This window comes from Hymenobacter cheonanensis, assembly GCF_030581075.1.
In the GTDB taxonomy this organism is placed as follows: Bacteria; Bacteroidota; Bacteroidia; order Cytophagales; family Hymenobacteraceae; genus Hymenobacter.
The window spans coordinates 1-55,381 of record NZ_JAUQSW010000006.1; the positions used below are offsets into that span (position 1 = coordinate 1).

Sequence of the window (55,381 nt, forward strand, 5' to 3'; positions counted from 1 at the left end):
CTCGAACCCGCGACCTCCGCCGTGACAGGGCGGCATTCTAACCAACTGAACTACCAAACCGTTTACCAACTCCGAAAACCGTTGCCGTTTTCCGCTTTGGTGCTGCAAAGGTAATACTAAAAAAATGGCTTTTGCAAGCCAAGCTCAAAAAAAAGCGCCTGGCCGGGAACTAATGGGCTAGCCGGGCTGCCAAAACAAAAAGGCCCTTTCTGCGCGCAGAAAGGGCCTTTTTAGACGGTTGCGGTCTGGACGGGACTCGAACCCGCGACCTCCGCCGTGACAGGGCGGCATTCTAACCAACTGAACTACCAAACCGTTTACCAACTCCGAAATCCGTTGCCGTTTTTCGCTTTGGTGCTGCAAAGGTAGAACCCGAAAAAGGCGCGCTACAAGCAAGGGAACCAAAAAAACGGCTAATTGGCGCGCTGGCACACGTTGTCAGTTGTTTCTCAGGCTGATTAATTTTAGAAAAGTCCGCAGGCGTGCTTTGGTTTACCTTTGCCGTCCGACTTTTGGTGCCGCCAGAAGTAAACGGCAATCGGCCGGACGCTTTTTGGTGGTGCTCACCCATTTTTTCCTGGAAAACGGGAATCTCAACCCAGATTTATGCTGCTCGATTTTGAACAACCCATTGCGGCCCTCGAAGACAAGCTGCGCCAGATGCAACAGCTCGCGCAGGACAGCGACGTTGAAGTAACCGAGGCCGTTGCGGCGCTAGAAGCCAAAATCAATACCCTCAAAGAGGAAACCTACGCCAACCTCACGCGCTGGCAGCGCGTGCAGCTCTCGCGCCACCCCGAGCGGCCCTACACCCTGGATTATATCGAGGGCATGACCGAGAAATTTGTGGAGCTGCACGGCGACCGCACCGTGGGCGACGACAAGGCCATGGTGGGCGGCCTGGCCGAACTAGAAGGCCAGCCGGTGCTCTTCATTGGCCAGCAAAAGGGGCGCAATACCAAGCAGCGGCAGTTTCGCAACTTCGGTATGCCCAACCCCGAAGGCTACCGCAAGGCGCTGCGCCTGATGAAGATGGCTGAAAAATTTAACGTGCCCGTGGTGGCGCTTATCGACACGCCCGGCGCGTTTCCGGGCCTGGAGGCCGAGGAGCGCGGGCAGGGCGAGGCCATTGCCCACAACCTGCGCGAAATGTTTATGCTGAAGGTGCCCGTGGTGTGCATCATCATCGGCGAGGGGGCTAGCGGCGGGGCGCTGGGCATTGCCATCGGCGACCGCGTGCTGATGCTCGAAAATACCTGGTACTCAGTGATTGCGCCCGAGTCGTGCAGCAGCATTCTGTGGCGCTCGTGGGACTATAAAGAGCAGGCCGCCGAGGCCCTCAAGCTCACGGCTACCGACATGCAGGGCGCGGGCCTCATCGACGGCATTATTCGGGAGCCGCTGGGCGGGGCCCACACCGACCCGGCCCAGATGATAGCCACCCTTAAGGAAACGCTGCTCGCCACGCTGCAAGAGCTGGCCGCCCTCTCGCCCGAGGACCGCATTGCCCAGCGCATCGACAAGTTTTCGGCCATGGGCGTGGTGGTGGAATAGAATTAAAAATGAAACTATCAATTAAAAGCTGGTGGCTGGCCTGCCAGGCACGCCGCCGCCGTTTTTAATTTTTCACTTTTAATTTTTACTTGATTTCATGACCGTTCATCCGATAGATACCGGCCTGTTTAAGCTCGACGGCGGTGCCATGTTCGGTGTGGTGCCCAAGGCCATGTGGCAAAAGCTGGTGCCGCCCGACGCCAATAACATGTGCACCTGGGCCATGCGCTGCCTGCTCATTGAGGACGGCAACCGGCTGGTGCTCGTAGACAATGGCATTGGCGAGAAGCAGGGCGAGAAATTCCGGGGGCACTTCTACCTGCACGGCGACGACACGCTCGAAAAATCCTTGCAGAAGCTGGGCTTTACGAGTTCCGATGTTACGGACGTGCTGCTCACGCACCTGCACTTCGACCACTGCGGCGGCTCGGTGGTGCGCCGGCCCGATGGCGCGCTGCAAACGGCCTTCGCCAACGCTACCTATTGGAGCAACGAGGCGCACTGGGCCTGGGCCACTAAGCCCAACGCCCGCGAAAAGGCCAGCTTTCTGGCCGAAAACATCCTGCCCATTCAGGAGAGCGGGCAGCTCCGGTTTATCGACCCTAGCCAGGGCGTGCCCGATGCGCTGCCGCAGTTCAGCGAGATTATTTATGCCGACGGCCACACCGAAAAAATGATGGTGCCGGTGCTGCGCTACAAGGGCCGCACCCTGGCCTACATGGCTGATTTGCTGCCTAGTACGGCCCACATCCCGTTGCCCTACGTGATGAGCTACGACGTGCGCCCGCTGCTTACGCTAGGGGAGAAGGAGGCCGTGCTGCGCCGCGCCGCCGAAGAAAACTGGGTGCTGCTGCTCGAACACGATGCCGCGCACGAGGCCTGCACCGTGCAGCTCACCGAAAAGGGTGTGCGCCTGAGCGAAACGCTGCGTATCAGCGACTTATAGGAAGTGAACGCCCCGTGCTGATGCCGCCCGCCGCCGTTGCTGCTGCTCCCGTTGCCTTGTCGCTCGCCCTGTCGGGCGGGGGGGCGCGGGGCATTGCGCATTTGGGCGTGCTGGCCGCGCTCGACGAGCTGGGGCTGCCGGTGGGGGCGCTGGCGGGGGCTAGCTCGGGGGCCATCGCCAGCACGTTTTACGCGGCGGGCTTTGCCCCGCGCGAAGTGCTGCGGCTGCTGCAAACCACGAGTATTCCGCGCCTCACGCGGCCCGTGTTTGGGCGGCAGGGGCTGTTGGGGCTCGATGCGGTGGGGCAGCTGCTGGAGCGCCACCTGGGCGTGGGCCTGCGCTTCGAAGACCTGCGGCTGCCCCTTACCCTGGTGGCTACCGACCTCGAAGCCGCCGAATCGGTGTATTTCAGCCAGGGGCCGCTGCTGCTGCCGCTGCTGGGCTCGGCGGCGGTGCCCATCGTGTACCGGCCCATCGAGTACCAGGGGCGGCAGCTCGTAGATGGCGGCCTGCTCAACAACCTGCCCGTCGAGCCGCTGCTGCCGCTGGGGATGCCCATCGTGGGCGTGCACTGCAACCCCATCAACCGCGAGGGCCGGCTGCCCAACCTGCGCCGGGTGGTCGAGCGCACCCTGCAAATCGCGCTCAGTGCCAACGTGGCCACCCGCAAAACCCAGTGTGCCTTGCTGCTGGAGCCGCCCGCGCTGCGCCAGTACCGCCCGCTCGACTTCCGCAAGGCCGACGAACTATTTGAGGTGGGCTACCGCTACACGCTAGGGCAGGAAGCGGCGTTGCGGGCCTTGTTGGCAGCGAACTAACCACCGTTGCGGCGGCTGTTTGATTTGTGCACAAAGCTGTTTGATTCCTGTTTTTGGCCGGCTAGGGGCTGGAGGACCTTTGTTGCGCCGCAAGCCACCGCTGGCTTGCGGCGCAAACCCTTCACCTTATCGGGCTTTTCAGCCCCCGAAAGCAACATCATGGCAGACAAAAAAGTATGGTTTATTACCGGCGCCGGCCGGGGGCTGGGCCTCTATATTGTGCGGGCGGCCCTGGCCGCCGGCCACGCGGTGGTGGCCACCGGCCGCAACAAGGAGAAAGTAGCCCGGGCCATTGGCCCCGCCGCCGACCTGCTGGTACTTACCCTCGATATAACGCAGCCCGCCGAGGCCGAAGCCGCCGTGCGCGAAGCGCTGGGCCGGTTTGGCCGCATTGATGTGCTGGTAAATAACGCCGCCAATTTCTACGCCGGCTTCTTCGAGGAGCTGAGCCCGGCGCAGATAGATAAGCAATTGGCCACTAGCCTCATCGGGCCCATGAACGTGACCCGGGCGGTGCTGCCGGTGCTGCGCCGGCAGCGGGCCGGGCAGGTTATCACTATTTCTTCGACGGCGGGCCTGGTGGGGTTTGAGTTTGGGGCGGCCTACGCGGCCTCGAAGTTTGGCCTGGAAGGCTGGATGCGCTCGCTACGGGTCGAAGTGGCCCCGTTTGGCATTGAGGCCATCACGGTCAATCCGGGCTTCTTTCGCACCGAGCTGCTCACTGAGGAGTCTACGAATTTCGCCGCGCACCCGCTTGCCGACTACGATGGGCGCCGCGAAGCCCAGGAGCAATTCTGGAAGGGCTACAATGGCCAGCAGGCCGGCGACCCGGCCAGGCTCGCCCGGGCCCTGCTCACCATCTCCGGCCAGGAAAAGCCGCCCCGCCGCTTTCTGGCCGGGGCCGATGCCATCAGCACCGCCGAGCAGGTGCTAGCCGAGCTTAAGCAGGATATTGACGCGCATCGGGAGCTGTCTGGCTCGCTCGCCTATGATGAGCCGGCTACTGGCCCGGGCAGCCAGGCGCCCGACTAGCGGAGCGCGCATGTGGCCCGCGGCCGCTAGCTTCAACCAACGGTTGCTGCCCGGGGCTAGCGGCCGCCCCCAACATCACTGCCTGCCATGACTAAAACCAGTGCGGCCCCGCCGCCCGCCGATATTGTGCCGCTCGCCTCCCCGGCCGGCGGAGAAATAACCGTGCTAACCATGCAGGAGGCCGCCTGCGGCCTGGGGCAGTACGACCGGCGCGACGTGTTTAAGTGCGTGCTGGTGGTGCGCGGGGCCAACGAGCTGCACTACGCCACCCGCAGCTACGCCATCGACCGGCCCGCGCTGGTGTTCACCAACCGGCTGGTGCCGTTTGCGTGGGAGTCCATTGAGGGCGCGGGCGCGCAGGAGGGGTTTATTTGCGCGTTTACGGAGCCCTTTTTGCAGTCGGCCATGCGCGGCGTCAGCCTCAAGGAATCCGTGCTGTACCGGGTAGATGGCAATCCGGTATACTACCTCAGCGACGAGCAGCTGCGCTATTTGGGCGAGCTGTGTGGCCGCATGCGCCGGGATTTTGCCAGCGACTACGCGCACAAGGACGACCTGCTGCGCAACCAGCTTTCTCTGCTGGTGCACGAGGCGGCCCGCCTGCAGCCGGCCCGCCCGTACCCGGCCGTGGCCACCAACGCGGCCGAGCGCGTTACCAATCTGTTTATGAGCCTGCTGGAGATTCAGTTTCCGGTGACTAGGCCCTACCACGAGCCGCTGCTGAAAAACGCCCAGGACTTTGCCGACCGCTTGGCTATCCACGTCAACAGCCTGAACCGCGCGGTGAAGGAAGTGACCGGCCGGCCCACCACGGCCCAAATTGCCGAGCGCCTCACCAGCGAGGCCAAGCTGCTGCTGCACCACACCGATTGGAGCGTGGGCGACATTGCCGACCGCCTTGGGTTTGAGTACGCTACGTACTTCCACCGCTTTTTCAAGCAGCACACCGGCACCACGCCGCTGGCCTTTCGGCAGGCAACCTAAACCCCCGGTTGTATTCAGCTCGCGCTGCCAGCATAAGCTGCCGGGTTGCTGCTGCCGTTAGAAAGCCACGGCTTCAGGGCGGCTGTAAGCTCCGCGGCGGCGCAAAAATGGTGGCTGGGGCCGCCGTTGCCGGGCGCGGCGGGCTAGGCGCGGGCTCAGCTTTTTGGCTAGCTTTGCGGTTCTTTCCGCCCTTTTTCGTTCTATGGCTGCGCGCAAAACCTCTACGTTCTGGTACTACATCGCTAAGGCAATTTTCGGCGTGGCCGGCTGGAAGCAAACCGGCCAGATTCCGCCCGAAATCAAGAAGTGCATGATGATTGCGGCTCCGCACACCAGCAACTGGGACCTCATCATGGCCCGCGCCGCCTTCTATATCATGGACGTGGACGTGCGCTTCACCGTAAAAAGCGAGTGGACCGAAAACCCGCTGCTAGGGTGGCTCGTGAAGGCCATCGGCGCCCTGCCCGTGAACCGCAGCCGCAACAACAGCCTCGTCGATGGCATGGTGCAGCTTTTCAAGCAGTACAAAGAGCTGGTTATCCTCATTACGCCCGAAGGCACCCGCGCCTACCAGCCCAAGTGGCGCAAAGGCTTCTACTACGCCGCTCTGGAGGCGGGCGTACCCATCGTGCTAGGGTTCCTCGACTACTCGAAGCGCGAGGCGGGCGTGGGCCCGGTTTTCTGGCCCACCGGCGATTACGAGAAGGATTTGGAGGAAATCAAAGCCTTCTACCGCACCAAGAAAGGCCGCTTCCCAGCGCAGGGCGTGCGCTAGGGCCGGCCTGGTACTCCCATAAAACGTCCGTCATGCTGAGCTTGCCGAAGCATCTTGCCTGCATCGTTAGGTTACTAATCCAACGGCGCGGGCAAGATGCTTCGGCAAGCTCAGCATGACGGACTAATTTCTTAGGTAAGAAATTAGTCCTGCGTGAGGGCGTAGGCCACCAAGTTGGCGCCCATGCGCAGGGCCGCATCGTGCACGGCGGGGGTGTCTTCGGGGTAGGTGCCCACGTCTTCCCAGCCGTTGCCGAGGTCGCACTCGTAGGTATAGAAGCACACCAGCCGGCCTTTATACACGAGGCCGAAGCCCTGCGGGCGCTTGCCATCGTGCTCGTGCACCTTGGGCAAGCCTCTGGGGAACTGATACTTCTGGTGGTAGATGGGGTGGGAGAAGGGCAGCTCCACAAATTCCAGCTCGGGGAAGACCTTCTTCATCTCGGGGCGGATAAACTTGTCGAGCCCGTAGTTGTCGTCGATGTGCAGGAAGCCGCCGCCCACCAGGTACTTACGCAGGTTCTGGGCCTCGGCCTGAGTGAAGCTCACGTTGCCGTGGCCGGTCATGTGCAGGAAGGGGTAGCTGGGCAGCTCGGGCGCGTCAAGCTCCACGGTGGCCTCGTCGGGGGCGATGTTGGTGTGCAGCGCCTGGTTGCAGAAGCCGATGAGGTTGGGCAGGCTCGTTTTGTTGGCGTACCAGTCGCCCCCGCCGCCGTAGTGCAGCTTGGCGATTTGGTAGCTGGGCGCGGCGGGCGGCACGGCGGCCGTGGTAGTGAGCAGGAGGCTAGCGGCAATTGATAATATTTTTAGCATGACGATGTGCTGAATCTCATATTTTCCTGCTATTGCTAATTAAGTTTGCAAAAAAGCTTGGGCAGAAACCAAAGCTACCAGCTAAAGCAAAGACACCTTGCCGAAAATGGTGGTTCAGCCATGCCAGACTTCTTGCTAAGCCTACTTGTGTCTAATGAGTAAGAAACTCAAACAGCTGCTGGCTGCCTACGAGGCGGAGCGCGCTAGCCTCACTGCTGAAATGGAAGAGTGCGTAGCCGAGATGGATTACGGAAAAGCACATTTATTTTTCAAAGCTATAGCCGGGGTCAACCAGCAAATGCAAACGCTATACAACCTTCAGCATAGCGGATACGACGAAAAAGAGTATCTGGGACAATCGATTAAATTCCTGGAAGAACAAATAAACAGCGCGGAAGAATACATGCGGCGCTACCTCGCGGAGTGCTTAGCTGAAGAAAAAGAAAACCTAGCCGAGTTGAATCGGGCTTCTACGCTCAAACAACCAGCTAGCCACACTGTGCGCGATGTTTTGAACAAGATGCTGGCCGGAGAAATCACAAGTTTTGTATTAGTATTTCAGGATTCACAGCGCCTTAGCTGCTACATCCGGCTGGTTCGGAAAACACTTATGCTGACAATTCCGGAGGTTCACCGCCATAAGCAGGCGTACACGCTAGAGAAGCGACAAATCAAAGCCCTTACTCGGCTGGGATTTAAACTGTGTGACAATGATGATAAGCTGATGCTATTTGCGCCGTATTCGACTTTAGCAGACGTTCAGGCAATCCAGCGTATGCTAGCTCGCATCACCTTTGAAGTTTTTTACTTTAAAGAACTAGCGGGGGAAACGTTTATTAAATATTACTCATGACCACCGGCAAAGACCTCCTCGACCTCGGCTTCAAATCGGGCAAATGGTTTAAAGACGCCCTGGCGCACATCAACGCCCACGGGCTGGAAGGCGCGGCCCGGCTAGCCTACCTCGACACCGTGAAGCCGCCGGCCGAGCTGCTGCTGCGGCCCGCGCCGCTGCCGTACTTCGAGAATATCCGGGCCGAAACGGCCGTGGAGCAGCAAAACATCGACGCCGTGCGGCTCTCGATGCAGCAGCTCATGCGCACGCCCACCGTGGTGACGGGCGCCGTGATGCCCGATGCCTGCCCGGCCGGGCCGGTGGGCACCATCCCGGTGGGCGGCGTGGTGGTGGCGCGCCAGGCCATTCACCCCGGCATGCACTCGGCCGACATCTGCTGCTCAGTGATGCTGACCAACCTGGGCCGCCTCGACCCCAAAACGGTGCTCGACGTGGCCCAGCAGGTGACGCACTTCGGGCCGGGCGGGCGGCTGCCCGAGCGCCAGTACGCGCTGCCCGCCGCGCTGCGGGCCGAGTTTGCCGCCAACCCGTTTCTGAATTCCGAGAAAACCCTGAGCCTGGCGCAGGAGCACTTGGGCACGCAGGGCGACGGCAACCACTTTTTGTACGTGGGCACCTCGGCCGCCACCGGCGACACGGTGCTCGTGACGCACCACGGCTCGCGGGGCGTGGGCGCGCGCCTCTACACCGAGGGCATGAAGGTGGCCGAACGCTTCCGCCAGCAGCTTTCGCCTGAAACTGCCCCGGCCAATGCCTGGCTGCCCGCCGACTCGCCCGAGGGCGAAGCCTACTGGGCGGCGCTCCAACTCGTGCGCCAGTGGACCAAGCTCAATCACCTCTGCCTGCACGACGACGTGGCCCAGCGCCTGCAAGCGCCGGTGCAGCAGCGCTGCTGGAACGAGCACAACTTCGTGTTTCGGGCCGGCGATTTGTATTACCACGCCAAGGGCGCCACGCCGCTCGACCCGCAGTTTATACCCGACATCACTGGCCCGCGCATTATTCCACTGAATATGGCCGAGCCGATTCTCATCGTGGAGGGCGAAACTACCGCCAACAATCTGGGCTTTGCCCCGCACGGCGCGGGCCGCAACCTCAGCCGCACCCGCCACAAGTACAGCAAGGTGGGCAAAACCCAGCAGCAGTGGTTCGACGAGGAAACGCGGGGCATCGACGCCCGCTTTTTCTTCGACGAAATCGACATTTCGGAGCTGCCCAGCGCCTACAAAAACGCCGCCCAGGTGCAGCAGCAGATTGCCGAGTTCCGGCTAGCCCGCACCGTGGACGAGATTCGGCCCTACGGCTGCATCATGGCCGGCGATTGGGAGAAAAATGCTCCCTGGCGCGTGAAGAAGCGGCAGGAGAAGAAGGAGTAGCCCGCCTGTCATGCTGAGCTTGCCGAAGCATCTTGCCTGGTTCGTTGGGATTTGTAACCCTAGCGGCGCGGGCAAGATGCTTCGGCAAGCTCAGCATGACGGTTTTAAGTCAAGGTGATGTTGAGCTGTGCGTTACTATTGCACAACTACTTATAAAAAGGCAATGGGATTCTGGAGCTTTATCTTTGGCGAAAAGACCGATGACGCATTGGAAAACTATGTCGAACGTCCCTATTACTTTAAGTCTAGCCCTAGCGTGGTGATTGGATTATCTGCCCAGGGAACAAGTGGTGACTTAACGCAGCAGCAGGATAAGTTTATAAAGCAGCTGGAAAGAGATTACTTGCTGCTTGTGAAGACAATAATTCCAGGGATTGAAATAGAAGTTCGGAATAGAGAGCCAGGGTTCAAAATACTTAATTTTGAGCAAGAGTTCTGGCCTGCTTATCTAGTAATCCCGGACTGTAAACAACAGCCAATAAAATGGGGAATATCCTTTTTCGGTATTAGTGACGCTAGTGATTTTGTGTCGGTAAATTTTATTGACTATCAACCAACAAAATTTATTGTATCGGCTAAAGCTCCCGCACTACCTGTGCCGTAAACACGGCGGCCAGCGCGGCCGTTTCGGTGCGCAGGCGCGAGTTGCCGAGCGTGACGGGCCGCACGCCCCGGCCCAGCGCCAACTCGATTTCGGTGGGGGAGAAGTCGCCCTCGGGGCCGATGAGCACGCAGCAGCGCGGCGCGGCCCCGATAACCTGGGCCAGCGCCGTGCGCTCGCCGGCTTCGAGGTGGGCGATGAAGGTGGTGCTAGGGTCGATTTCGGCCAGGAATTTGTCGAAGTCGGTTAACTCGTCGAGCTGCGGCAGGTAGGCCTGGCCGCTTTGCTTGAGGGCGCTGACGGCGATTTTCTCCAGGCGCTCCAGCTTGAGGTCGCGGCGCTCGGAGCGGGCGCAGCGCAGGAAGCTGAGGCGCTCGATGCCGACTTCCACGGCCTTTTCGATGAGCCACTCCATGCGGTCGAGGTTTTTGGTGGGAGCCACGGCCACGTGAGTGTAGGTGGCGCGCGGCGCAATGAACTCCTGGCCGGTGAGGCGCAGGGTGCAGCGCTTGGGGTTAGCGTCCTCCACGACGGTGCTGGCCAGGGTGCCGCGGCCATCGACGAGCAGCACGGGGGCGCCGGGGCCGAGGCGCAGCACGCGCACGGCGTGCTTGCTTTCCTCCTCGGAGAGTGTGTAGGTGGGCTGGTCGGGACGCAGGTCGGGGGCGAAGCAGGTAAGCATAGAGAAGCAAAACGGGCCGCGAAGGTAGGACGGGCACCGGGGCAGGAAAAGTTAAGCTGTACCGGAACTATCGGTGGGCGTGCGTAGGTTGGGGCTGTAATCTGGTAGAATTCCAAGACCCTACTGGATATTCTTTCTACACCCTCTATGAACACAGCTTCTTTCCGCCTCTTGTCGCTAGCCCTGCTGCTGGCCGCAACGACCCAAGCGCAGACCCCCGCCCCCCAAACGCCCACCGAGCAAACCCGCGAGATGAGCACCCGCCTACAACTCAACGAAGGCCAGTTTGTGCGGCTCCTGACCCTGAACCGCACCCGCCAAACCCGCCAGCGCGAGATTGAGCAGGCTACCAAGAGCGATTTGTCGGCCCGCAGCAGCCAGCTGGCCGAGCTGCAAGCGCAGTACGAGCAGGAGTGCGGCCGCATCTTATCGCCCTCGCAGCTGGCGCAGCTGCAGCAGGAGGAAAGCCAGCCGGCCCTCTCGGGCGGCAACGGCTAGCCCAGCCCTCGGAACCAGAATGACTATAAAAGCCCGACGAGCCCCCGCTCGCCGGGCTTTTTGCGCTAGGGCAGCGGGTCGGCCTGCACCTCCGTCACGGTACCCAGGGGGCCAAAGTGCAAGCTCAGGCGGGGGCCGGCGCTGCGGGGGCGGCGGGGGCCGCACTGCGGGCCGGGCCGCAGGTAGTAGTGGTAGGCCTTCTCGGTATTGGCCATCAGCTCCTCCTCATCGGGGGGGCCGAGCAGGGCGGTTACATCGTCGGCGCGGGCCTCGTAGAGGCGCGGGCGGGCGGCCAGCAGCGGGGGCAGCAGGGCCGCCCGGCGCCCGGCGCAGGCGTAGCGGTCGGCCCGCCAGGTGGGGGCGGCAAAGCCCGGAATATCGGGCAGGGCGTGGCCGCAGCCGGCCAGCAACAGGGGCGCGGCCAGCATCAGCCGGGCCGGCCCACGAAGAAGAGAAGGTATTGGCATAAGGAAAAAGGCCGGACCCAACGGCGCAAAGCCCGGCCGGCCCGGCGAAGCTAGGGCCAAGCGCGGACTCGCCCCCGGGCCCGGCGCTGGGCCCGGGGCATAACCTAGCTTGCGCGGGGCCGTTACAAGCCCCGTTCGGCCGCACCCGCCCGGTGGGGCCGGCAGCTCACTCACTCTTCTTTTACTCTGACCATGCGCCTGAATTTTCGCGTCATCATTGGCCTTGTTATCGCAGCCGTTACGCTGCTGGGCTACTTTTTCAACACCTCCAAAAACCCCGTCACCGGCGAAAGCCAGCACGTGAACATGTCGGCCAGCCAGGAAATAGCCCTGGGCGTGCAGGCAGCCCCCGAAATGGCGCAGCAGTACGGCGGCGAAAGCCGGGACGCCCGCGCCACGGCCGCCGTGCAGCAGGTGGGCCAGCGCATTGTGCAGGCCAATAACCTGGCCCAGAAAACGCAGTACCAGTACCGCTTTCACCTGCTGGCCGACGACCAGACCATCAACGCGTTTGCCCTGCCCGGCGGGCAGGTATTCATCACCCAGGGCTTGCTCAAGAACCTCACCAGCGAAGCCCAGCTAGCCGGCGTGCTGGCCCACGAGGTGGGCCACGTGGTGGGCCGGCACTCGGCCGAGCAGGTGGCCCAGAGCCAGCTTACGCAGGGCCTGACCGGCGCTGCCGCCATTGCCTCCTACGACCCCAACAGCCCCGGCAGCAGCGTGGCGCGGGCCGCCGCCGCCGCCATGATTGCCAAGCTCGTGAGCCTGCGCTTCAGCCGCAACGATGAGCTGGAGGCCGATAAGTTTGCCGTGCAGCTGACGCCCCCGGCCGGCTACGACCCCCGGGCCATGATAAACGTGATGGAAATGCTCGATAAGAAGGGCGGCAGCGGCAGCCAGCCCGAGTTTTTGAGCACGCACCCCAACCCCGGCAACCGCATTGGGGAGCTGCAAAAGGATATTCAGCAGCAGTATCCGCAGGGTGTGCCCGGCGGCCTGCACCCCTAGCCGCCCCACCCGCCAGAAGCTGGGCGCGCACCGGATATATTTGTGCTTATGCTTCCAGAAGTTACATCCGCAAGCCCTTCCCGGTGGGGGCAGCTAGCCCCGCGCTGGCAGTTTTTACTCATCGCAGCCGGCCTCTACCTGGGCTGGCTGCTTTTGTATGAAGGGATGCTGGGCCCCGATGGCCGGCTCGACCACTGGCTCTCGGTCAATATTGCGGCGGCCAGCGCCGGGCTGCTGCGCGGGCTGGGCTTCGCCGCCTCGGTGGGGGGCGATACGTCGGTGCTGTTTATGGGCAACCGGCCCGCCGTGGTAGTGGGCTCGCCCTGCAACGGGCTGGTGCTTTATGCGCTGTTTGCGGGCTTTATCGTCGCCTTTCCCGCGCCGCTGCGGCCCAAGCTGTGGTTTATTCCGCTGGGAATGGGGCTGCTGTATCTGCTTAATATTGTGCGCGTAGCGGCCCTGGCCCTCAACCAGCACTACGCCCACCAGTCGGTCGATTTCAACCACCACTATACCTTTAGCTTCGTGGTGTACGGCTGCATTTGCCTGCTCTGGATGTGGTGGGTGCGGCGCCACGGCCTGCCCGCTGCCGCCGACGCATGAGCCCCAACCTTCCCAGTGCCGGGCGCCCCCTCACGCCGGGCCGCTGGCTGCTGGCCGGGCTGCTGGCCGCTGCGCTCTTTCTGGTGGGCATGGAGTCGGAAGCGGTATTTGCGGCCCTCACGCGGGGCTGGCAGGCCGTGTTTGAGCAGCTAGGGCAGGGCGGCGCGCTGGCGCGCCTGCAGCAGGGCACCAGCCACCTCGTAACCACGCGCAGCCTGCCCGCCATGGCCACCTACGGGCTGCTGTACGTGGCGGGCTGCCTGCTGCTGCTGCACGTGCTGCTGCGCGATGGCCGGCGCACGCGCTGGGCGGCGCAGGTATACCTGGGGCTGCTGGGCTTGTGCGTGCTGCTGCTGCTAGGGGGCCGGCTGGGCGGCAACATTGCCTGGGCCTACAAGCTAGGCCGCCGCATTATCGATTTCGTGATTTCGCCCCTGCCGGTGATGATTTTGCTGCCGGTGCTCTGGCCGGGCAGCCGGCGGGTGCTGAAATAATAGGGCTGCTTCGCCGGCAGCGTACAGGGGGCCGTAGTGGCCCATCCTTGTATTCCGCGGTCAACCAACGTTTCCCCAACGAGGTGCAAAATGCGCCCGCCCGCTTCGTGGCCTGCCCAGCTACGCACGTATTCCTAGGGCGCCGCTCAGCTTGAAGCTGTAAGCAAAAAAAGCCCCCGCCGGAATTTCCGACGGGGGCTTTTTTAGAAGCAAACCGAAGGGCCAGGCCCCGCTATTGCACCACCAGGCGCTTGGCTACGATGCCCGCCTCGGTAGTGGCCCGCACCGTGTAGATACCGGCCGCAATGCCCGCTAGAGGCAGCTCAACCGTGAGGCCGCTGCCAGCGGCTACGGTCTTGGTCAGCACGACCTGGCCTAGCGCGTTGAGCAGCTGCACCGTGCTGGCGCTGTTGCCGCGCAGGGCCTGCGGCAGCACCAGCGTGGCCGTGCCGTGGGCGGGGCTGGGGTACACCGCCGCCAGGGCAGCCAGCGCCGCCGGGGCCGTAGCCAGCGGCGAGGCTGCCGTGAAGAGCAGCGCGAAGCGGCCGGTAGGTGCCTCGCCGGGAGCCAGCGTCAGGCTCACGCTGGGCGTGGTGGTGAGGTCGGTGTAAGTGCCGGTGCTGGCATCGCGCAGGTAAGCGCGGTAGCCGGCGGGCAGGTTGAGAAGCTCATCCACGGTCAGGGTGTAGGTGCCAGCGGTGGGGGCGTGCACGCGCAGCGCTACCGTGGTAGCGCCCGTCAGTTCAGGGAGGCCATTGATGGCCAGGGCTTCGGTGCTGATGTCGCTGGCCAGGTCGAGGCCGTGCGTGGCCGGCAGGTAATGGGCATCGTACTTAGCATCGAAGGCCGGGGTGGCCTGCTGGTCAAAGTACACCCGCGTCTGGTTGGCCACGCCGTTGCCACTGAGCGTGAGGGCCAGCGTGCTGAGCGTGTTGGCCGTGCGCTGGAAGAGCGCCGTTTCGGGCGCCGTGGTGCGGGCTGCCGTGCTAAACGTGACGCTGCCAGTCTGGCCCGCCGCGGTGCGCATGAAGAAGCCCTGGGCCACCGGAATGTTGCTGGTGCCGCCGTTGGCGCTCACGCCCGGCCCGCCATTGGTAGGCCCGGCGGGCACGTAGGTAGTGTAGGTGCCCGTGTATTGCCCGCTGCTCTTATACACGTACAAGGCACTTTCCATGCCCGTCGTGTTGGTAATCAGGGCGTCGTAATTGAGGGCGCTGGGGTAGGGGTTGCCGAGCAGCTGATAGCCGGCAGTCGTCTGGGCGCCGCGCGCCAGCCCGGTCCGGGCATAGCTCGCATTCTGGTTGAGCGTACCCTGAAAATCGACCAGCGCGCCGCTGCTGATGTTCACCGTGTAGCCCCGGGCGGTTACCAAGGCGTCGCTCAGGGCGCTGGGCGAGAGGAAACCGTTGTCGAAATCGCCCACCGCGTAGGCCGCGTTGCTGGTGGCCAGGCGCGACTGGTCGTAGTAGAATACCGTGGGGTAAGGGCTCGTCTGGCGCGGGTTGCTGGCCGAGTTATAGGCTGGGTTCACCACCGGCGAGTAGCCACTCGTGGCAAAGTCGGCCACCGTGTTGCCGCTCACCGGCGAGCTGTAGTGGCGGTAGCCCAGGCCCGGGTTGGTGGGCGTGATGTAGCGCTGCACCGTGGCCGTGCCCGTTACCGTGCCGCCACCATTATTCACCACGTAGGCCGTGCCGCTGGCATCGCTCAGCAGCGTAAAGCTCAGGCCCGAGCCAATGGCCAGGGTGCCGCCGTTCACGGCCACGCTGCGCCGGATAGACTCAGCCGTACTGGTGGCGGCCCCGTTGGCCCCGATTTGCAGGTTCCAGAAGCTGGTGGCGGTAGTACCCCCGATATCCTGCTGGGCGCTGCCAGCCAGGGCCAGGGTGCCGGTGCCGCTACCCGTTACCGAGCCGCCATTGTTGATGAAGTTGCCCGCCAGGCTCAGCAAGCTGCCGTTGGCGCTGGTGAGCACCGCGCTGTTGTCCAGCGTGAGGCTGCGCGCCACCGAGGTAGTGGCCGTGATAATGGGTTGGTTGGCTACGATGAGGCCGGGGCCCACCAGCGTGCCCGTGCCGGCAATGAATACGTCGTCAGCAGTAGTCGGCACCTGGTTGGGAAACCAGTTGCCCGGCGTTTGCCAGTCGGAGCTGACGGCGCCGGTCCACACCAGCGTCAGCGCGTTCATGGCGGCAATATTGGAGATGAAGATGGGGACTTGGCCGAAGATATTGCGCCCCACGGCCTTCCCGGTTTGCAGGTCCAGCGCCCACAGGTTGGAGCTGAACTGGTTGCCGGTGCCCCCGTTGTTAATATCCTTGTTGTCCTTGTCCGAGTAGCGCGCTTCCACCAGGTAGCTCAGGTTGCTGCTGCTGCTGCGGTCGTAGTAGACGTCTACATCCAGGCCTATAGTGGGCGAGGTCAGCGGGAAGAAGTTAGGGTTGGTATTGGTCTGGAACGTAACGGGCGCCACCGGATTGAGAATCCCGTCGTTGGGCGTATTCTGGCCCTGAATCGAGAGCAGGGCGTTGGTATTGGTTACGTCGATATCGTAGAGCGTGGTGCCCGCTACGGCCGTGGCCGAGTTGGTGTAGGCCGCCGTGCCGATGTAGGGCGCATGGCCCACGGTATTGCCAGCGACGTAGCTCAGGTTGGTATCGGTAGCTACCAGGCCGCCGGTGTTAGGGTTGAGGCGGTAATTGACGCCGTTGGGAGCCACCACCCGAATGCGGTCGGCCCGGGGGTTGAAGTCGAAGCCCACGTTGGTAATCAGCCCGCGGGTATTGGCCGTATTATCGGTTAGGCTGCTGTTGGGGTCCTGCAGGTTCAGGGTAATGGGCGTAGCATTGATGGGCGTAGCCGTGACGCTCGTCGTCGAGCTGGTAGGCATGCTCAACAGGTAGAGCTGGGTGGCCCCGGTGCCGGCATTGTAGCCCAGCCCGTAGAGCTGCCCGGTGCTGGGCCGGGCGTCAATCCCCACCAGCTGCTGGCCGGCCGTGACGCCGGTAATAACCTGGGCCGTGCCGTAGAGCGGCGTAGTATTGGAAAGATTGGCCGGATAGAGCGGCACCAGGACTTGCTGGCCCGCCGCAAAACCTCCAAAAGCTTGGGTGGCTGTGCCAAGGCCGTAGATAAGGCTAGGGGCGGTTTGGGCCAGCGCCGCGGTTGGGCCGGCCAGGAGCCCTAGCGCCAGGCTCAGGCGCGCCAGGCGGCGGCCAGTTCTAGTCGCAGAGAAAAAGTTTTTCATAAGAAATTGACTGGGGGGAAGATAAGCAAACGGGGGCGCCCTCTACCCGGGCGCGGACGCCAAGTTACGTATTTCTTGCCTGTTGGGATGAGCAGAAACATCAGGCAACTGATTTTTATCAGTTTGATTTTGCTATTCTTGCCTGTATACTCGCCAGGAGCCTAAAACTGGGGCGGCAGCAGGTGCTTGAAGTGCCCGTTCAGGCGCACGCGCTCCTTGAGGCGCTCGGCTTCGAGCACGGCGGGCAGCAGGCGCTCCAGGTGCTCGCGCACGATTTCCTGGCGCTCTACCTCGGCCGTGGTGCCTAGCAGCTGGTACTCCTGCTCGGTGCTGAGGCCGATGTGGTGGGCCACGTCGAAGATGCGAAAAGCGGGGTCTAGCTGCAGCAGCAGCTTGCGCAGGCCCAGCGCCTCGTAGAGCTGGCGCACCTGCCCGGCAATGGCGGCGCGCAGGTCCAGGTCGGCCTCCTCATCCTGCACCACGTCTTCGACCTGGCCGGCGGCGTAGAGCTTGCCGGGCGCCTGCCGAAAAAACTTCTCGACCCGAAAAATACCGATGGCCTCGGTGCGAATGTCCATCTCGCCACCGGCGTGGGTTTTTTCTACGCTCAGCAGGCGCATCTCGGTGCCCAGCTCCTGCACGGCATTGTCGAGGTAGGGCGGAATGCCAAACGTGTGGCCCTCGGTGAGGCAGTCGCGCACCAGCTCGCGGTAGCGCGGCTCAAAGATGTGCAGGTTGAGTTTCTCGCCCGGGAAGGCCACCAGGTTCAGCGGAAAAAGCGGAAGTAGACGCATAGTGAGCCAAGAATACACTCGGCGGGTAAATGTTTCGGGGCCGCCGGCCGCCGGGCGCTCCCTTAAATTAGCCTTAAGTTTGCCGAAACGCTGGGCGCCGCCCAAACCTTCGGCCGCGCTCAGCGTTTTCGGAGCAGCTATATGAAGTCCGTGGTTTCCTTTTTTTTGGCCTGCCTGCTGCTGGCCGGTAGCTTCATTCCGCAGAACGACCTGTCGGAGCTGAGCAAGCTGCCCCAGCTGCTGGAACACTACCGCTTTCACCACTCGGTGGCGGGCGGTGGCTTGTCGGTGGTCCAGTTTCTGGCCGAGCACTACGGCTCGGGCACCAAGGAACACTTCGGCTGCACGTTTTCGCCCCGGCATCAGCAAGACCACCAGGGCCTGCCGCTGCACGGCCGCCACGAGTGCAGCAGCCACATGGCGTTCTTCTTTCTGCCCGCGCCGGCCTCGCTAGCCCTGCCGGGCCACTCGCTGCCGGGGCTGGGCCAAGCCTACCGGCCCGTTGCCCACGTGCGCTACCAAGACGGGGCCACTGCCGCGCTGCTCCAGCCGCCCCGAGCGTAAGCCGCCGCTGACCTAGGGGGCAGTGTGCCCATTTACAAGCTCCGCACAGCCAGGCAAGAACATTGAGTAACGTGGGCGCTGCCGGGCAGCCAGGGCTGTTGTGCGGAAAGTAGGCCAGGGCCGCGCCGCTTGCGCGGGGGCTAGCCGGGCCATTTTGGTAATTCTGGTTTTTTGGTGGGTAATGTATTTCCGATGCTGAGGTATTGTGAAAAGAGGTAGGGCTAGCCAGTCCTGCTGCTGCCAAAAGCCGCATCCTTTTGTTTTCATGCTAGAAAAAATAATCGCGGCCAGCGTCCGCAACAAGCTCCTGGTGGCGCTGCTGCTGCTGGGGCTCATTGCCTGGGGCGGTTTTTCGGCGGCCAACCTGCCGCTCGACGCCATCCCGGACGTCACCAACAACCAGGTGCAGGTCATCACCCAAAGCCCGGCCCTGGCGGCGCAGGAGGTCGAGCAGCTCATCACGGTGCCGCTCGAATTGCAGCTACGCACGGTGCCCGGCGTTACGGAAATCCGCTCCATCTCGCGCTTCGGGCTCTCGGTGATTACCGTCGTCTTCCCCGACAACGTGAGCACCTACCAGACCCGGCAGCTCGTGGCCGAAAAGCTCAAAACCGCCGAGGCTGACCTCGTGGCCGGAGCCGGCGTGCCCACCATGGCGCCCATCACCACCGGCCTGGGCGAGATTTACCAGTACAGCCTGCGGGTGCTGCCCGGCTACTCAACCCAGTTTTCGCTGGCCAAGCTGCGCGACTTGCAGGACTGGCTCGTGAAGCGCCGCCTGGCCGGCGTGCCCGGCGTGGTGGATGTGAGCAGCTTCGGCGGCTACCTGCGCGAGTACGAGGTGGCCGTGGACCCTAGCCGGCTGGCGTCCAACAACGTAACGATGGCCGAGCTGTACGCCGCCTTGCAGGACAACAACGCCAATACCGGCGGCGCCTACCTTGAGCGCGGCCCCAACGCCTACTTCATCCGGGGCGAGGGCCGGGCCAATTCGCTGGCCGACCTCGGGGCCACGGTTATCAAGCAGGCGGCGCAGGGCGCGCCGCTGCTGGTGCGCGATGTGGCCACCGTGCGCATGGGCCACGCCGTGCGCTACGGCGCCATGACCCGCAACGGCCGGGGCGAAACCGTGGGCGGTATCGTGCTGATGATGAAGGGGGCTAGCTCCGAAAACACCATCAAGCAGGTGAAAATACGGGTGGCCGAAATCCAGAAAAGCCTCCCCAAGGGCGTGGTCATCACGCCGTTTCTCGACCGCACCAAGCTCATCGACAAGGCCATTGCCACCGTGGAGCACAACCTGGTGGAGGGCGGCGTAATTGTGCTGGTGGTGCTGCTGCTGCTGCTCGGCAACTGGCGGGCGGGCGTGCTGGTGGCCCTCATGATACCGCTGTGCATGCTCTTCGCGCTGGGCATGATGAGTTTGTTCGGCGTGTCGGCTAACCTCATGAGCCTCGGCGCGCTCGACTTCGGCCTCATCGTGGATGGGGCCGTCATTATCGTGGAGGCCGTCATCTTTCACCTGGTGCACCAACGTAAGGAGGCCGCCCATGAAACGATGGACGACATCACCGAGCACGCGGCTACGCGCCTCATGTCGTCGGCCCTGTTTGGGCAACTCATCATTCTCATCGTGTACCTGCCCATTTTGTCGCTCACCGGCATCGAGGGCAAGATGTTCCGGCCGATGGCCCTTACGGTGAGCTTCGCCATCATCGGGGCCATGCTCATGTGCCTCACCTTCGTGCCGGCCGCCACGGCCTGGGCGCTCAAGAAAGACATCAAGGAGGAAGGCACCCTAGCCGACCGTATTATGAAGTTTTTGCACCGCGGCTACGACCCCATTATTCGGGCGGCGCTGGGCGCGCGCTGGCTGGTGGCGGGCGGCGCGGTGGCCCTGCTGGTGCTGGCGGGCTTCCTGTTTTCGCGCATGGGCGGCGAGTTTATTCCGCAGCTCGACGAGGGCGACATTGCCCTGAACGTGACGCTAGCCCCCGGCTCGTCATTGACCCAGACGGTGGCCACCAACACCAGGGTGCAGCAGATTTTGCTCAGCAAATTCCCCGAAATCGAGCAGATTGTGGGCAAGAGCGGCACGTCCGAGATTCCGACCGACCCCATGTCGCTGGAAGACAGCGACGAGATGGTGATTCTTAAAGACCACAGCCAGTGGACCTCGGCCGGCACCCGCGAAGAGCTGGCGGGCAAGATGCACGCCGCGCTGGCCGGCATTCCGGGCGTCACGATGGAGTTTCAGCAGCCCATCCAGATGCGGTTTAATGAGCTGATTTCGGGCGTGAAATCGGACGTGAGCATCAAGATTTACGGCGACGACCTGGCCGTGCTCTATGAAAAGGCCAACCAGGCGGCCGACCTCATCCGCCCCCTGGCCGGGGTGGGCGACCTGAAGGTAGAGCAAATCGCGGCCCTGCCGCAGATGCTGGTGCGCTACGACCGCCAGAAGCTGGCCCAGTACGGGCTGAAAGTAAGTGACTTGAATACGCTGCTGCGCTCGTCCTTCGCCGGCGACGTGGCGGGGCAGGTGTACGAGGGCGAGCGCCGCTACGACCTGGTGGTGCGCCTCGACAGCGTGCACCGCGAGGGGCTAGCCAACCTGCGCGACCTGTACGTGGATACGCCGGGCGGCCAGAAAATCCCCCTCGACGAGGTGGCCAGCGTGAGCTACCACAACGCGCCCATCCAGATTTCCCGGGATGATGCCCGCCGCCGCATCAACATCGGCATCAACGTGCGGGGCCGCGACGTGCAGAGCCTGGTGCAGGAAATTCAGGGGAAGCTCAAAACCGGCCTCCAGCTGCCCACTGGCTACACCATCGTGTACGGCGGGCAGTTTGAGAACCTGAACCACGCCATCGAGCGCCTTAAAATAGCCGTGCCGGTGTCGCTGGTGCTCATTTTTATGCTGCTCTACCTCTCGTTCCGGTCGGTGAAGCAGGCGCTGCTCATCTTCACGGGGGTGCCGCTGGCTACCATTGGCGGCATTGTGGCCTTGTGGCTGCGCGGCATGCCGTTCAGCATTTCGGCGGGCGTGGGGTTTATCGCTCTGTTTGGGGTGGCCGTACTCAACGGCATCGTGCTGCTGGCCAGCCTCAACGAGCTGGCGGCCGAGGGCGTGGGCAAGGTGCGCGAGCGCGTGCTGCGTGCCACCGAGGAGCGCTTCCGGCCGGTTATTCTCACGGCCAGCGTGGCCTCGCTGGGCTTTCTGCCGATGGCCCTGAGCAAATCGGCGGGTGCCGAGGTGCAGAAGCCGCTGGCCACCGTGGTGATTGGGGGCCTGATTTCGGCCACGCTGCTCACGCTGGTGGTGCTGCCGGTGCTTTATTCCTTCTTCACCAAAGACAATGAGCCCAACCCCGAGCTAGCCGCCGAGGCTGAAGAGAAGGCCAAGCACGCCGCCGAAGTAGGCGAGGAGCCCCCGGCCGAAGCTGGCCCGCCCGCCGAAAACCCGGCCAAGAGCCCGGCGCCGGCCGTGGCCGGCGTGGTGTTGCTGCTAGGCCTGCTGGCGGGCTTTGGCAGTGTCCGGGCCCAAAATACGCTGGGCTCCACGGCCGGCCAGTCCCTGAACCTGAACCAGGCCCTGCAAACGGCGGGCGTGCAAAACCAGTCGCTGCAAACGGCCGGCCTGCAGGTGCAGCAGCAGCAGGCGCTCATCCGCACTGGCCTGGAGCCGCCGCGCACGATAGTCGATTTTCAGGTGGGCCAGGTGTCGAGCAACGTGGTCGACCACACGTTCAATATTATTCAGCAAACGGCCTTCCCGACCGTGTACGCGGCTCAGCGCCAGCTTTTGCGCAGCCAGAGCGTGACGGCCGAGCAGCAGCAGCGCCTGAGCCAGCGCACGCTGGCCGGCACTATTCGCACCAGCTACTACAGCCTGCTCGTGACCTACCGCCGGCTGGCGCTGCTGCGCCGCCAGGACAGCCTGTATCGCCGGGCCGCCCGCGCCGCCCGCATCCGCTACCAGGTGGGCGAAACCAACCGCTTGGAGCAAGTAGCTGCCGAGGCCCGCGCCCAGGAGCTTACCAACCGCCTGCTCATCACGCTCACTGACCTGGAGGTGCAGCGCGCCCAGCTAGGGCAGCTGCTGGGCCAGCCCGGCCCGGCCGCCATCGACACCACCACCGCCCTGGTGGCCCCGCTCACGCCCGCCGATACGGTGGCCCTCTCGCCCGAGAGCAACCCTACGCTAGGCCTGCTGCGCCAGCAGGTGGCCGTGAGCGAGCAGCAAACCAAGGTGGAGCGCCTGCGCCGCCTGCCCGACCTGCGCGCCGGCTACTTTCAGCAAAGCATCCGGCCCGAGTTCCGGGCCCTGAATGTGGGGCAGGTGGGGCTGGCGTTTCCGCTGCTGGGCGGCGCGGGGCGGGCCCGGGTGGCGGCGGCGCGCATTGGCGAGCAGGTGGCCGCCGGCCAGCTGAGCTACGCCACGGCCCAGCTCAGTACCCAGCTGCGCACGCTGCGGTTGCAGCTGCGGCGGGCCAGGGCTTCGCTCGACTATTACGAGAAAACGGCCCTGCCCCAGGCCCGGCTCATTCTGGATACGGCCGAAAAAAGCTTCCGGGCCGGCGATATCGATTACGTGACCTACGTGGTGAATACCGAGCCCGCCTGGCAAATCCAGAGCAGCTACCTCGACCAGGCCCAGCGCTACAACGAGGTGGTAGTCAACCTCGAAACCCTGGTAGGTGCCCCGCCCACGGCCGCGCGCTAGCCCTTTCTTTCTGCCCAAACGAGCCCCGGCTCCTTTCCTAGTACCATGTCAGTTGTCTTGAAATACTACACCCTGGCCAGTGCCCTGGCGCTGCTAACGGCCTGCGGTGGCAAGCCCGACGCCGCGGCCGGTAAAGACGCGCCCGCTGGCAAAGGCGGCCAACCCGCCGCCCCGGCCGCCCCTAGCAACCCCGACCGGGTAACCGTGAGCCCGGCCCAGGAGCGGGCCGCCGGCATCGAGCTTGGCAGCTTCGAGCGCCAGAATATGAGCACCGAGGTGCAGGCCAACGGCTCGGTGGAGGTGCCGCCCCAGAGCCGGGCCGCCATCACGGCCATTATGGGCGGCTACGTGCAAACCGTGAGCGTGCTGCCCGGCCAGCATGTGGCGGCCGGCGCGGTTATCGCCACGCTGCGCTCGCCCGAGTTTCTCACCCTGCAGCAAACCTATTTGCAGAGCAAGGCGAAGGTGCGCTTTCTGGCCGAAGACCTGGAGCGCCAGCGCATTCTGGACGTGGAGGACGTGGGCGCCAAGCGCAAGCTGCAACTGGCCCGTGCCGACTACGCCTCCGAGCAGGCCACGCTGCGCACCACCGCCGCCCAGCTGCGGCTGCTGGGCATCTCGCTGGCCAGGCTCGACGCGGGCACCATTGTGCAGGCCGTGCCGCTCACCACGCCCATCGCCGGCTACGTGAAATCGGTCAACATCAACCCCGGCGAGTTTGTCAACCCCCAGGACCCGCTGGCCGAGGTACTTAACCGCGACGATTTACATCTCGAACTCAAAGTGTTTGAGAAAGATGTGGCCCTGGTGAAGCCCGGCCAGCTGATACTTTTTAAGGTGCAAAATTCGGGGCGCGAGGAAGAGCTTAAAGCTCGGGTATTCCTGGTAGGTAAAGCATTCGATGACAATGCCCGCACGGTGCGCGTGCACGCCCACATGGAGCCCGAGCGCAGCGACCTGCTGCCCGGCCAGTTCGTGGCTGCCCGCATCCAGACGGCCGGGGCCCGCGTACGAACCCTGCCCGAGGCCGCCCTCATTCAGGCGGGCGACCTTAGCTACATTTTTCAGCGGGTGGGCACCGACTCGGGCCGCAGCGTGTTTCGGCGCGTGAAGGTGCGCGCCGGCCAGCCCCAGCACGGCGACGTGGCCGTTACCATCCTCGACCCCCTGGCCGATACTACCCACCTGGTGCGGCGCGGCGCCTACTTCCTCGACGCCGAGCTACGCAAAGGAGAGGGTGGCGATTAACTTACTATAAATCATAGTTTAACCAGTATTCTCTTCCTTCATTGCTTCAGGCAGTAATTATCCGGCTATACATCCGCTATTTTGCTCAAACGGCTCCGCATTGCGGGGCCGTTTGCTGTATCCGGGCTAGTCACTCAGATTGTCAACAGCTTTCCTGCAACCTTCAATTTTTGCGCTTAAAACCGGCTTTGCCTTCCTGGCCACTGCCTGGGAGGAGCAGCTACCACCCTGGCCAAGTACACCGCCGCACTCGCCGATTTGTTGCCGCCGCGGGGCGCCTGCCTGCTACTTTCAACGTTACTCATTCCATCATGCTTTTTTGCCTTTCTGCCATGCGTACTTATTTGCTGAGCGGCCTGGCCGCTGCCCTGCTGGCTGCTGCCCCGGCACTAGCCCAGTCGGGTGGGGGCGCCAGCCAAACCACCCCCGCCCTTACCTGGAACACCTCGCTGCCCACCGCCCTGGCGCAGGCCCAAGCCAGCCGCAAGCCGGTGCTGGCCGTGTTTTCGGGCTCCGACTGGTGCAAGCCCTGCATGCAGCTCAAGCAGGAGGTGTTTGACCAGCCCGAGTTCCGGAGCTATGCTCAGGACAAATTTGTGCTGGCCCGCTTCGACTTTCCGCGCAGCAAGAAAAACGCCCTCCCGAAAGACCAGACCAGGCTCAGCGAGGAGGCCGCCGCGCAGCTCAACAAGGAAGGCGCTTTTCCGGCGGTGGTGCTGCTCTCGCCCGAGGGCAAGGTGCTGGCCCGCACTGGCTACCGGCCCGGCGGTGCCACCGCCTACGACGCCTACCTCGACCAGCTGCTCGCCAAAAAATAAGTACGTATGCGTAGTTCTTTCGCCGCTGCCTGGCTGCCCCGGCTGCTAGGGATGGCCCTGCTGGCAGTGCTCGGGCCGGGCCACCTGGCGGCCCGGCCGCTAGCCCCGCCCGCCCGCGCCTACACCCGCTCGGCCCACCTCATGGGCTCGGCGTTTACGTTCACGGCCGTATCCGCCGACGACTCGCTGGCCTGGCGTGCGCTGCGCGCCGGCCTGCGCGAAACTTGGCGCATCGACCGGCTGTGCTCGTACTGGGACTCGACTTCGCAGGTAGTGAAAATCAACCGGTTGGCCGGGGTGCGGCCGGTGGTGGTTGACCAGGAGGTGTACGACCTCATTGCGCGCACGCTCAAAATCTCGCAGCTCAGCGGCGGGGCATTTGATATCACCTTTGCCAGCGGCGACAAGATTTATACCTTCGATAAGCAAGCGCACGCCAGCCTGCCCGATTCGGCCACGGTGCGCCGCTCGGTGCGGCGCATTGGCTGGCAAAAGGTGCGGCTGGATGCGGCCACGCACTCGGTTTTTCTGCCCGAGAAAGGAATGCGCATCAATCTGGCCGGCATTCTGCAGGGCTACGGCGTGCGCCGGGCTTCGGAAATCATGAAGAAAATGGGCATTGTCGGCGGCCTCATCAACGGCTCGGGCGATGTGTACTGCTGGGGCAAGCAGCCCGATGGCAGCGGCTGGCGCATTGCCATTGGCGACCCGGCCAAGCCGCACACGGTATCGTCGTGGCTCACGGTGAGCGACCTGGCCGTGGTGACGGCCGGCAACTATGAGCAGTACTTCACGGTGGCCGGCAAGTATTACGGCCACATCATCAACCCGCACACCGGCTACCCGGCCACGGGCCTGCGCTCGGTCACCATCATTTGCCCCGATGTGGAGCTGGCCGATGCCCTCGACGACGCCGTGTTTGTGCTCGGGCCCGTGGCGGGGCTAGCCCTCATCAACCGCCTCAAAGACATCAACTGCACGCTTATCACGGACGATGGCCAGACGCTGGTTTCCAGGGGCATGCAGCTCAACCCGTACCACAGCGCCGCGCCGGCCGCCGTGGCTCAGCCCAAACCCAAACCATGAAAAATATTCTCCTGCGGCCCGCTTTGCTAGGCCTGCTGCTGGCCGGGGCCGCCGCGCTGCCCGGCTGCGTATCGGTGGCCGCCTATCAGAAAGCCTACCTCAACGATGAGGATATGAAGCTGGCCACCAAAAAAGTTGAAACTCCGGAAGTCAACTTCGAGAGCTACCGCGAGGGCGCCGGCGGCGCCAACGGCGGCAAAGTAGGCGGCGGCTGCGGCTGTAATTAATACGCTGTATATAATCTATTTGTGAAGAATCTACTTTTCCTCGGCCTGGTTTTTGCCGCCCCACTAGGGGCTCTGGCGCAGGCCACGCCCACGCCCAACCGCCTCGATGGCTCGGGCATTTCGCCCAATGCGGCGCAGCTGCCCACGCCCGCCCGCTACGGTGAAACTGAGGTCGATATTTTGGGCAGCTACTACCAGCAAAACGGCAACCACTCGGCGGTGGAAGGCGGCGTGGGCGACCAGCACCTGACCGACGTGGCCCCGACTATTTTGCTCAACGTGCCGCTCGACTCCACGACGCGCCTCTCGGCCAACGTGGGCATCGATTACTACGCCTCGGCCTCGTCGGACAAGATTGACCAGGTGATGTCGTCGCCCTCGGCCTCCGATGTGCGCTACCACGCCGACTTCGGCCTCTCGCACACCCTAGCCGATAAGCTGACCACGCTAGGGGCCGGCGCGGGCGTATCGAAGGAATACGACTACCTCTCCTTCAACCTACTAGCTTCCTGGGTGAGGGCCTCGGCCGATGGCAACCGGCAGTTCAGCGCCAGCGGCCAGGTTTTCCTCGACCAAATCAAGCTCATTACGCCGGCCGAGCTGCGGGTGGGCGGTACCCGCAACCACAACTACGGCTCCGATAACCGCCAGAGCTTCACGCTGTCGCTGGTGTATGCGCAGGTGCTGAGCAAGCGCCTGCAAGCCGCCGTGGGCTTCGAGCCAGTGGTGCAGCGCGGGCTGCTGAGCACGCCCTTTCAGCGGGTGTATTTCCGCGACCGGCCCGATGCCGCCGGCCAGCTAGGCACCCTGGGCACGGCCTTGGCCGAGGTGCTGCCGCGCCTGCGCTACAAGTACCCCGCCAGCCTGCGCCTGACCTACTACGCCACCGACCTGGTGCAGCTGCGCGGCTTCTATCGGTATTATGCCGATAACTTTGGTATTCAGGCCCATACCTTCGAGCTAGAGGCGCCGGTGAAGGTGACGCCCTTCTTCACGCTGTACCCGTTTTACCGCTACCACACCCAAACGGCCGCCGATTACTTTGCGCCTTACCTGGCTCACTCGGTAACCGACGAATACTATACTTCCGACTACGACCTGTCGGCTTTCTCGGCCAACAAAGTGGGCCTGGGGTTGCGCTACGCGCCGCTCTACGGGCTAGGGCGCTTCAAGCTCGGCCACCGCATCACCAAGTTTAAGTCGCTCGACCTGCGCTACGGCTACTACCGCCAGAGCACCGGCCTCACGGCCAACGTAGTCAGCGCCGACCTTTCGTTCGTAATGCCCTAGCGGTGTTATGAATTATGAAGCAAAAGTTCTGAGTTGGCCAGGCTTCTCCATCGCCAGCTGGTCAGCTCTTGATTTTAAGCTCCTGATTTTTAACTCATACCTTCTACTTCGTAACTCATAACTCACCCCATGACCCCCGCCGTAAAACAAGCGCCCGCCGAGCAGCACCTCACCAGCTCGGCCATGCTGCAAGACATCGTCATCGGGCTTTCTGATGGCCTCACGGTGCCCTTTGCCCTGGCGGCCGGCCTTAGCGGGGCGGTGCAGTCGTCGGGTTTGGTTATCACGGCGGGGCTAGCCGAAATCGTGGCCGGCTCCATTGCCATGGGGCTGGGCGGCTACCTGGCCGGCCGCACCGAGGTCGACCACTACGCCGCCGAGCTGGCCCGCGAGCACGAAGAAGTGCGTACCGTGCCCGACACCGAGCGGCGCGAGGTGCAGGCGCTATTTGTCGAAATGGGCCTGTCCGAAACCACGGCCAGCCAGGCCACCAATGAGCTGGTGCAAGACCCCGAGCAGTGGGTCAAGTTCATGATGAAGTACGAGCTGGGCCTCGAACAGCCCGACCCCAGGCAGGCGTTTAAAAGCGCCTTCACCATTGCCGGCGCCTACGCCGTGGGCGGCCTCATTCCGCTCAGCGCCTATTTTCTCACGGCCACGCCGCACCAAGGGCTGCTCTGGTCGGGCATTATTACGCTGCTGTGCCTGCTCGTATTCGGCTTCTTCAAGAGCCGCCTGACGGGCCAGGCGCCCGTGGCCGGGGCCCTCAAGATGGCCGCTACCGGCGCCGCCGCGGCCGCCGCCGCATTCTACGTGGCGCGCCTGGTGCAGGGCCACGGCGCCTGATGCCGCGAGGCAGTTAGCTAAGCTGGCCTGGCTATTCAAGGCCCGACGCAACGACGCAGTAGAAGCAATAAAAAAGCCCTGGCAGATGCCAGGGCTTTTTTAGTAGCATAGTTTTTAGCCAGCGCTAGGCGTTGGTGGTGGTAGTCAGGCTCACCTCGATGTTGCCTTTGGTAGCGCGCGAGTAGGGGCAGATGCCGTGGGCGGCGGCCACCAGTTCTTCGGCCTGCTGCTGCTCGAAGCCGGGCAGATTCACGTGCAGGTCGGCCGAGATGCCGTAGCCCCCGTCTTCGGCCTGGCCGAAGCCGATAAGGGCTTCTACGGTTACTTTTTCGAGTTTTACCTTGGCCTGGCGGGCGGCCACGCCCAGCGCACCCTCAAAGCAGGCGGCGTAGCCGGCGGCGAAAAGCTGCTCGGGGTTGGTGGCGCCGGCCTTGCCGGGGCCGCCCATCTCTTTGGGCGTGCTCAGGGTGAGGTCGAGCGCCTCGTTGGCGGTAGTTACGTGGCCATCGCGGCCGCCCTGCACTTTGGCCTGGGCCGTGAAGACTTTCTGGATTTTCATGGGTAAAGAAAAAAATAGCTGCCTAGGCGGTCAGCTGGGTAAGCAATTGCGTGAGTTGGGTGCGCAGGGCCAGAAACTCGGCCGGCGACAAATTCATTTTGGCCAGCAGCTGGGCAGGTATCTGGCTAGCCGGGGCTTGCAGCGCCCGCCCCGCCGGCCGCAGCCCGATGATAACCGAGCGCTCGTCGTGCGGGTCGCGCCGCCGGCTCAGCCACTGCCGCTGCTCCATGCGCTTGAGCAGGGGCGTGAGGGTGCCCGAGTCGAGCAGCAGGCGCTCGCCTAGCTCCTTCACCGTCAGCTCCTCGTGCTCCCACAGCAGCAAGAACACCAGATACTGCGGGTAGGTGAGGCCCAGCGCCTGCAAGTGCGGCTGGTAGGCCTTGGTGAGCTGCCGCGACACGGCGTAGAACGGAAAGCACAGCTGGCTTTCCAGCTTCAGCAGCGAGCCGTCGGCGTCGGGAGAGGGGCTAGGGGGCATGGCGTTCGGGAGGTAGACAAAATACGGTTGGGCAATGTTTGATTGCGCACAACTTATTTTTCCATAAAAGTAAAGCCAGCCCGCCGCGAAATTGCACGGCCGGCTGGCTCCGGCGCTAGTAGCCAAGGCGTTAGCCAGGCCGTGAACTGCGCGCTGTCGCTGCCATCCACGTCGAATGTGGCGCCGCCGATGTGCCCCGCCCCGTCGGCCGCCGCCAAAAATCGACGCGCCGGGCCGCTCCTCACCCAATAGCAGGTGAAAAGCCGCCCGGCGCGTTGCCGCAAGCTTGCCCTGGCTACCAGGGGCTGATGCCCGTTTCCGGCGCGTTGTCGTCGCTGAAAAACTGGCTGGTGGGGCCGTCCGGGCCTAGTAGGGCAGCTTTTACCACGCGGGCGGCGGCATCGGGCACGCTGCCGGGGCCGCTGTGGCCATTAAAATCGGTGGCGGTGTAGCCCGGGTCCACGGCGTTCACCTTAAAGGGCGTGTCGCGCAGCTCGTAGGCCAGCACAATGGTGTACATGTTGAGCGCCGCCTTCGACGAGTTGTACACGGCCGGCTTGACGCTGTAGTACCCCCAGCCAGGGTCCGCGTTCAGCTGCAGCGAGCCCAGGCCCGAGGTCACGTTTACGATGCGCGGCGCGGCCGACTGCCGCAGCAAATCCAGGAAGGCCTGCGTGGTGCGCACCACGCCGAAGAGGTTCGTGTCGTACACCTCCTGAAAAACGGCCAGGTCGGTAGCCGCGGCGGTTTGGGGCAGGCCCCCGCTGATGCCGGCATTATTAATGAGCACGTCGAGCACGGAGGTTTTCTGGCCCACCACCTCGCGGGCAGCTTGTACCGAGGCATCGTCCGTGACGTCGAGCTGAATGGGCTCGACCTGCGCCAGGCCTTCGGCGTGCAGCTGGGCCACGGCCTGCTGCCCCTTTGCCAGGTCGCGGCTTCCCAGGTACACGTAGTAGCCGTGCTGGAGTAATTGCCGGGCCGTTTCGAAGCCAATGCTTTTGTTGGCGCCGGTGATGAGAGCGTACTTCATGGGGCAGAGGGGGTAGGGAGTTCAGCGGAGTTACTAGAACAGCACAAAGGTCCTGCGGCCCCCAGCGGGCCCCTAACGAGATTCAAACGAAAGTGTAAGAAATTCAAACCACCGGCGCGGGTGCCTGCCCAAGCCCAGCGCGCAGGGCCGATGGCGTGGTGCCGGTTTGCTTCTTGAAAAAATTGTTGAAGTAAGTGGGGTAGGCGAAGCCCAGCGCGTAGGCAATTTCGGCGGTGCTCCAGCTGGTGTGCTGCAGCAGGGCCTTGGCCTCGCCAATGAGGCGCTCGGCAATGTGCGCCGAAGTGGTTTTGCCGGTGAGCGTGCGCACGGCCCGGTTGAGGTGGTTGACGTGCACCGAGAGCTGGCGGGCAAAGTCGGCGGGCGTGCGCAGCGGCAGCCCGTGGGCCGGCGAATCGATGGGAAACTGCCGCTCCAGCAGCCCCTGAAACAGGGCCACAATGCGGCTGGCGGCGTTGGGATGCTGGTAGTAGGTGGCCTGGGGCTGCAGCTTCAGGGCCTCGTGCAGCAGCAGGTTGAGGTAGTTGCGCACCACCTCCTGCTGGTACACGTAGCCCGAATTCATTTCCTGCAACATCTTGGCGAAGAGATAGCTTAAATCGGCATACTGCGCCTCGCTTATTAAATATACCGGGTCGCTGCCCAACCGAAACAGCGGCGACTCCTGCAAGCTGGCCGCCCGGTCATTGATGATGAGAAACTCCTCGGTAAACATGCACAGGTAGCCGCCCTGCTCTGCCGAAACGGGTTCCCAGGAGTAGGGTATCAAGGGGTTGGAAAACACCAGTGCGGGCCGGTCAATCAGCACGCCGCGGGTAGCGTAGTTGTAGCGGCTGCTGCCCGTGATGAGGGCCACCTTGTAGTAGTCGCGCCGGCCAAACGTGAGCTTGCGCATCGTGAACTGCTCGCGCGCATACACATTGAACTGGCCCGCCGCCACCACGGGCGGCAGCTGATTGGCAGCGGCAGGTGCCGCCCCGCTAGGGGCCGGCGAGGCAATGGGCAGCAAAACGGGTACGGGCATACCTCAAAAATAAGCAAATCAAACCGGGGCGTCCTAGAACACGTCGCCCAGATTGAAAAATACGCCCTGCGAGCCCTGAATGCCGAAGGCATAATCGATGGCCAGGTACGAGCTGGACTTCTTGCTCAGGCACACGCGCAGGCCCGCGCCCCCGGCCGGGGCTAGCCGGCCGTAGCCGGTGTTGGGGTTGCGGGCCGACTGCCCATTGGCAAACACCACGCCGCCCAGCACCCGCGAGCGGGTAAGGTTGAAGCGGTACTCGGCCTCGCCATACACGAGGCTGGTGCCCCGGAAACGCCCCTGGATGTAGCCCCGGCCCGTCACGCTGTACGTGTCCCAGCCCGTGGCGGGCAGGTCGAGGTAAGGGGCCGCCTGGCCCAGGGCAAAATCGCCGTAGAGCCAGAACGCCAGCACGTTGCCGCGCGGCCCGGCGCGCAGGTAGCGCCGGGTGTCAACCTGCACAAAGCGGTAGCTGGCATCCGAGCCCAGGGCCTGAAAATTTGAGCGCAGGGCCAGAAACAGGTAGCTTTCGCCGGCGGCCGGCCGCAGCTGGTTGGCGCGGGTATCGCGCAGCACCGACAGCACCAGGCCCGACGAGGTAGAGCGCCCCGCCACCCCCGGCGCGTAGCCCGAAATGGTATAAATCTGCTGTCCGTCGCCGTTCACCGTCTCAATATCCCAGCGCGTATCCAGAAAATAGCCGCCCCCCACGTAGAGGTGGCCCGCCGGGCCCAGGCGGTGGTAGTAGCTTTGGTGCACCCGCAGGAAGTTGTAATTCATGCCGATGGCATCGCCCACGTTGGCGTTGCTGCCCAGCCCGTAGGTTTGCTGCGGGTAGTGCAGCAGGCGGTAGTCGGCCAGCCAGAGGCTGTGGTTGCCGCTCGTCCAGAGCGGGCCGTTCAGGGCCAGAATAATCTGCTGGTTCTGGGTGTAGGTGAGCGTGGTGGAGAGCGCCGACAGGTTGCCGCCCGGCCGCTGAAAGGTGTAGCTGGCCGTGAGGGTGGCTAGCAGCCGCGCCTCCAGGGTGTAGGCCGCGGCGGGCAGCACCACCAGCGAATGCGCCTTGGGCGGCCGCGCCGCGTGGGCCGAGTCGGGCGCCGGGCGCGGGTGGCGCCGGGGCAGCAGCTGGCGCACCAGGTCGCCGAGGTCTTTGGTGGGGTGCGGCAGCGAGTCGGGGCTGGCCGGGCTGGCCGTAGGAGCTTGGGCGGCGGCTAGCTGGGCAGTAAGCGTGAGAAGCGCGGGCAGCGCCAGGGAGCGTAGTCGTTTGGCAATCATCAGTTCTTAATCTGCCTTCAAACCAGCAGACGCGGCTAATGATTTGATATTTTTGCGGCGGCTCGCTACCAGTTGAGTATAAATAGCTTGCGATGGTTGCAGGTCGATAAGCGACCTGCGGACTAGGGTCTAGCTGGGTTTAATTCGGGCCACGCGGCGGCTGGCTAGGCACCCGCGGCGGCGTTAGCTCGCCCAACTGCCGCCCGGCCAGCCGGCCAAAGAGCGGGTGCTTGGCCTGCCCCACCACCTGCGCGCCATAAATGCCCGTGTGGCCCGAAAACAGGTAGGCCACCACGCAGGCTAGCGCCAGGTACACGCCCGCCTGCACCCCAAACAGCTCCAGCCCCATCAGCAGGCAGGCCAGCGGCGTGTTGGCCGCCCCCGCAAACACGCCCACGAAGCCCATGCCCGCCAGCAGCGCCACCGGCAGCGGCAGCACCCCCGCCAGCGCCGAGCCCAGCGCCGCCCCGATAAAAAACAGCGGCGTCACCTCGCCGCCCTTAAAGCCCGCGCCCAGCGTCAGGGCCGTCAGCAGCAGCTTGAGCGCAAAGTCCTGGGCGCCCAGCGGGTGCTGAAAGGCCTCCACAATCACCGGCACCCCTAGCCCGGCGTAGCGCATGGTGCCCAGCGCCCACATGGCCCCTGCCACCAGCGCACCGCCCACCACCGGCCGCAGCGGCGGGTAGGCTATGCGGCCGAAAACCCGGCCGATGGCGTGCGTAAGCGTGGCAAAGCCGCGCGCCGCCAGCCCAAACAGCACCCCCGCCAGCAGCGCCGACCCTAGCCCGGGCAGCGTGAGCGGCAGTGCCGCCAGGCTAGGGTAGGCGGTGTGGCCCACGCCCCAGGCGCGCGTCACTACATCGGCCACCACGGCGGCCAGCAAGCTCGGCAAAATGGCCTCGTAGCGCACCGCGCCCAGCAAATACACTTCCAGCCCGAATACTGCGCCCGCCAGCGGCGTGCCGAATACCGAGGCAAAGCCCGCGCTCATGCCCGCAATGAGCAGCAGCCGGCGCTCGCGGCGCGGCAGCCAGCGGGCCAGCTGGTCGCTCAGCGCCGCACCCATCTGCACGGCCGTGCCCTCGCGCCCCGCCGAGCCCCCCAGCAGGTGCGTGAGCAGCGTGCCGCCCAGCACCAGCGGCACCAGCCGCAGCGGAATGGTGTCGCTAGGGCGGTGTATCTCCTCCAGAATAAGGTTGTTGCCTTTCACTACCCGGTTGCCCCAGCGGTGGTAGGCCAGCCCCACCAGCAGGCCGCCTGCCGGCAGCAGCGCCAGCGCCCAGGGGTGCGCCGCGCGCCAAGCAGTTACCACTTCCAGGCTGACCAGAAAGCCCGCCGAGGCCGTGCCGGCCAGCGCCCCCACCAGGCTGGCCAGCAGCAGCCAGCGCAGCGTAAACAGCGCAGTAGGGATGAAGGCCCGCAGGCGAACGCGAAAGAAAGATGCAGAAGTGGCCACGGCGCGAAATAACAGGCTGATTCGTCCGGCGCGGCCCTGGTGGCCGGTCGGCAGCGTAGGAATCATCAGCGCGGTGCCTGGGGCGCCGGCGGTTCGCGGTGGAAATCCATCACCGGGGTAGTGGGGCAAAGGTAGGGCTGCGCCGCGGCTTAATCGCGGGCCGCGGCGGTGCGCCCGCTTAAGCAGGGGCTAGCGTGCTGTAATGCCGGCGGGCCGGCGGCGATATACTGTTTCGAACTGCCGGCCCGGCGCTTACCTTGCCGGTCGTTCAGCTTTTCACCTCACCTTTTTAGCGCTGTGCGCTTGCCTGCCATGAGCTTTTCGCTGGTTCTTTTCGGCCTTGTGCTGCTCACCCTCTTTCTGAGCTACGTTATCGTGCCGCAGGGCACGGTGGCGGTGATTACGGTTTTCGGCAAATACCGCCGGCTGATGATGCCGGGCCTCAATTTCAAGCTGCCCTTCATCGAAAACGTGTACAAGCGCATCTCCATCCAGAGCCGCTCGCTGGAGCTGGAGTTTCAGGCCATCACCATCGACCAGGCCAACGTCAACTTCAAGGCCATGCTCGTGTACGCCGTCTTCGACCAGAGCGAGGAGGCTATCAAGCGCGTGGCCTTCAAGTTTGTGGATGAGCGCAGCCTCATGCAGGCCCTTATTCGCACCGTGGAGGGCAGCATCCGGGCCTTCGTGGCCACCCAGCGCCAGGCGGCCGTGCTGAGTCTGCGCGGCGAGATTGTGCTGCACGTGAAAGACCAGCTCGACGAAACGCTCGAAAGCTGGGGCTACCACCTCATCGACTTGCAGCTCAACGACATTGCCTTCGACGAGGAAATCATGCGCTCGATGGCTAAAGTAGTGGCTAGCAGCAACCTCAAGGCCGCCGCCGAAAATGAGGGCCAGGCCCTGCTCATCACTAAAACCAAAGCCGCCGAGGCCGAGGGCAACGCCATTAAAATCTCGGCCGAGGCCGAAAAAATAGCCGCCCAGCTGCGCGGCCAGGGCGTGGCACTGTTTCGGGAGGAGGTAACCAAGGGCATGGCCCACGCCGTGCAGGAGCTGGCCGAGAACAACCTGGACCCCTCGCTCGTCTACTTCTCCATGTGGACCGAGGCCATCAAGCACTTTGCCGAGCAAGGCAAGGGCAACGTCATTTTCCTCGATGGGTCGAATGAGGGCCTGGAAAAAAACATGAAGCAAATGCTGGCCATGCAGCACCTCGACCGGCCCGGCGCCGACCGCTAGGGGCTGGCCGGCCAGCCAACCTGCCTGCCTTTTCACTGCGTAGCCCTGCGGCTGATGCGTTATCTCTACGTTATTATTTGCGGACTAGGCAGTGCTCTTGGCGCCCGCGCCCAGGCGCCGGCCGCTACCGGCCAGCTAGCCCCCGATTCGGTCTGGTACGAGGCCCCGGCCGATACGCGGCGCGTGCGCTCGGCCACCGACTCGGTGGGCGCCTGCACCGAAGTTTTGCGCTGGGAAGGCCCCGGCGGGCTGGTGCGGATATTTTATCCCTCGGGCCACCTGCAGGAGTACAGCACTTACGGCGACCTGGCCACCGGCACCCGGGAGGGCGCCGCCAGCACCTGGTTTGATAGCGGCCAGCTGCACACCCAACAAGCTTATGCCCACGGCCGGCGCACGGGCCCGCTGCTGGTATACTACGAAAGCGGCCAGCTAAAGCGCCGCACCGAGTACGTGGCGGGCAATGAGCTGCCGGGCAGCTGTTTTGAGGAGGCCGGCGCCCCGGTGGCATACTTCCCCTACGAGCAGCCGCCCCTCTACCCGGGCGGGTACGCGCAGCTGAGCAAGGAGATAGGGCGCGCGCTGCGCCTAACGCGCCAGATGACGGCCTCCCTGACGTGGGAAGCCCAGCTAACCCGGCAGCCGCACGTAGTGGGCGTGGAGTTTCAGGTGAGCGAAGACGGCCGCATCCGGGCGCCGCGGGTGGCCCGCTCGTCGCCGGTGCCGGGGCTCGACGCGGCCGTGCTTGCCACCCTGGCCCGGCTCACCAAACGCTTCAGCCCCGGCCGGCGCGATGGCCGGCTGGTGGCCTACACGTATTATTTGCCGGTGCAGCTCAGGATGCCTATTGCGCTCAGGTCCATTGAAAAACCCTAGCCCGGGTGAGGCGGGAAAAACCAAGACCCGACAGTAGCCGTACCTGACGGCACTTAACTTTGCGGCTTCGGGGCCGCCAGCTACCCTCGGGCAAGCATTCAAAAGCTGCCTGGCCGGCCCGCGATAACTTGGTTCCGAATGCTTGTTTACCCCTTTTTTTACCTACTCTCTCGTTAATGAAACACCCCCTATTCAAAACCGCGCTGCTGAGCGGAGCTGCCCTGCTGGCCGCCGCGCCGCACAGCCAGGCCCAAAATGCCGACCGCAAGTGGGGCGCCAGTGGCTACGTGACGACGCTGCAGTACCGGGGCGACCTGGGCAGCAATTTCTGGGATGCCCACAACCTGACCTACGGCGGGGGCCTCACCCTGAGCCGCTACGTAGGCAAAGGCCTCGATATCAACCTGTCGGCCAACCAGAGCACACTGCGCTACCCGGCCGATAACTCGTTTACCTTCATCAACGGGGGGCAAAGCGCGGCTTCGGGCCGCCGCCTGTACGCCAACGTCAGCAGCTTCGGGCTAGGCTTCAAGTTCAAGCTCAACAACGGCTGGGCGCTGAAAGAAGACGCCTTTATTCAGCCCTACATCTTGTTGCAGCCGGGCTTTGCGTACATCTACACGCAGCGCTACGCCAACTACTCCAACGTTAACAGCAACGCCTCCAACTACGGCTCGTTTGATGGCCAGGCGGCCCTGGGCCTCACGTTCCGTGTCACGCCGGGCTTCAGCCTCTTTGCCCAGGCTGGCCAGCACGTGCTCTTCCGCGACGACGACCGCCTCGATGGGGTCGACAACAACGGCACCATCTTCTGGGATAAGTACGACCGCTACATGCAGTTCTCGGCCGGCCTCACCGCCAACTTTGGCAAGGCCAAGGATACCGATGGCGACGGTGTGCCCGACCGCAAGGATAAGTGCCCCGACACGCCCACCGGCGTGAAAGTGGACGAGAACGGCTGCCCCATCGATACCGACGGCGACGGCATTGCCGACTACCAGGATAAGTGCCCCGACGTGAAAGGGCTAGCTGCGCTGCAAGGCTGCCCCGACGCCGACGGTGACGGCGTAGCCGATGCCGACGACAAGTGCCCCAACACCCCGGCCGGCGTGCGCGTCGATGCCTCGGGCTGCCCGCTTGATGCCGACGGCGACGGCGTGCCCGACTACCTCGACAAGTGCCCCAACACGCCCAGCGGCGTGAAAGTGGATGCCAACGGCTGCCCGCTCGACCGCGACGGCGACGGCGTGCCCGACTACCAGGACCGCTGCCCCGACCGCGCCGGCCCGGCCAGCAACAAAGGCTGCCCCGAGATTCCGGCCGAGAAGAAGAAAATCCTCAACGAGGCCACCAAGTACATCAACTTTGACTTTAACAAGGCCACGCTCAAAGCCAGCTCGTATCCGCGCCTCGAGCAGATGGTGCAGATTATGAACGACTACCCGGACTACTCGCTCAGCATTGCCGGCCACACCGACAGCAAGGGCGACGACGACTACAACTTGCGCCTGAGCTACGAGCGCGCCGCCTCGGCCCGCAAGTACATGGTTGACCACGGTGTGCCGGCCGAGCGCATCGAGAGCCGCGGCTACGGCGAAACCAAGCCCATTGCCGACAACAAGACGGCCGCCGGCCAGGCCCTGAACCGCCGTGTGGACTTCGACCCCTACCTGACGGGCGAAACCAACGCCGCCGAAGCCAAGTACGGCCCCGCCCCGAGCATCAAGGAATTGCGCGCTACGGGCCAGAAGCTGCCCGGCAAAAAGACCACCGGCACCGGCGCCCGCTCCAGCCGCAAGACCCCGGCTAAAAAGGCGCCCGCTCGCAAAAAGTAAGCGCCACTAGCCTGCGCTACACAAAAAAAGCAGCCCGCTCCGTTGAGCGGGCTGCTTTTTTTGTGTAGCGCAGGCTTCGGCCAGCGCGTTTCGGGCCCCGCCCAAGCTCACGCTTCTGCCACCGGCCAAACCCTGGCGCAGCCATTCGGCTTTAACTTGCGGCCCGGTTGCGGCGGAAGCTGCCGCGCCCGCCACTACTGCTCTTATGGACGACGCCCTTCTTGCCAGCTACCAGCCCGTAATCGGGCTCGAAGTACACGCTCAACTGCTGACGCACAGCAAAATGTACTCTTCCGACGAGAACGAGTACGGCGCTATGCCCAATACCAACCTCTCGGTAATCACGCTGGGCCACCCCGGCACGCTGCCCCGCGTGAACCGCACGGCCGTGGACTTTGCCATCAAAATGGGGCTGGCCACCAACTGCCACATTCAGCGCGAGAACCTGTTTGCGCGCAAAAACTACTTTTACCCCGACCTGCCCAAGGGCTACCAGATTACGCAGGACAAGACGCCCATTTGCTACGGCGGCCACGTTGACATCCGGCTGGCCGATGGCAGCACGCGTCGCATCGGCATCACGCGCATTCACATGGAGGAAGACGCGGGCAAGAGCATGCACCTGGCCGGCGAAACCGAGACGCTGGTAGACCTCAACCGCGCCGGCGTGCCGCTCATCGAGATTGTGAGCGAGCCCGATATCCGCACGGAGGAAGAAGCCTACGCTTACCTGGCCGAAATCAAGAAGCTGGTCGAGTACCTCGGCATCTGCGACGGCAACATGGAGGAAGGCTCGCTGCGCTGCGACGCCAATGTGAGCGTGATGAAAAAAGGCGCTACCGAGTATGGTACCAAGGTGGAAGTCAAGAACATGAACTCTTTCCGCAACGTGCAGCGGGCCATCGAGCACGAGATTGTGCGCCAGATTCAGATTCTGGAAAACGGCAGCGAGGTGGATTCTGAAACGCGCGGCTTCGACGCCGCCAGCGGCACTACCAACGGCCAGCGCTCGAAGGAAACGATGAACGACTACCGCTACTTCCCCGAGCCCGACCTGCCGCCGCTCGTCATCGACGATGCCTGGCTGCACCGCGTGCAGGCCGAGCTGCCGGCCCTGCCGCAGCAGCTCTACGCCCGCTTCACGGGCGAGCTGGGCCTGAACGACTACGACGCTAACGTACTCATCGACCAGAAGGAAGTAGCCCAGTACTTCGATGACCTGGCCCGCCTGCTGCCCCCTAGCAGTGCCAAAGCCGCGGCCAATTGGGTGATGGGCCCCGTGAAGTCGTACCTCAACGAGCGGGCGCTCGAAATCAACGACTTCCCGCTCGACCCCGGCCAGCTAGCCGGCATTATCGAGCTGATTGAGGCCGGGAAAATCAACTACTCGGTGGCCAGCAAGCAGTTGTTTCCGTACCTGCTCGACCACCCGCAGGCCAACGCCACCGGCGCGGCCGAGCAGCTAGGCCTGCTCACCAAGGCCGACGCCGGCGAGCTGGAAGCGCTGGTGCAGCAGGTGCTGGCCGCCAACCCCGCCAAAGTAGCCGAGTACCGCGCCGGCAAAAAGTCGCTCACCGGCATGTTCATGGGCGAGCTTATGAAGCTGACCGGCGGCAAGGCCGACCCCAAGCTGGCCAACCAATTGCTGCGCCAAGGCCTCGACGGCTAGGCCCAAAAAGGGCTGCTGCGGAACCAGTTGGCCCATTTTTAGCTTTGTGCGGCAGCTGCCGGCCCCGGCCGGCTAGCTTTTCCCCTTATTTGTCAATGACCTCTTTTATGAAACCAGCGCTCGTCGCCGTGGCCCTGCTCGGCCTCACCAATGCCTGCCAGAACGCCAGCGCCGCCGAGGGCTACGAAATAACGGGCCAGCTGCGCAACGTAGCGGCCGGCACCACGCTGCACCTCTCGGAGCTGACCAGCAGCCAGTTTGTGGAGCGCGGTACTGCCCAAACCGACGCCCAGGGCAAGTTTACCTTCAAGGGCACGCTGCCCGTGTCGGCCGCCGTTTATCAGCTCAAAGTTGATGAGCCCAATCAGGTGCTGCTCGTGCTCGACAACAAGACGCACCTTACCCTAGCCGGCGACGCCAAGAGCCTGCCCGCCAGCTACTCGGTGAAGGGCTCTAAAGATTCGGAAGTCATTCAGCAGCTGACGCATACCATGAACGCCAGCCGCGGCCAGATGCAGCGCCTGGGTCAGCGCTACAACGCCGCCGGCCAGGCCGGCCGCACCGATTCGCTGCCCATCATTGAGGGGCAGTACAACGTGCTGGCCCGCGCCACGGCCAACCGGGCCAAGGCCGTGATTCGGCGCAATGCCGGCTCGGTAGCGGCGGGTTTTGCCGCGCTCAGCTTCGTGGACCCTAACGAGGATTTCGCCTTTGCCGACTCCATCGCTACCATTCAGCGCAAAACCCAGCCGGCCTCGCCCTTCACCCAGGCCCTGAGCGAGCGCCTGGAGCCGCTGCGGGCCACGGCCATCGGCACGGCCGCGCCCGAAATCAACCTGGCTAGCCCCGACGGCAAGCCGGTTTCGCTCAAGAGCCTGCGCGGCAAGTACGTGCTGGTCGATTTCTGGGCGAGCTGGTGCGGCCCCTGCCGCCAGGAAAACCCTAACGTGGTGAAGGCCTATAACCAGTTCAAGGACAGGGGAAAGGGCTTCACGGTCTACAGCGTGTCGCTCGACGATGACAAGGCCCGCTGGACCCAGGCCATCGCCGCCGACGGCCTGGTTTGGCCCAACCACGTATCAGACCTCAAAAAGTGGAACAACGCCGCCGCCGCTGCCTACGGCGTGCAATCCATCCCGGCTTCGTTTCTGCTCGACCCTAGCGGCAAAATCATCGGCAAAAACCTGCGCGGTCCGGCCCTGGAAGCCAAGCTGGCCGAAGTGCTGAAGTAGAAACCGTGCCTAACTAGTGCGACAGGCGAAAAGCCGTCATGCTGAACGCAGTGAAGCATCTCTACCGAGTCGTTTAACGGTGCGGTAGGGATGCTTCACTGCGTTCAGCATGACGGCTTTGTTTAGGCAGTACGTGACTAGTCGCTTCCAGTACGCATTACGCCAGAAACATGCGCTGCAAGCCGCCCCAAAGGCGCTTTTTCAGGCTCACGTCGTACTCTATCATTTCGACCTCGGCGCCGGCCAGGTAGGCGAGGCCCACCGCTGGGAACTGCACTGGCTCGTAAATCTGGGTGGTGCGCACGGCCACGTCGAGCAGGTTTTTGCCGAAGGCCAAAATGTGCGTGGCGGCGATTTCCTTGCGCAGGTTTTGCAAAGCCACCGGGTAGGGGCCCTCCACGTTTACCAGCACCACGTCGGCCATCACCAGCTGGATGGCTTGCAGTAATTTATTAAGGAAGACGTTGCGCGGCAGCTTCTTGAACTGCTCGGGCGGCAGGCGCACCAGCAGCACCACGCCCTGCGGGTTGTTGCCGAGCGTAGCAAAGGTGGTGAGCAGATACGGCGCCACGGTGGGCGCTGCGGCCGGTGCGCTCGGCGGTGCCAGGGGCGGCGGGCTGGCCACGGGCGGTGGCGGCGCGGGTAGGGGCGGCAGCTGCGCGCTCGCCAGCGAGGGCAGCTTGGCCGCCGCAGAGACTGGCGCTGCTATCGGAGAGGACGGCATGGCGGCGGGCGCTGCAATTGGGGCTGCTATCGCGGGCGCTGCTGGGGCCGGCGCCCCGGCTATAGGCGGGGCACCGGCTACGGGCCCGGTGGGCGCCGGTGGCGCGGCTACCACGGCTGCCGGCGCAACAGCCTCCGGCGCGGGGCTAGCCGCTGGCGCCGGGCGCTCGTCTGCCTCGGCCGGCATGTAGAGGGTGACGCCGGTATAGAAGTTCTGCAAGAAGGCCAGCGTGCCGCTTTGCTCGTCCTCAGTCATTTATAGGAAGAAAATTAAGCCAGCTCAAACAAGGCTTTCAGCTCGGCGGCGTCGCTGGGCTTCATGCGCCCGGCCAGCACCAGGCGCAGCTGGCGGCGGCGCAGGGCGCCTTCGTAAAGGGCAATTTCGTCGGCGGTTTCGGGCACGGCCTCGGGCACGTCGATGGGGCGGCCCGACTGGTCGACGGCCACGAAGGTGAAGAACGCCTCGTTGGTTTTCATCTTGGTGCCGCTCGGGATGTCCTCGGCCCACACGTCGATGTGCACCTCCATGCTAGAGGCGAAGGCGCGCGTAACCTGGGCCTGCAGCGTCACCACGTTGCCCAGCCGGATGGGGTCGCGAAACGACACGTTATCGACCGAGGCCGTGACCACGATGCGGTTGGAGTGCTTCTGGGCGGCAATGGCGGCGGCAATGTCCATGAGGTGCATCATGCGGCCCCCCATCAGGTTGTTGAGCGTGTTGGTATCGTTGGGGAGCACCAGCTCGGTCATGATAACGAACGAGTCGGAAACGGGGCGTTGCTTGCGCACGTTGTTGAGTGATGAGTGGAAAGTTAGGAGTTAGAAGTTGGGTGGGAAGGCTGCAAAGGTAAGTCAGCCGCGCAGCGGGCGGGCAGCCAAGGCCTGGCCGGCGAGCGGCCAGGCGCCCGGCAAGGAGTCAACGCCTAACTTTTAACTCCGAATTCAGCGCTCCTGCCTCAGGCCGCCCACCCGGCCGCCCCGCGCAGCGGCACAAACCGGCAGCCGCCCAGCTCCTCGCGCACAAAGCTTTCGGGCCCCTCGCGGGTGATGCGCAGCAACTGCTGCTGGCCCGGGTCGGCGGCGCCCACCGGCACCACCAGCCGCCCGCCTATGCGCAGCTGCCGCAGCAGGGCCGGCGGCAGCGCCGGGGCCCCGGCCGTAACCAGGATGCCGTCGAAGGGGGCCAGCCCGGGCAGGCCCAGCGAGCCATCGCCCAGGTGCAGGCCCGCCGTGGGCAGGCCCAGCGCCGCCAGCCGCTGCCGGCCCCGCTCATACAGCACGGCATTAAACTCGATACTCTGCACAGTATCAGTGAGCTGGCACAGCACGGCAAACTGGTAGCCCGAGCCGGTGCCGATTTCCAGCAGCCGGTGGCCGGGCTGCACGCCCAGCAGCTCGGTCTGGTAGGCTACCATGCTGGGCTGCGAAATCGTTTGGCCCTCGCCAATGGGAAAGGCCTTGTCCTGGTAGGCGTGGGCCTCGAAGGCAGGCTCGAAAAACAAATGGCGGGGCACGGCGCCCAGCGCGGCCAGCACCCGCTCGTCGCGAATGCCGCGCTGCGTGCGTAGCAGGGTCACGAGGGCGCGGCGCTGGCCCCGGTGGCGGTACGTGTCGGTTAGAGGTTGAATAAGCTGCGGCAAGAAGTGAAAGTAGCGAAGGGCGCCGGTGGTCGGCTGGGGTCGGCTGCCGGGCTGGTGGGGTGGCCCGCCCGCCGAGTAGCGAGGCCAGCCGGCGAGGCTCGAAAGCCAGCGCCGCCCGGAAAGCTGGCAACAGCCCTATTTTTGCGGAGCCCGCCCCAAAATTACACGTTACCCCGCGCCCCTTGCTGCTTCGCCGAATTCAATATCTCAAGCTTGTGGCGGCCGATTTCATGGGGGCGCTGCTGGCTTGGGGAGCCTTCTTCTTGCTGCGCAAGTACTTACTGCGCGAAAATCTCGACTACCGCCTCGGCGAGAACGACCTGTTTTATGTGTCGGGGGCGGCCGTAATGATTGCTCTGTTCTGGACCACGCTCTACGCGCTGGTGGGCGAGTACCGCGATATCTTCCGCAAATCGCGCCTGAGCGAGCTTATTCGCCTGGCGCGGGTGTCGCTGCTCGGGGTGGTGGTGGTTTTCTTTGCCCTGCTGCTCGACGACCAGGGCGTGCGCAACTACCACGCTTACTACAAGACCTTTACGGCCTACTACCTGCTGCACTTCGGCCTCACGGCGGTGCTGCGGATTTGGGCCGTCAGCAGCATTCAGCAACTGGTGCGGCGGGGCACCATCTCGTTTCCGACGCTGCTGGTGGGCTCCAATCAGCTGGCGCTGAGCACCTACGCCGACTTGCAGCGCACCGGCCGCCACCTGGGGCTGCGCCTGGTAGGGTTTGCCCCCATCGGCAGCACCGTCGATACTGAGCTGGCCACGGTGCTGCCGGCGGTGGGCTCGTACCAGCAGCTGCCGAGTCTGATTCAGAGCCTTAGCATTGAGCAGGTTATCGTGGCTATCGAGTCTAGCGAGCACCGCCGCATTCAGGAAATTCTGAACCTGCTGGAAGGCTCGGCGGTGCGCATCAGCGTGCTGCCCGACCTCTACCAGATGCTGCTGGGCTCGGTGAAGGTGAACCACATTTTTGGCACGCCGCTCATCGAAATCAAGCAGGATTTGCTGCCCGTGTGGCAGCGCGTCATCAAGCGGGCGCTCGATGTGGGCGTGGCCGCCGGCTTTCTGGTGCTGGCTAGCCCACTCTACCTGTTCACGGCGCTCATGGTGCGCTCGTCGTCGCCGGGGCCCGTTTTTTACCGCCAGCCGCGCATTGGCAAGAACGGCGTGCCGTTTACCATCATCAAGTTCCGGTCGATGTACGTGGATGCCGAAAAGCTGGGCCCCGCGCTCAGCTCCGACCACGACCCGCGCATCACGCGCTGGGGCCGCTTTATGCGCAAGGTGCGGCTCGATGAGTTTCCGCAGTTCTGGAATGTGCTACGCGGCGACATGAGCATCGTGGGCCCGCGCCCCGAGCGGCAGTTTTTCATCGACCAGATTGTGCAGCTCGCGCCCCACTACCGCCACCTGCACCGCGTGCGGCCCGGCCTCACCTCACTAGGGCAGGTAAAATATGGCTATGCCGAAACCGTGCCCCAGATGGTCGAGCGCCTCAAATTCGACATCCTCTACATCGAAAACATGAGCCTGGCCATGGACTTCCGGGTCATTCTCTACACCCTGAAAATCATCGTGGAAGGCCGCGGCAAATAGTCCACGGAGTTAGCGAATTGCGCAGCTACGTCGCTGCGCGGCTGGCTAACCTGCTGATAAAGGGGAGATTGCAAAAGAGGGTTAGCACATACGCCGCTGCGCGGCGGGCCAGGGTCAACTTTATGCAGGTAGTGCTAGTTGGTTTTATTCAAAAGATGGCCTAGCTAGCCAGCCGGCGTATCGGCACAATTTGTTAAATCCGTTAAATCTGCGGTCATGTTTACAGGAATAATTGAAGCCGTGGGCACCGTGGTGGCCGTGGCCCGCGAAGGCACCAACCGCCACTTTACCATTCAGTCGCCCTTTGCCCAGGAGCTGAAAATCGACCAGAGCGTGGCCCACGACGGCGTGTGCCTCACGGTGGTGGCCCTCGACCCGGCCGCTGGCACCCACGTGGTGACGGCCATCGACGAGACGCTGCAAAAAACCAACCTGGGCCAGTGGCAGCCCGGCCGCCATATTAACCTGGAGCGCTGCCTGGCCGCCGGCGGGCGCTTCGACGGCCACATTGTGCAGGGCCACGTGGATGCCACCGCCGAATGCCTCAGCGTGCAGGACCAGGATGGCTCGTGGCTGTTTCGCTTCCGGCACGCGCCGGGCCCGCAGCGCCTCACCGTGGAAAAGGGCTCCATCACCATCAATGGCGTGAGCCTGACGTGTTTCAATAGCACTGCCGACGAGTTTTCGGTGGCCATTATTCCCTACACCTACGCGCACACTGGCTTTCACCAGCTGCAAGCCGGCGAGCGTGTGAACCTGGAATTTGACATTGTGGGCAAGTACGTGGCCAAGCTCTTGGCTAGCCAGGGCGTCATTGCCAGCGCCGAGGCCTAGCCAATCAGTCAAACAGGCAATGAATTTCTCGCTTTGGCTGGAATTTGAGCACGTCACCGTTGCAGACGACTGGGATAGTACCGACGATTTTTGCAACATCCACGTTGACCTGCCGGATGGCCGGCATTATGGCCTCACCGTCTGGACGTATAAGTTTATCCGGCAGGCAGTGGCGGCTGATAAACACAATGGGGACAATGGTGGCGGGCAGTACTTGATTCCGCCCGATTTATTGGTGGAAGACCTGACGAGAGAGTGTATTGAGCTGGCGATAGCCGATTTACTAGGCAGGGGTGACCTCGAAAAGGTGCTTAATCCCGCTGTTCTGGCAAAATAGCCTGAGTAGCCTAACCCACCATAAAGCCCGCTGAATCAGCGGGCTTTTTTGGGGTATTATGGAAGGCTAGACTAGTGTAGGCGGGCTGGCCGGCGGCCACCAGTACGGGTCAGCTTTAGAGAAGGCCCAGGCGGCCAGCCAGCCTAGCAGCGCGCCCACCAGCCAGCCGCTGACCACGTCGCTAGGGTAGTGCGCCGCCAGGTAAACGCGACTGTAAGATAGCAGCGCGGCCCACAAAAACACCCAGACTTTGAGCCCCCGAAACCGGCCGGCTGGCAGGGCCAGCAACAGAAATACGGCCAGCGCCACCGAATTAGCCGCGTGCGAAGACATGAAGCCGAACTGCCCGCCGCAGCCATCGGGCAAGTGCAGCAGGGGCGCCAGGTCGGGGGCGTGGCAGGGGCGGGGCCGCCCCACGAGCGGCTTGAACAGCTTGCTGGTAATGCTGTCGGCGAGGGCCACGGCCCCGATAAGCAGCGGCAGCACTGCTTTAGCCCGGTGCTGATAATGGTATAGCAGCCAGATTATTAACACCCCGTAAAAAGGTATCCACACGTAGCGGTCGGAGGCGAAGGTCATCACCTTGTCGAGCACCGGCGAGTGGGCCCCGTTGAGGGCTAGCAGCAGCCGGTGGTCGAGGGTATGCAGCAGCTCACGCATGGGCGCTGGTCCAGTCTACGCCCTTGCGGAGCCAGGCGAGGGTAGCGGCCTCGGGCGTGCCCTCCTCGGGCGGGGCGGGGTTGTAGCTCCAGCCGCAGCGCGGCGGCAGGCTCATCAGAATGCTTTCGGTGCGGCCGCCGGTTTCGAGGCCAAAGCGCGTGCCCCGGTCAAAGGCCAGGTTGAACTCGGCGTAGCGGTTGCGGCGCAGGATTTGCCAGGCCTCCTCGCGCGGGCCAAAGGCTAGCTGGTGGTTTTCGCGCATGATTTCGGTGTAAGCCGGGGCGAAGGTTTCGGCCACGTCCTGCACAAAAGCGAATAACTCCGCCACCGTGCCATCTTGGCCCACGGTGAGGCGGTCAAAAAAAATGCCGCCCACGCCGCGCGTTTCGTGGCGGTGGGGCAGGTAAAAGTAGTCGTCGGCCCAGCGCGTATACTTGGGGTAGTAGCCAGGGTTGTGCTTGTCGCAGGTAGCCTGCAGGCGCTGGTGAAAGCGGCGGGCCTGGGTCTCATCCACGTAAATGGGTGTTAAATCGATGCCGCCGCCAAACCACGCCTCGCCGTTGCCGGCCTCAAAATAGCGCACGTTCATGTGAATAATGGGTACGCGCGGGCTGCGCGGGTGCAGCACCAGGCTCACGCCGGTGGCAAAAAAATGCGGGTCGGGCATGTGCAGCTGCCGGGCGGCGGCGGCGCTCATCTCGCCTTCCACGGCCGAGAAGCCTACGCCGCCCTTCTCCAGAATTAGCCCGTTTTCGAGAACCCGCGAGTGGCCGCCCCCGCCGCCCGGCCGCTGCCAGTCGTCCTGGCCGAAGCGGGCGGTGCCGCCGTCGGCGGCTTCGAGCTGGGCGCAGAGGCGGGTTTGAAAATCCTGGAGCCAGGCGGCGATATCGGTGCGGGTAAGGGACATTAGGTGCTAAAAATCGGTTGTTAGGGCGCGCAGCGCGCGGCAACTTCTCTTTTCGTTGGAAGTAGTAGCCCTGGCGGAAAAGAAAGAGTAGCCCACGCTGCCCTTCGGCTGCCGCGCTACGTGCGCCCGGACAACCGTTGCTACCCCCAGGATTTCCGGCAAAGGTCGGGCCGGGGCGTAATTTTACCATCCCCACTGGCTCTACCCACCCCTGTATGTTCCTCGATGCCCTAGCCGCGCCCCCCGCGGCCACCCCGGCCGCGCCCGAAATCGACCTGCTGCGCCGGGCCTACCTGCTCATGCACACGGCCGCCGAAATGGCCGCCCTCTACGAAGCTCAGAAAGCCGTGGCCGCCCGCTACGTGCACGCCACCGCCCGCGGCCACGAGGCCGTGCAGCTGGCGGCCGCTTTTCTGCTGACCGGCGCCGACTATGCCGCCCCATATTACCGCGACGATGCCCTGCTGCTGGGCCTGGGTTTGCGCCCCTACGAGCTGATGCTTCAGCTCCTGGCCAAAAAAGACGACCCCTTCAGCGGCGGCCGCACCTACTACAGCCACCCTAGCCTGCGCCGGGCGGGCGTGCCCGTTATTCCGCACCAAAGCTCGGCCACGGGTATGCAGGCCATTCCGGCCACGGGCATGGCGCACGCCATCAGCTATTTAGAAAGCCAGGGCCTGGCCGACAAGGCTAGCCAGCCGCTGGTGCTGTGCTCTATCGGCGACGGGGCCATGACGGAGGGCGAGGTGAGCGAGGCGCTGCAAATGGCGATTCTGCACCGGCTGCCCATCGTGTACCTGGTGCAGGACAACGACTGGGGCATCTCGGCCACCGGCCGCGAGATGCGGGCCATGGATGCCTACGAATTTGCCGCCGGCTTCCCCGGCCTGCACCGCGTGAGGGTCGATGGCGCCGACGTAGTTTCCTCCTACAACGGGCTAGCCGAGGCCTTCGAGCACGTGCGCGCCCGGCGCGGGCCGGCGCTGGTGCACGCCAAGTGCCCGCTGCTGGGCCACCACACCAGTGGCGTGCGCCGCGAGTGGTACCGCGGCGAGGACCTCACTACCCACCAGCAGCAAGACCCGCTGCCCCGCCTGCACCGCCGCCTGCTGCACGCCGGGGCCAGCGAAAGCGAGCTAGCCGCGCTGGCCGCCCAGGCCCGCGCCACCGTGCTGGCCGACTGGGCCGAGGCCCTGGCCGCGCCCGACCCCGACCCCGCCACCTTTGCCGACCACGAGTTTGCGCCCCCCGCCGTGCGGGCCGAGGCCGGCGAGCGCGCCCCTGCCGGCGCCGACAAAGTGCTGATGGTGGACGCCGCCCTGCACGCCGTGGATGACATTCTGCGCGAGTTTCCCGAGGCCCTGTTCTACGGCCAGGACGTGGGCGGCGAGCTGGGCGGCGTGTTTCGCGAGGCGGCGCTGCTGGCCAAGAAATACGGCGATAAGCGCGTGTTTAACACGCCCATTCAGGAGGCCTACATTGTGGGCAGCACAGCCGGCATGGCGGCCGTGGGCGCTCGGCCCATCGTCGAGATTCAGTTTGCCGACTACATCTGGCCGGCCCTCAATCAGCTGGTGGAGGAGCTGTCAAAATCGTGCTACCTGAGCATGGGCAAGTTTCCGGTGCCGGCCCTTATTCGGGTGCCGGTGGGGGCCTACGGCGGGGGCGGCCCCTACCACTCGGGCTCGGTCGAAAGCACGCTGCTCACCATCCGGGGCATCAAGGTGGTGTACCCCAGCAACGCCGCCGATATGAAGGGTTTGCTGCGCGCAGCTTTTCTTGACCCCAACCCGGTTATCCTGCTCGAACACAAAGGGCTATACTGGAGCAAGGTGCCCGGCACCGAAGACGCTAAAACCACCGAGCCGGCCGCCGGCTACGTCATTCCGCTAGGGGTGGCGGCCGTGGCCCAGGCGGCCGACGCGGCGAGGCTGGCCAGCGGCGAAACGTGCGTGGTTATCACCTACGGCATGGGCGTGCACTGGGCCCGGGCAGCCAGCCGCGACTACCCCGGCCGCGTCGAAATTCTGGATTTGCGCACCCTCAACCCCCTCGACTGGGACGGCGTGCAGGCGGCCGTGCGCCGCCACGGCAAGGCCCTCGTGCTCACCGAGGAGCCGCTGCTCAACTCGTTTGCCGAGAGCCTGGCCGGGCGCATCCAGCGCCACTGCTTCCGCCAGCTCGACGCGCCGGTGTTTACGCTGGGCGCCGCCAACCTGCCCGCCATCGCCCTCAACGTGGAGCTGGAAAAGCAGATGCTGCCCAGCGCCGCCAAGGTGGCCACCGCGCTCGGCGAGCTGCTAGGGTATTAAAAGCGTCAGGAGGTAAAAGTCAGGCGCTAGGCGTTGGCCCAACCCGCCAACGCCTAGCGCCTGACTTTTACCTCCTGACGCTTAAAATGGATAGCCTAGCCCCACGTTCACCACCGTTTGGTTATCTACGTGGCGCAGCGCGTTTTGCAGGCGCCAGGGGGCGGCCGTTTCGGTAGGGTCGTAGACCTTGGTAGCGATGTCGAAGCGCAGAATGAGGAAGGTGAAATCCATGCGGATGCCGAAGCCCGAGCCTACGGCAAACTGCTTGTAAAAGCTGTCGAGCCGGAAGTCGGCACCCGGCCGGTTGGCGTCGTTTTGCAGCGCCCACACGTTGCCAAAATCGGTGAAAAGCGCGCCTTTTATGAACGAATACACCGGGAAGCGGTATTCCAGCGAGCCTTCGAGCAGCACCTCCCCGGGCTGCTCGGTGTAGTAGTCGCGGTTGCCGTTGGGCAGCAGCGTGGCGTAGGCGCCGGTGCCGAGGCGGCGCGGGCTCCAGGCCCGCACGCTGTTCGAGCCGCCCGCAAACAGGTACTTGTCGTAGGGCAGAATATAGCGCAGCTGGGCCGGCTGGCCCGGTAGCGGGCTAGGGTCGATGCTCTCGGTGAGGGCGTGGGCCACGCCGCCGTTGAGGCGCCAGGCCAGGTAAGTAAGGGGCGAAAGCTTGTAGTAGCGCCGGTAATCGACGGTGAGCTTGGCGAAATTGTACACCGAGAGGCCGGTGTCCTCAAACCATTTCTCGTTGCGGTACAGGCCCCGCGTGAGCCCCCCTAGCTCCACAAAAATGCGCAGAAAGTGCGCGCTGCGCGTCTGGTTGAGGTCGTTGGAATTGTAGAGCGAGGTAAAGCTGAAGCTGGGCTCATAGATGGGCAAAAACGAGCGGTAGAGCGGGCTGCCCTGGTTGACGCGCAAATCGTTGAGGCGGCGCTGGTAAAAGTCGCTGATGTTGCGCGTGCGCACCAGGCCCAGGTCAACGGGCGTGAAAATGTACTGCTGATAGGCCGAGGTCTGCCAGAGGTAGTCGAAGGTCAGCTCGGTGTTGCTGCGGGTGTAGTAGTTGCTGGAGGTATAGGTAGTGGAGAGGGCTAGCCGGGTGCGGGGCTGGTAGTTAGCCAGAAAATTGCCCAGGTGAAAAGGCGTCAGAAACTGCGGCAGCAGCAGCGACGCCGTGGCCCCGTACTGCACGGTGTAGGTGGCGGCGGTAGTGCCGTTGCTGTCGCCGAGCTGGGTAAGCTGGCCCTCCACGCCGGCGCGGCCACTCAGCTCCAGCACCTCGGCCCCGCCAAAGGGATTGCGCCACTTCAGGCGCAGGTTGGCAAAGGGCCCCACCAGGCCCGCCACGTAGGTGCCCCCGAGTTCGGTGGTTTCCGAAAAGCGCGGGCTGGGCGAGGTCGTCACGGTGGCGTCGAGGTAGCTCGGCGCCCGCGCGGGGCTGGCCGTGCCGGGCGTCAGCACCTGGCTGCTGTCGGCGGCCGGGGCATCGGGGGGGCTGGCCGGCGCCACCTTGCGGTAGCTCACGGTATTAAACCGGAACATGTCGAGGTTGGAAAGCTGGCGCTGCGTGCGCTGCGTGCGGGCCTGGTTGTAGAGCTGGCCCGGCCGCACGGCCACCTGCCGCGCCAGAATGCTCGGGCTGATGGGCAGCGGCCCCCGGCTCAGAAACACCAGCGAATCGAGCCGCACGGTATCGCGCGGAATGGCCTGGCGCCCCGCCCGGCGCAGCCGGCGCGCGCTCAGCGAGTCGGCCACGGCGGCCGGGGTCACGCCCGCCGGCATGTTGGCCGTCGAGATGCGCCCCGAGCCATTGCCCGCCGCCCGGCCCGATAGATTGGTGGTATCGGCCGCGGCGGCGGGCCCTGGCCGGCGGCCCGCCCGCCGCGTAGTATCGCCGGCGGCCAGGCGCAGGGCGCGGGCCTGGGTTACGTCGGTAATGACCGTGACGCGCCGCAGCTGGTAAGCCCGGTGCCCGCCCGGGGGGCTGGCAATGAGCAGGCGCAGGCGCACCTGGTTTTTCTCGAAGCTGGTATCGGCCTCCAGGCTGATGTATTGCGCCCGAAAATCGTAGTAGCCCGAGTTTTTCAGCAGCGTTTCCAGGCGCTGGCGCTCCTGCCCGATAAGGTCCTCGTTGTAGGCCTCGCCCACGTGCAGCAGGGTGGCGCCCTGCGCCCGGTCCACCACCCGCGCCACGCCCGTGTCGGGAATGCTGCGCGTGAGCTGGCTCAAAGTAAAGCCCTGGCCCTCTTTTACCTGGTACGTAACCGTGACGAGCCGGTGCAGGCGCCCGCCCATCGAGTCGCGCAGCGGCACGGCCCGCACCGGCTTGCGCAGCCCCAGCCCGCGCAGCGTGCGGGCAATAATGGTGGGCTTCGAGCGGGCCGAGTCGGTGAAGGTGGCCGTGGCCCGGAAGTAGCCCTGCGCGCGCAGGTAGGTGGTGAGCTGCTCCACGGTGCGCTGGCTCAGGGTGGGGTCGTAGATAACGGGCGGCTCGCCCAGGCGCATAATGGCGTTGCCCTTTTCGAGGGCCGTGCGCTTGCGGGCCAGCAGCTTATCGCGGCGGGCCAGCAGCTTGCCGCTGCGCGCCGAGTCGCCCTGGGCGCTGGCGAGCCGGTCGGCGTACTTCTGCCGGATGCTCTTGATTTTGCGCTCGATGCGCGCCGAATCGTAGAACGAGTGCCCGAACTGGTACACCGCCAGCTTCGGAATCGGAATGGTGCGGTTGGGCTTTTGCTGCACCAGCGTCAGCAGGCGCTCCTGCTGGGCCGTGGTGAGGCCCTCGCTCTGCACCACCACCTTGGTGAGCAGGCGCTGCTTGGGCTGCAGCAGGCGCAGGGGCGAGCAGCCCACCGCCACCAGCAGCACCGCCAGGCCCAGCAGCAGCCCGGCAGCCGCCGTGCGGGGGCCGAAGCGCGGCTGGTCGTTACTTTGTTGTTCTAATGGTTTCAAAAGCCCTCGCTAAATACATCCGGTCGCTGCACCAGCGCAAATATCGGCAGCGCCACGCCGCCTTCCTGGTCGAAGGTGCGAAAAGCGTGCTAGAACTGCTCGGCTCGGGCCTCGAAGTCGAGCACCTGCTCGCCACGCCCGCCTTCGCCCCGCAGCTCGCCGGCCCCGGCCTGCCGCCCGTGCAGCTCGCCACCGACGACGAGCTGGCCCAGCTCGGCACGCTCCAAACCAACGCCGCCGCGCTGGCCGTAGTGCGCCGCCCGCCCGAAATGGCCCTGCCGCCGGCCCTGCCCGCCACCCGCCTCGTGCTAGCCCTCGACAACGTAGCCGACCCCGGCAACCTCGGCACCCTCTGGCGCCTGGCCGACTGGTACGGCCTGCCCGGCGTGGTGCTGAGCGAGAACTGCGCCGACCCCTACAACCCCAAAGCCGTGTCGGCCAGCATGGGTGCCTTCGGCCGGGTGCCCGTGTGGGCCGGCGTCGACCTGGCCGCCTGGCTTTCAAGCTTGCCTGCAAGCACTGGTATTTTTGGGGCTGATTTGGAAGGCGATAACGTGCACAAGCTGCACTTGCAGCCCGCCGGCGTGCTCGTGATGGGCAGCGAAAGCCACGGCCTCAGCCCGGCGGTGGCGGCTAGCCTCACGCGGCGCCTGCACATTCCGCACGGCCCCGGCGGCCGCGCCGAAAGCCTGAACGTGGCCGTGTCGGCGGCCATTTTGCTCGATAATTTTTTTCGGAACGCGTAGCGGCAGGAGCCGGAAAGCAAGCAAGCGCGCCCTGCGAAGTGACGCAGGGCGCGCTTGTGTAGCCTCAGCCTCAGGGCTTGCGCTGGCTATTGCAGCAGGCGCAGGCCAAAGCTCAGGGTCTGGGCCTGCAGGCCCTGGCCGTCGCGGAAGAGCGGGTTCAGGTTATACTTCGCAAAGAACGTCAGCGACTTGAAGCCGATTACGCCTTGCAGGCCGTACTGCCAGTCGTTGAGGTTGTACGGGCCGTAGTCTTTGTCCTTGTAGGTCGTGTTTTCCTCGAAGTACTTGAGCTTGGTCCAGCTAGCCAGGCGGTAGCCCACAAAGCCCCCCGCGCCCAGGTGAAAGTGGCTGTGGCCGTGGGTGTTGAGCTGCAGCATCAGCGGCACGGTGAGGGTGGAGGTCGCCAGCTTGGTTTTCTGGTACTGGCGGCCGCTGGTTTCGAGCACCACGCTGGTCAGGCCGTTCTGGTTCACCCACTTGTGGTTGCCCTCGAGCATGTAGTTGTTGAAGGCAAACTCGGGGCCGACCTTCAGGTAGAGTGGGCTGTGGCGCCCGCCCAGCCGCTGCTTGAAATTGAGACCGATGTTGACGTAGCGCGAGCCGCCGGTGCGCAGGTCGAGCGGGCTGGTAGGCACCTGGCCGGCCGGCGTTACGCGGTCGATGCGGTTGTTGACGAGCGCGTTAAGCCCCAGGTCAAACACCACGTCGGTCGAAGACGACTTGCGGTCCCAGCGCGCCTCGCGCAGCGAGTCGCGGTAGGCCTGGCGGTCGGGGCGGGTGGCGGCGGCGCGGGGCTGGTCGTTGGTATTGCGGTCGGTGTTGATGACGACGCCGAATTTTTTTTCCAGCAGCACTTCCACGCGGTTGCTGGGGCCGTAGGCGCCGCTTTGGTTCTTACGGGTGGTGATGCGGATTTCCTCGGGCAGGTGCTGGCCGGGCTGGTCCTGGTTGGGGTGAAATACGGTGGTCAGGCGGTCGGTAGCGGCCACCTTGGTTGCCGCATCGGCCCGCCGGATGTAGCCATCGAGCCGCGCCACCAGCGAGTCGAGGTGGTACTGCGGCAGCTGGCGCAGCTGGGCAGCATCGCGTACTACCAGGGTCATTACGGCCTTATTGGGCAGGCGCACCACAATAGTATCGGTGGGCAGAGCAGGCAGATTGCGGGCCTGGGCCGTGAACGAAGGGGCGGCCAGCAGCGCGGCCAGCGAAGCAGAAAAAAGCAGCGGTTTCATAAGAAATAAGGTGTTAAGAAAGGGCAGTGAACGGGAGGGCTGCCTCGGGGCCGAAGCAGGGAATCAGGAAAATTTGACCAAAAAAGGATACTACAGCTGAATGGTTTTGCTGAGCGTGCGGCCGCCGAAGCGGGCCTGCACGGTCACGTTTTCGGCCAGGCCGGTGGCCTCGGCCAGGCTCACGGGCTCGCCGTGCACCAGGTGGTCGGCCTGGCGCAGCAGGCCCCCTAGCCGTAGCCGGGGCCGGTGGGTAGGGGCCGGCTCGGCTGCCGCCACTATCGGGGCGTCAGCCGGGCGGCTCGGCTCGGGGCCACGCCGCACTTCCACCTCTATTACTTCGGGCTGCGAAGTCATAACGGCGGCCACCAGGGCCCGGCTCTCGCGAGGAGTTGAG

General features: G+C 64.2%; 51 protein-coding genes, 1 tRNA gene and 1 riboswitch (1 of these 53 cut by a window edge). Of the genes, 31 read left to right on the forward strand and 21 right to left on the reverse strand.

All coding sequences use genetic code 11. The features are described from left to right. Positions 1-241: 241 nt before the first annotated feature. Both Q5H89_RS12540 and Q5H89_RS12545 read right to left on the reverse strand, forming a co-directional pair. Positions 242-315 (reverse strand) — tRNA-Asp (locus Q5H89_RS12540). Next, the gene (locus Q5H89_RS12545; protein ID WP_305019667.1) at positions 293-571 is read right to left on the reverse strand and encodes a hypothetical protein; all 279 of its coding nucleotides are present in this window, start codon (positions 569-571) and stop codon (positions 293-295) included. The genes Q5H89_RS12540 and Q5H89_RS12545 overlap by 23 nt, the downstream gene beginning before the upstream one ends. Before the next feature lie 35 nt (positions 572-606). Here Q5H89_RS12545 and Q5H89_RS12550 point away from each other — a divergent pair, with 35 nt between their 5' ends. From Q5H89_RS12550 to Q5H89_RS12575, 6 genes are all read left to right on the forward strand, one after another. After that, positions 607-1,554, forward strand: a complete 948-nt coding sequence (locus Q5H89_RS12550; RefSeq protein WP_305019668.1) for an acetyl-CoA carboxylase carboxyltransferase subunit alpha — start codon at positions 607-609, stop codon at positions 1,552-1,554. Positions 1,555-1,651: 97 nt separating this feature from the next. Further along, positions 1,652-2,500: an MBL fold metallo-hydrolase gene (locus Q5H89_RS12555; RefSeq protein WP_305019669.1), complete on the forward strand. Its 849-nt coding sequence runs from the start codon at positions 1,652-1,654 to the stop codon at positions 2,498-2,500. Between the two features lie 56 nt (positions 2,501-2,556). Beyond that, on the forward strand, positions 2,557-3,318 hold the full coding sequence (locus Q5H89_RS12560; protein WP_305019670.1) for a patatin-like phospholipase family protein: 762 nt from the start codon (positions 2,557-2,559) through the stop codon (positions 3,316-3,318). 159 nt (positions 3,319-3,477) lie between these two features. Then, positions 3,478-4,350 carry an SDR family oxidoreductase gene (locus Q5H89_RS12565; RefSeq protein WP_305019671.1) on the forward strand — a complete coding sequence of 291 codons (873 nt, stop codon included), beginning with the start codon at positions 3,478-3,480 and terminating at the stop codon, positions 4,348-4,350. Positions 4,351-4,437: 87 nt separating this feature from the next. Further along, positions 4,438-5,334: a helix-turn-helix domain-containing protein gene (locus Q5H89_RS12570; RefSeq protein WP_305019672.1), complete on the forward strand. Its 897-nt coding sequence runs from the start codon at positions 4,438-4,440 to the stop codon at positions 5,332-5,334. Positions 5,335-5,536: 202 nt separating this feature from the next. Further along, complete coding sequence (locus tag Q5H89_RS12575; RefSeq protein ID WP_305019673.1) at positions 5,537-6,109, forward strand: 1-acyl-sn-glycerol-3-phosphate acyltransferase; 573 nt, start codon at positions 5,537-5,539, stop codon at positions 6,107-6,109. Positions 6,110-6,252: 143 nt separating this feature from the next. On the opposite strand, the gene Q5H89_RS12580 is transcribed toward Q5H89_RS12575, so the two are convergent. Continuing rightward, positions 6,253-6,921, reverse strand: coding sequence for a DUF4159 domain-containing protein (locus tag Q5H89_RS12580; protein ID WP_305019674.1), 669 nt, complete (start codon positions 6,919-6,921; stop codon positions 6,253-6,255). Between the two features lie 154 nt (positions 6,922-7,075). Between Q5H89_RS12580 and Q5H89_RS12585 the strand changes: the two genes are divergently transcribed. From Q5H89_RS12585 to Q5H89_RS12595, 3 genes are all read left to right on the forward strand, one after another. After that, positions 7,076-7,774 (forward strand): hypothetical protein, encoded by a 699-nt coding sequence (locus tag Q5H89_RS12585; protein ID WP_305019675.1) that lies wholly within the window; start codon positions 7,076-7,078, stop codon positions 7,772-7,774. Then, the gene (locus Q5H89_RS12590) at positions 7,771-9,153 is read left to right on the forward strand and encodes an RtcB family protein (RefSeq protein WP_305019676.1); all 1,383 of its coding nucleotides are present in this window, start codon (positions 7,771-7,773) and stop codon (positions 9,151-9,153) included. The genes Q5H89_RS12585 and Q5H89_RS12590 overlap by 4 nt, the downstream gene beginning before the upstream one ends. A 163-nt stretch (positions 9,154-9,316) precedes the next feature. Then, entirely contained in the window at positions 9,317-9,757 is a 441-nt protein-coding gene (locus Q5H89_RS12595) for a hypothetical protein (RefSeq protein WP_305019677.1), read from the forward strand. On the opposite strand, the gene Q5H89_RS12600 is transcribed toward Q5H89_RS12595, so the two are convergent. Beyond that, the gene (locus Q5H89_RS12600; protein WP_305019678.1) at positions 9,729-10,436 is read right to left on the reverse strand and encodes an RsmE family RNA methyltransferase; all 708 of its coding nucleotides are present in this window, start codon (positions 10,434-10,436) and stop codon (positions 9,729-9,731) included. The genes Q5H89_RS12595 and Q5H89_RS12600 overlap by 29 nt on opposite strands. Before the next feature lie 147 nt (positions 10,437-10,583). Here Q5H89_RS12600 and Q5H89_RS12605 point away from each other — a divergent pair, with 147 nt between their 5' ends. Then, entirely contained in the window at positions 10,584-10,934 is a 351-nt protein-coding gene (locus Q5H89_RS12605) for a hypothetical protein (RefSeq protein WP_305019679.1), read from the forward strand. Positions 10,935-10,999: 65 nt separating this feature from the next. Here Q5H89_RS12605 and Q5H89_RS12610 read toward each other — a convergent pair whose 3' ends face one another. Then, positions 11,000-11,401, reverse strand: coding sequence for a hypothetical protein (locus Q5H89_RS12610; RefSeq protein ID WP_305019680.1), 402 nt, complete (start codon positions 11,399-11,401; stop codon positions 11,000-11,002). A gap of 192 nt (positions 11,402-11,593) precedes the next feature. On the opposite strand from Q5H89_RS12610, the gene Q5H89_RS12615 reads away from it, so the two are divergent. The 3 genes from Q5H89_RS12615 to Q5H89_RS12625 are packed head-to-tail and all read left to right on the forward strand — an operon-like array spanning position 11,594 to position 13,506. Continuing rightward, positions 11,594-12,409 (forward strand): M48 family metallopeptidase, encoded by an 816-nt coding sequence (locus Q5H89_RS12615; RefSeq protein ID WP_305019681.1) that lies wholly within the window; start codon positions 11,594-11,596, stop codon positions 12,407-12,409. Between the two features lie 48 nt (positions 12,410-12,457). Beyond that, positions 12,458-13,012: an exosortase X gene (gene xrtX / locus Q5H89_RS12620; RefSeq protein ID WP_305019682.1), complete on the forward strand. Its 555-nt coding sequence runs from the start codon at positions 12,458-12,460 to the stop codon at positions 13,010-13,012. Continuing rightward, positions 13,009-13,506 (forward strand): XrtX-associated membrane protein, encoded by a 498-nt coding sequence (locus Q5H89_RS12625; protein ID WP_305019683.1) that lies wholly within the window; start codon positions 13,009-13,011, stop codon positions 13,504-13,506. The genes xrtX and Q5H89_RS12625 overlap by 4 nt, the downstream gene beginning before the upstream one ends. Positions 13,507-13,738: 232 nt before the next feature. Here Q5H89_RS12625 and Q5H89_RS12630 read toward each other — a convergent pair whose 3' ends face one another. Together Q5H89_RS12630 and Q5H89_RS12635 are read right to left on the reverse strand one after the other, a co-directional pair. Beyond that, complete coding sequence (locus Q5H89_RS12630) at positions 13,739-16,753, reverse strand: DUF4394 domain-containing protein (RefSeq protein ID WP_305019684.1); 3,015 nt, start codon at positions 16,751-16,753, stop codon at positions 13,739-13,741. A 161-nt stretch (positions 16,754-16,914) separates the two neighbouring features. Then, positions 16,915-17,547: an LON peptidase substrate-binding domain-containing protein gene (locus Q5H89_RS12635; protein WP_305019685.1), complete on the reverse strand. Its 633-nt coding sequence runs from the start codon at positions 17,545-17,547 to the stop codon at positions 16,915-16,917. 141 nt (positions 17,548-17,688) lie between these two features. Here Q5H89_RS12635 and Q5H89_RS12640 point away from each other — a divergent pair, with 141 nt between their 5' ends. From Q5H89_RS12640 to Q5H89_RS12675, 8 genes are all read left to right on the forward strand, one after another. Continuing rightward, positions 17,689-18,111, forward strand: coding sequence for a hypothetical protein (locus tag Q5H89_RS12640; protein ID WP_305019686.1), 423 nt, complete (start codon positions 17,689-17,691; stop codon positions 18,109-18,111). A 265-nt stretch (positions 18,112-18,376) separates the two neighbouring features. Further along, positions 18,377-22,840: a CusA/CzcA family heavy metal efflux RND transporter gene (locus Q5H89_RS12645; RefSeq protein WP_305019687.1), complete on the forward strand. Its 4,464-nt coding sequence runs from the start codon at positions 18,377-18,379 to the stop codon at positions 22,838-22,840. Between the two features lie 45 nt (positions 22,841-22,885). Next, positions 22,886-24,088, forward strand: a complete 1,203-nt coding sequence (locus Q5H89_RS12650; RefSeq protein WP_305019688.1) for an efflux RND transporter periplasmic adaptor subunit — start codon at positions 22,886-22,888, stop codon at positions 24,086-24,088. 332 nt (positions 24,089-24,420) lie between these two features. Then, complete coding sequence (locus tag Q5H89_RS12655) at positions 24,421-24,906, forward strand: thioredoxin family protein (protein ID WP_305019689.1); 486 nt, start codon at positions 24,421-24,423, stop codon at positions 24,904-24,906. Positions 24,907-24,912: 6 nt separating this feature from the next. Next, the gene (locus Q5H89_RS12660) at positions 24,913-25,992 is read left to right on the forward strand and encodes an FAD:protein FMN transferase (RefSeq protein ID WP_305019690.1); all 1,080 of its coding nucleotides are present in this window, start codon (positions 24,913-24,915) and stop codon (positions 25,990-25,992) included. Further along, positions 25,989-26,219, forward strand: coding sequence for a DUF4266 domain-containing protein (locus Q5H89_RS12665; RefSeq protein WP_305019691.1), 231 nt, complete (start codon positions 25,989-25,991; stop codon positions 26,217-26,219). Before Q5H89_RS12660 ends, Q5H89_RS12665 begins: the two co-directional genes overlap by 4 nt. Positions 26,220-26,240: 21 nt before the next feature. Further along, the gene (locus Q5H89_RS12670) at positions 26,241-27,509 is read left to right on the forward strand and encodes a DUF3570 domain-containing protein (RefSeq protein WP_305019692.1); all 1,269 of its coding nucleotides are present in this window, start codon (positions 26,241-26,243) and stop codon (positions 27,507-27,509) included. A 129-nt stretch (positions 27,510-27,638) separates the two neighbouring features. Beyond that, positions 27,639-28,355, forward strand: coding sequence for a VIT1/CCC1 transporter family protein (locus tag Q5H89_RS12675; RefSeq protein ID WP_305019693.1), 717 nt, complete (start codon positions 27,639-27,641; stop codon positions 28,353-28,355). A 124-nt stretch (positions 28,356-28,479) separates the two neighbouring features. Here Q5H89_RS12675 and Q5H89_RS12680 read toward each other — a convergent pair whose 3' ends face one another. The 6 genes from Q5H89_RS12680 to Q5H89_RS12705 form a co-directional block, all read right to left on the reverse strand. Further along, on the reverse strand, positions 28,480-28,914 hold the full coding sequence (locus tag Q5H89_RS12680) for an organic hydroperoxide resistance protein (protein WP_305019694.1): 435 nt from the start codon (positions 28,912-28,914) through the stop codon (positions 28,480-28,482). A 22-nt stretch (positions 28,915-28,936) separates the two neighbouring features. After that, a complete protein-coding gene (locus Q5H89_RS12685; protein ID WP_305019695.1) occupies positions 28,937-29,392 on the reverse strand; it encodes a MarR family winged helix-turn-helix transcriptional regulator in 456 nt (151 codons plus the stop codon). A 295-nt stretch (positions 29,393-29,687) separates the two neighbouring features. Then, positions 29,688-30,425 carry an SDR family oxidoreductase gene (locus Q5H89_RS12690; RefSeq protein ID WP_305019696.1) on the reverse strand — a complete coding sequence of 246 codons (738 nt, stop codon included), beginning with the start codon at positions 30,423-30,425 and terminating at the stop codon, positions 29,688-29,690. Between the two features lie 103 nt (positions 30,426-30,528). Continuing rightward, positions 30,529-31,467 carry a helix-turn-helix domain-containing protein gene (locus Q5H89_RS12695; RefSeq protein WP_305019697.1) on the reverse strand — a complete coding sequence of 313 codons (939 nt, stop codon included), beginning with the start codon at positions 31,465-31,467 and terminating at the stop codon, positions 30,529-30,531. A 33-nt stretch (positions 31,468-31,500) separates the two neighbouring features. Then, the gene (locus tag Q5H89_RS12700) at positions 31,501-32,742 is read right to left on the reverse strand and encodes a hypothetical protein (protein WP_305019698.1); all 1,242 of its coding nucleotides are present in this window, start codon (positions 32,740-32,742) and stop codon (positions 31,501-31,503) included. 139 nt (positions 32,743-32,881) lie between these two features. Then, positions 32,882-34,264 carry a chloride channel protein gene (locus Q5H89_RS12705; protein WP_305019699.1) on the reverse strand — a complete coding sequence of 461 codons (1,383 nt, stop codon included), beginning with the start codon at positions 34,262-34,264 and terminating at the stop codon, positions 32,882-32,884. Further along, a riboswitch (Fluoride riboswitch) is annotated at positions 34,248-34,321 on the reverse strand. (Overlaps the previous gene by 17 nt.) A 189-nt stretch (positions 34,322-34,510) precedes the next feature. Here Q5H89_RS12705 and Q5H89_RS12710 point away from each other — a divergent pair. From Q5H89_RS12710 to Q5H89_RS12730, 5 genes are all read left to right on the forward strand, one after another. Continuing rightward, complete coding sequence (locus Q5H89_RS12710) at positions 34,511-35,440, forward strand: SPFH domain-containing protein (protein WP_305019700.1); 930 nt, start codon at positions 34,511-34,513, stop codon at positions 35,438-35,440. 54 nt (positions 35,441-35,494) lie between these two features. Next, a complete protein-coding gene (locus Q5H89_RS12715; protein ID WP_305019701.1) occupies positions 35,495-36,316 on the forward strand; it encodes an energy transducer TonB in 822 nt (273 codons plus the stop codon). 176 nt (positions 36,317-36,492) lie between these two features. Continuing rightward, entirely contained in the window at positions 36,493-38,151 is a 1,659-nt protein-coding gene (locus Q5H89_RS12720; RefSeq protein WP_305019702.1) for an OmpA family protein, read from the forward strand. A gap of 205 nt (positions 38,152-38,356) precedes the next feature. Beyond that, complete coding sequence (gene gatB / locus Q5H89_RS12725; RefSeq protein ID WP_305019703.1) at positions 38,357-39,820, forward strand: Asp-tRNA(Asn)/Glu-tRNA(Gln) amidotransferase subunit GatB; 1,464 nt, start codon at positions 38,357-38,359, stop codon at positions 39,818-39,820. 107 nt (positions 39,821-39,927) lie between these two features. After that, positions 39,928-41,052 carry a TlpA disulfide reductase family protein gene (locus Q5H89_RS12730; RefSeq protein WP_305019704.1) on the forward strand — a complete coding sequence of 375 codons (1,125 nt, stop codon included), beginning with the start codon at positions 39,928-39,930 and terminating at the stop codon, positions 41,050-41,052. 157 nt (positions 41,053-41,209) lie between these two features. On the opposite strand, the gene Q5H89_RS12735 is transcribed toward Q5H89_RS12730, so the two are convergent. From Q5H89_RS12735 to Q5H89_RS12745, 3 genes are all read right to left on the reverse strand, one after another. Continuing rightward, on the reverse strand, positions 41,210-42,031 hold the full coding sequence (locus Q5H89_RS12735; protein ID WP_305019705.1) for a hypothetical protein: 822 nt from the start codon (positions 42,029-42,031) through the stop codon (positions 41,210-41,212). Between the two features lie 14 nt (positions 42,032-42,045). Then, entirely contained in the window at positions 42,046-42,525 is a 480-nt protein-coding gene (locus tag Q5H89_RS12740) for an acyl-CoA thioesterase (RefSeq protein ID WP_305019946.1), read from the reverse strand. Between the two features lie 206 nt (positions 42,526-42,731). Further along, positions 42,732-43,415, reverse strand: a complete 684-nt coding sequence (locus tag Q5H89_RS12745) for a protein-L-isoaspartate(D-aspartate) O-methyltransferase (RefSeq protein ID WP_305019706.1) — start codon at positions 43,413-43,415, stop codon at positions 42,732-42,734. 182 nt (positions 43,416-43,597) lie between these two features. On the opposite strand from Q5H89_RS12745, the gene Q5H89_RS12750 reads away from it, so the two are divergent. The 3 genes from Q5H89_RS12750 to Q5H89_RS12760 all read left to right on the forward strand — a co-directional run bounded on the left by Q5H89_RS12750 (position 43,598) and on the right by Q5H89_RS12760 (position 46,187). Beyond that, complete coding sequence (locus Q5H89_RS12750) at positions 43,598-45,016, forward strand: sugar transferase (protein WP_305019707.1); 1,419 nt, start codon at positions 43,598-43,600, stop codon at positions 45,014-45,016. 216 nt (positions 45,017-45,232) lie between these two features. Beyond that, entirely contained in the window at positions 45,233-45,850 is a 618-nt protein-coding gene (locus Q5H89_RS12755; RefSeq protein WP_305019708.1) for a riboflavin synthase, read from the forward strand. Positions 45,851-45,869: 19 nt separating this feature from the next. Continuing rightward, entirely contained in the window at positions 45,870-46,187 is a 318-nt protein-coding gene (locus Q5H89_RS12760) for a hypothetical protein (RefSeq protein WP_305019709.1), read from the forward strand. 66 nt (positions 46,188-46,253) lie between these two features. On the opposite strand, the gene Q5H89_RS12765 is transcribed toward Q5H89_RS12760, so the two are convergent. Next, positions 46,254-46,847 (reverse strand): phosphatase PAP2 family protein, encoded by a 594-nt coding sequence (locus Q5H89_RS12765; RefSeq protein WP_305019710.1) that lies wholly within the window; start codon positions 46,845-46,847, stop codon positions 46,254-46,256. Continuing rightward, positions 46,840-47,754 (reverse strand): oxygen-dependent coproporphyrinogen oxidase, encoded by a 915-nt coding sequence (hemF, locus tag Q5H89_RS12770; protein WP_305019711.1) that lies wholly within the window; start codon positions 47,752-47,754, stop codon positions 46,840-46,842. The genes Q5H89_RS12765 and hemF overlap by 8 nt, the downstream gene beginning before the upstream one ends. Positions 47,755-47,969: 215 nt before the next feature. On the opposite strand from hemF, the gene Q5H89_RS12775 reads away from it, so the two are divergent. Next, entirely contained in the window at positions 47,970-50,066 is a 2,097-nt protein-coding gene (locus tag Q5H89_RS12775) for an alpha-ketoacid dehydrogenase subunit alpha/beta (protein WP_305019712.1), read from the forward strand. Between the two features lie 81 nt (positions 50,067-50,147). On the opposite strand, the gene Q5H89_RS12780 is transcribed toward Q5H89_RS12775, so the two are convergent. Continuing rightward, positions 50,148-53,009, reverse strand: coding sequence for a BamA/TamA family outer membrane protein (locus tag Q5H89_RS12780; RefSeq protein ID WP_305019713.1), 2,862 nt, complete (start codon positions 53,007-53,009; stop codon positions 50,148-50,150). Here Q5H89_RS12780 and Q5H89_RS12785 point away from each other — a divergent pair. Further along, on the forward strand, positions 53,000-53,755 hold the full coding sequence (locus Q5H89_RS12785) for a TrmH family RNA methyltransferase (RefSeq protein WP_305019714.1): 756 nt from the start codon (positions 53,000-53,002) through the stop codon (positions 53,753-53,755). The two genes, Q5H89_RS12780 and Q5H89_RS12785, sit on opposite strands and share 10 nt — an antisense overlap. Positions 53,756-53,841: 86 nt before the next feature. Here Q5H89_RS12785 and Q5H89_RS12790 read toward each other — a convergent pair whose 3' ends face one another. After that, positions 53,842-54,987: a porin family protein gene (locus Q5H89_RS12790; protein WP_305019715.1), complete on the reverse strand. Its 1,146-nt coding sequence runs from the start codon at positions 54,985-54,987 to the stop codon at positions 53,842-53,844. 90 nt (positions 54,988-55,077) lie between these two features. Beyond that, a protein-coding gene (locus tag Q5H89_RS12795; RefSeq protein WP_305019716.1) for a hypothetical protein crosses the window boundary here: on the reverse strand, positions 55,078-55,381 show its 3' portion. The gene runs 722 nt beyond the window's last position; 304 of the gene's 1,026 nt are visible here — the last part of the coding sequence; its start codon lies off the right edge, out of view; the stop codon is at positions 55,078-55,080.

Coding starts and splice junctions, on each gene's coding strand:
- xrtX (WP_305019682.1), top strand. CDS start 12,458: ATGCTTCCAGAAGTTACATCCGCAAGCCCTTCCCGGTGGGGGCAGCTA.
- Q5H89_RS12690 (WP_305019696.1), bottom strand. CDS start 30,425: ATGAAGTACGCTCTCATCACCGGCGCCAACAAAAGCATTGGCTTCGAA.
- Q5H89_RS12705 (WP_305019699.1), bottom strand. CDS start 34,264: ATGATTCCTACGCTGCCGACCGGCCACCAGGGCCGCGCCGGACGAATC.
- Q5H89_RS12650 (WP_305019688.1), top strand. CDS start 22,886: ATGTCAGTTGTCTTGAAATACTACACCCTGGCCAGTGCCCTGGCGCTG.
- Q5H89_RS12570 (WP_305019672.1), top strand. CDS start 4,438: ATGACTAAAACCAGTGCGGCCCCGCCGCCCGCCGATATTGTGCCGCTC.
- Q5H89_RS12790 (WP_305019715.1), bottom strand. CDS start 54,987: ATGAAACCGCTGCTTTTTTCTGCTTCGCTGGCCGCGCTGCTGGCCGCC.
- Q5H89_RS12675 (WP_305019693.1), top strand. CDS start 27,639: ATGACCCCCGCCGTAAAACAAGCGCCCGCCGAGCAGCACCTCACCAGC.
- Q5H89_RS12625 (WP_305019683.1), top strand. CDS start 13,009: ATGAGCCCCAACCTTCCCAGTGCCGGGCGCCCCCTCACGCCGGGCCGC.
- Q5H89_RS12605 (WP_305019679.1), top strand. CDS start 10,584: ATGAACACAGCTTCTTTCCGCCTCTTGTCGCTAGCCCTGCTGCTGGCC.
- Q5H89_RS12545 (WP_305019667.1), bottom strand. CDS start 571: ATGGGTGAGCACCACCAAAAAGCGTCCGGCCGATTGCCGTTTACTTCT.
- Q5H89_RS12695 (WP_305019697.1), bottom strand. CDS start 31,467: ATGCCCGTACCCGTTTTGCTGCCCATTGCCTCGCCGGCCCCTAGCGGG.
- Q5H89_RS12765 (WP_305019710.1), bottom strand. CDS start 46,847: ATGCGTGAGCTGCTGCATACCCTCGACCACCGGCTGCTGCTAGCCCTC.
- Q5H89_RS12585 (WP_305019675.1), top strand. CDS start 7,076: ATGAGTAAGAAACTCAAACAGCTGCTGGCTGCCTACGAGGCGGAGCGC.
- Q5H89_RS12785 (WP_305019714.1), top strand. CDS start 53,000: ATGGTTTCAAAAGCCCTCGCTAAATACATCCGGTCGCTGCACCAGCGC.
- Q5H89_RS12775 (WP_305019712.1), top strand. CDS start 47,970: ATGTTCCTCGATGCCCTAGCCGCGCCCCCCGCGGCCACCCCGGCCGCG.
- Q5H89_RS12595 (WP_305019677.1), top strand. CDS start 9,317: ATGGGATTCTGGAGCTTTATCTTTGGCGAAAAGACCGATGACGCATTG.
- Q5H89_RS12590 (WP_305019676.1), top strand. CDS start 7,771: ATGACCACCGGCAAAGACCTCCTCGACCTCGGCTTCAAATCGGGCAAA.
- Q5H89_RS12555 (WP_305019669.1), top strand. CDS start 1,652: ATGACCGTTCATCCGATAGATACCGGCCTGTTTAAGCTCGACGGCGGT.
- Q5H89_RS12550 (WP_305019668.1), top strand. CDS start 607: ATGCTGCTCGATTTTGAACAACCCATTGCGGCCCTCGAAGACAAGCTG.
- Q5H89_RS12665 (WP_305019691.1), top strand. CDS start 25,989: ATGAAAAATATTCTCCTGCGGCCCGCTTTGCTAGGCCTGCTGCTGGCC.
- Q5H89_RS12610 (WP_305019680.1), bottom strand. CDS start 11,401: ATGCCAATACCTTCTCTTCTTCGTGGGCCGGCCCGGCTGATGCTGGCC.
- Q5H89_RS12575 (WP_305019673.1), top strand. CDS start 5,537: ATGGCTGCGCGCAAAACCTCTACGTTCTGGTACTACATCGCTAAGGCA.
- Q5H89_RS12655 (WP_305019689.1), top strand. CDS start 24,421: ATGCGTACTTATTTGCTGAGCGGCCTGGCCGCTGCCCTGCTGGCTGCT.
- Q5H89_RS12700 (WP_305019698.1), bottom strand. CDS start 32,742: ATGATTGCCAAACGACTACGCTCCCTGGCGCTGCCCGCGCTTCTCACG.
- Q5H89_RS12730 (WP_305019704.1), top strand. CDS start 39,928: ATGAAACCAGCGCTCGTCGCCGTGGCCCTGCTCGGCCTCACCAATGCC.
- Q5H89_RS12615 (WP_305019681.1), top strand. CDS start 11,594: ATGCGCCTGAATTTTCGCGTCATCATTGGCCTTGTTATCGCAGCCGTT.
- Q5H89_RS12720 (WP_305019702.1), top strand. CDS start 36,493: ATGAAACACCCCCTATTCAAAACCGCGCTGCTGAGCGGAGCTGCCCTG.
- hemF (WP_305019711.1), bottom strand. CDS start 47,754: ATGTCCCTTACCCGCACCGATATCGCCGCCTGGCTCCAGGATTTTCAA.
- Q5H89_RS12600 (WP_305019678.1), bottom strand. CDS start 10,436: ATGCTTACCTGCTTCGCCCCCGACCTGCGTCCCGACCAGCCCACCTAC.
- Q5H89_RS12630 (WP_305019684.1), bottom strand. CDS start 16,753: ATGAAAAACTTTTTCTCTGCGACTAGAACTGGCCGCCGCCTGGCGCGC.
- gatB (WP_305019703.1), top strand. CDS start 38,357: ATGGACGACGCCCTTCTTGCCAGCTACCAGCCCGTAATCGGGCTCGAA.
- Q5H89_RS12735 (WP_305019705.1), bottom strand. CDS start 42,031: ATGACTGAGGACGAGCAAAGCGGCACGCTGGCCTTCTTGCAGAACTTC.
- Q5H89_RS12680 (WP_305019694.1), bottom strand. CDS start 28,914: ATGAAAATCCAGAAAGTCTTCACGGCCCAGGCCAAAGTGCAGGGCGGC.
- Q5H89_RS12580 (WP_305019674.1), bottom strand. CDS start 6,921: ATGCTAAAAATATTATCAATTGCCGCTAGCCTCCTGCTCACTACCACG.
- Q5H89_RS12660 (WP_305019690.1), top strand. CDS start 24,913: ATGCGTAGTTCTTTCGCCGCTGCCTGGCTGCCCCGGCTGCTAGGGATG.
- Q5H89_RS12640 (WP_305019686.1), top strand. CDS start 17,689: ATGAAGTCCGTGGTTTCCTTTTTTTTGGCCTGCCTGCTGCTGGCCGGT.
- Q5H89_RS12760 (WP_305019709.1), top strand. CDS start 45,870: ATGAATTTCTCGCTTTGGCTGGAATTTGAGCACGTCACCGTTGCAGAC.
- Q5H89_RS12755 (WP_305019708.1), top strand. CDS start 45,233: ATGTTTACAGGAATAATTGAAGCCGTGGGCACCGTGGTGGCCGTGGCC.
- Q5H89_RS12685 (WP_305019695.1), bottom strand. CDS start 29,392: ATGCCCCCTAGCCCCTCTCCCGACGCCGACGGCTCGCTGCTGAAGCTG.
- Q5H89_RS12715 (WP_305019701.1), top strand. CDS start 35,495: ATGCGTTATCTCTACGTTATTATTTGCGGACTAGGCAGTGCTCTTGGC.
- Q5H89_RS12710 (WP_305019700.1), top strand. CDS start 34,511: ATGAGCTTTTCGCTGGTTCTTTTCGGCCTTGTGCTGCTCACCCTCTTT.
- Q5H89_RS12565 (WP_305019671.1), top strand. CDS start 3,478: ATGGCAGACAAAAAAGTATGGTTTATTACCGGCGCCGGCCGGGGGCTG.
- Q5H89_RS12740 (WP_305019946.1), bottom strand. CDS start 42,525: ATGACCGAGCTGGTGCTCCCCAACGATACCAACACGCTCAACAACCTG.
- Q5H89_RS12635 (WP_305019685.1), bottom strand. CDS start 17,547: ATGCGTCTACTTCCGCTTTTTCCGCTGAACCTGGTGGCCTTCCCGGGC.
- Q5H89_RS12645 (WP_305019687.1), top strand. CDS start 18,377: ATGCTAGAAAAAATAATCGCGGCCAGCGTCCGCAACAAGCTCCTGGTG.